Source organism: Gilliamella sp. B14448G11 (assembly GCF_016101765.1).
GTDB lineage: Bacteria > Pseudomonadota > Gammaproteobacteria > Enterobacterales > Orbaceae > Gilliamella > Gilliamella apicola_N.
In genome coordinates this window covers 1-57,671 of record NZ_JACFPX010000008.1, presented here as the reverse complement: position 1 = coordinate 57,671, position 57,671 = coordinate 1, and the positions used below count along the sequence as shown (strand labels likewise).

Below are 57,671 nucleotides of genomic sequence, written 5' to 3'. Positions count from 1 at the left end.
GATTGGTTTGGTAAACATATCACTTTACCAATGCACGAACTTAATATTGTCCCTGTTGAACCTCCCTATGAATATGATGAATTTAAAACAATCCTACAAACAGGAGCAGAATTATTGCGTGTACCAAGTATCCGAATTCTTAAAATTGGCGATTTTGGTTATATTCATGGTGAAAAAATAGATTTACCTATGTCTGTTATTGATATACTTTGTCAAAACGAAATACTCAGTTATGAACATTTACAAAATGAAGAAACACAACAAGTATTGCTTAATTTTGTTAATAAAGGCTATTGGTATTTTATTGATGAACAATAATATTATTTATCTGCCGATAATAAAATCGGCGGATAAAATAACCTTTTTAAGCTTTAGACTTGGCTTTTTATAAGTTTTAAGTATATACTTTGCCCCGCTTTAGATTACCCCCCGTTTAATGGCAAATTAAACATCACAAAATGCTAACTTTTAGCAAAAAATCTATTTTCAATTACTAGAGGTATACATGAAAACTGAATCAAACTCAGTCAAGCAAGTTGAAAGTGAAAAAGCAACATCATACCAAAAGAAAACGCTTTTTGCATCGACTGTCGGTTATGCATTAGATGGCATGGATATGATGATTTTAGGTGTCTGTTTTAGCCTAATTTCGGTTTCTTTTAATTTATCCAAAACCGATCTAGGGACGTTAACTTCTGTAACCTTACTTGGTGCTGTATTGGGAGGCATTTTATTTGGTGTTTTAGCAGATAAATATGGTCGAGTACGCGTGTTTTCATGGACTATATTAATCTTTTCTTTATTCACTGGTTTATGTGCAATATCCCCCAATTATGAAAGTTTTTTAATTTTCCGTTTTTTAAGTGGTTTAGGTCTTGGGGGTGAGTTTGGCATTGGTATGACACTCGTATCAGAAAGTTGGCCAAAGCATAAGCGCTCACGAGCAACATCGATTGTTGCGTTAGGTTTTCAGGTTGGTATTATCCTTTCTACTTTAACGGTCAATTTTGTTGGGCAAGCTTATGGTTGGCGATGGGCTTTTGCTGTCGGGGTATTACCTGCACTATTTGTTGCTTGGACTCGAAAAGGTTTAGAAGAGCCAGAAATTTGGCAAAATTTAAAAGATCAGAATAAAAATGAAATTGCAGTTGGTAAATTGTTTAAAACACCAAAAACCACTGCAACCACTATTGGTTTAACAATTGCATGTGCGGTGCAAAATTTTGGGTTTTATGGTTTGATGGTTTGGATGCCAAGTATGATTGCTTCTGAACTAAAATTACCATTTAAAGATACTCTTTATTGGACTATCTCAACCACAATTGGTATGTCATTAGGTATTTTGATTTTTGGTTGGCTTTGCGATAAATTTGGTCGCCGCCCTTCATACATTATATTCCTTTTAATTTCAGCAATATCTATTTGGTTCTATTTCCAACAAACTGATATGATAATATTAATTATATTTGGTTCAGCAATTGGCTTTTTTGTTAATGGTATGATGGGTGGATACGGCGCCCTACTTGCCGAACATTATCCTACCGATGCCCGTTCAAGCGCTGAAAATATTATTTTTAATGTAGGACGAGGAATTGCTGGCATATCACAAGTTCTAATTGCTTATTTCGCAACGGTGTATTCAATTAGCTACGCATTAGCTCTATTATCCGCTACGTATCTATTATCTGCCGCAGCTTTCGTATTTCTCATACCAGAAACCAAAGGTAAAGCTTTAGAATAAAAGGGTAAAACTAAACAGGGCTATTGCCCTGTTAATATAATAGAATATTGATAACTATTTAAATTAATAAATTTTAGAACTCTAGTTAGCGTTACATGAAGCTGGCGTTAATTTTACGCTAAATAATTTTTCATCATCAATATAATAATTGTGAACAGCGCCATTTGGAAAAGCATCCCGGAACTCTTTAACTTGTTGATTGTCGCTACAATAAACTTTCTTCAAATTTTCAGACGTCATTTTTTCTGTTTCAGAAATTTGTAATTGGTCTTTAGATGCCTTAATAACATATCGATAATTAATAGAATTATCATCTTTAAAAATATCTACTAAACTGGTTACGGAATCAACTTGATAAGGAAGAGATTTTTTCGCATCACTAATAATTATGTCTTGTGTTTTAGTAAGCTTTTCTGCTTCATCTTTTTTTGCTTTCTCACTGTTATCACAACCAAACAATCCTAGACTTATTAAAACTAATGTTGTTATTTTTATAACTTTCATATTTATTCCTCAATTATTCATATTTTCAATATTATCAGATACTTTCTTAAGTATGTTTATGTATATAAAATATTGCCCACTGTTAATCTTATTTAAAATTACAATCTAATAACAACATATTATAAAACTGGTTAACTTTTATAAATAAACCTAAGCAGCCAAAAATTGTTTTACATTAAAAACATCACAATTAAAAAGCATCCTAACTTTTAAAAAAGTGTGGCTTATTGTACAAAATAGCGGCTAAAACTCAATAATTATTAGCTATATGCTTAAAATAAAAATTAAATTTCTTGTCTATCTTTTTTAAATGCAAATTTAAACAAACTCATGCGTATAACACATTGACAAAACACAAAATTATTTACGTAATTAATCATTCCTTTTTAAACAAAATGATGCAATTTTTGTTTCCAATTGAAATAAAAGGGCTCTAATGGCCCTTTTTAACAATAATTGATAAGTTCAAAATTATTTAGCATCACAATCACTAGGTTTTAAATCAAGTGTTAAAGCTTTTTCTCCATTTAGGTAATAATTATGACTTGCGCCATTTGGAAAAACTAATTTTATGGCATTGATAGTCGCATCTTTACTGCAATAAAGGGTATGCAAACCATTTGAAATATTTTTTTGATTGCTTTCAGCTTGAAATGCGTCTTTAGTTATATTTTTTACATCATATTTATAACTAATAATATCGTTTCCTTTTGTTACATCGACTAATGTTGAATTTTGATCAACATCCAAAGGTAATTTTAAACTTAAACCTTTGATTATTGCATCTTGAGCAAGACTATAATTACCATCTTTTAAATTATTGAGGGCATCTTGAGTTGCAGATTTGGTTTGTTCATATAGTTCTGCTACTTTATCGCTAACCTTTGAACTCGTTTGCGCAACTTGTTCTTTGATATTATTAACTGTTGGTTTTGAATTATCACAATTTACTAAAAAAAGCCCCATCATTGCCAAAGTAATTACTTTAAATGTTCTCATTGTTCTGCCCTTATTGGTTATAAGTTCCGTATAGTTACTATTATGGTTTTGTATAATAGTGGTTAATTTAAAAGGTAATTAATTACTTAAACATGCAGTAAAAAGGCTTTTACAAGCCCTTTTACTGTAAAAAATATTAATTAATATGCATACCACCCGTTACACCATATGTTTCAGCTGTGGTATAACTTGACTCTTCAGAAGCTAAATGTACATATACACCGGCAAGTTCAACAGGTTGTCCTGCACGTTGTAATGGTGTTTGTTTACCAAATTCAGGGATAACGTCACTCGGTTGACCGCCACAGATTTGTAATGGCGTCCAAACTGGTCCTGGCGCTACACAGTTAACACGAATACCTTTGCTGCTTAACTGATTAGCTAAGCCACGGGTAAAGGCAATAATTGCTGTTTTAGTTGCCGCATAATCTAATAAATTGCCGCTTGGTTGATAAGCTTGAACAGAGGAAGTAGTAATAATCGTTGACCCTGGTTTTAAAAACCCTAAAGCCGCTTTAGTAACCCAGAAAAGTGAAAATACATTTATTTCGAATGTTTTTTTAATTTGTTCTGTGGTCAGTTCCATTATATCTTCCACAGCCGTTTGCTTACCAGCAACTAGGGTTAAATTATCTAATCCCCCCAACTTTTGATGTGCTTGTTCAACTAATTGTTTACAAAATGCCTCATCACTTAAATCACCAGGAATTAATACCGCTTTACGACCAACAGCTTCTATAACCTTAGCCACATCTTCAGCATCTTTTTGTTCATAAGGAAGATAATTTATTGCCACATCAGCGCCTTCTTTTGCATAAGCAATAGCCGCAGCTCGTCCAATACCTGAATCACCACCTGTTACTAACATTTTGCGACCTTCTAAACGACCATGACCTTGATAGGTTTTTTCACCACAATCAGGAATCGGATCCATTTCACACTGTAGAGCAGGTGCTGCTTGTTTTTGTTTTGGAAATTTATCATGATGGTATTTTGTAAGAGGATTACAAATTTGTTTACTCATTATATTCTCCTAAGTTAACTATGTATTTGTACACAAATTCAATATAACTTAAATAAAATCAATTAGTAATCACAAAATCCTATTGTTAAGCCTATTTTAAATCTTTAAAATAACCAATTAATTCAATAAATTATATTTAATAACTATAAAATTTGAATATTTGTTTCTTAAAGCTAAATCATGTTGCTTAATGTTATCCTCTGTCTATTTAAGTTAATGAATAAAAAGAGGCAGAATATTATTAAAGGTGGCATTCCTTGATTGGCTTGGCGGGGTCACTGAAAGTAGTATTACCAAAGCCATGAGTGTTGCATAATCTTGCACCTCTCTCAGTTTAGCAAATTAATTTTAACTAAGCTAGTTATTACAAATTTTGCATTTGTAATTCGATTTATTGATAAATTTATATAAAGAAGATTAAATGTAATTATAGTAATTAAAACAGCTTTAACAATGATTAGCCAAACCATCATTAATATCTGTTTTTTTTATTTAAACATAATTAGATGTTTGTTTTCCAAAACTATAATTAAACAATGATAAAATATCAATTATCATTCAATGTGTCGTATTAACCTACCAAAATCACATTTTTATATTGAAACGTTTTATACTGAAATGTATAGTTAACCTGAAACTTTTTTACAATCTATTTCTAACACGTTATAAAAGCGAAAAAAGTAGTTGCACTTTTTTTTAAAACGAGTATTTTGTTTAAAATAATTTTTAAAATGACGAAAAAGTTTATTAACACATATTATGAAATTTTCACTTAAAAACGTCCTTATCAACATTATTGTCAGCGTGGTCATTATTCCAACGCGGGGGCGTTTTTGAATAAAAATATGTTTATACATAAAATCAAAAACCCCGCTCCAAACAGCGGGGTTTTTTTATGAACAACGATTGGGCAAAAAAGAACAAGTGAGGAATAAATGTTAGGAACACAGTGGATAGTAAAAACCTTAAAAGAAAAAGGCGTTACCACCGTTTTTGGATATCCGGGTGGACAAATTATGCCTCTCTACGATGCTTTGTATGATGGAGGTATTGAACATGTATTATGTCGTCATGAACAAGGCGCAGCCATGGCAGCAATTGGTTATGCTCGTTCAACTGGCAAAACGGGGGTTTGTATTGCGACATCAGGCCCTGGTGCGACTAATATCATTACTGGACTTGCTGATGCATTAATTGATTCTGTACCTATTGTTGCCATAACGGGGCAAGTTCCAACTAATCTAATTGGGACGGATGCTTTTCAAGAAGTAGATGTTCTGGGATTATCCTTAGCTTGCACCAAACATAGTTATTTAATAAATGATGCTAAACAATTGCCCAATACATTAGAAGAGGCATTTAATTTAGCCAACTCAGGCAGGCCGGGACCAATTTTAATTGATGTTCCGAAAGATATACAGCTTGCCAATTTAGATTATCAACAATATTTAGCACCATCTTTAATAGAAAACAGTCCTGATAAAACACAATTATATACCATTCCTCCAGAAACAATAAAACTCGCTAAACAAATGATCGCTCAAGCCCGAAAACCGATGCTTTATATTGGGGGTGGTGTTGGACTTTCAGGCGCTATATCAGAATTGAAAGATTTTATGACATTGACTCAAATCCCAACTGTTTCAACATTAAAAGGATTGGGAGTTGCTGATATTAATAATCCTTATTATTTAGGTTTAATTGGTATGCATGGCGCTAAAGCAGCCAATTTAGCCGTACAAGAGTGCGATTTACTTATCGCCTTAGGTGTACGGTTTGATGACAGGGTTACAGGTAATCTTAATGAATTTGCCCGTCATGCAAAAGTGATCCATGTCGATATTGATCAAGCCGAAATCAACAAATTACGGCAAACACACTTAGGATTACAAGGTGATATTAAGCAGGTTTTACCATTGCTTAATCAAACTGTATCAATCGAAGCATGGCATAAAAAAGTGGATGAATTGAAAGCACAGCATCCTACACGTTATGATCATCCTGGTGAAGCCATTTATGCACCAGCATTATTAAAAACCATTTCCGAACGTAAGTCAGCCAATACGATAATCACTACAGATGTTGGTCAACATCAAATGTGGACCGCCCAACATATGCGTTTTAATCATCCACAAAATTTCATTACCTCAAGTGGATTGGGCACGATGGGATTTGGTTTACCAGCAGCGATTGGCGCACAAATGGCTCGCCCTAATGATTGTGTAATATGTGTATCGGGTGATGGATCATTTATGATGAACGTCCAAGAACTAACCACTATAAAACGAAAAAAATTACCGATAAAAATAGTATTAATTGATAACCAACGTTTAGGCATGGTTCGTCAATGGCAAGAGCTCTTTTTTAACGAAAGATATAGTGAAACTAATTTATCAGATAATCCTGATTTTTTAATGTTAGCAAAAGCATTTGATATTCCGGGTGAAATAATTTCAAAAAAATCTGAAATTAATTCTGCACTTGATAATATGTTTAATTCATCTGGTGCATATTTATTGCATGTGCGCATTGATGAATTAGAAAATGTATGGCCACTAGTACCACCAGGCGCAGCTAACGAAAACATGCTCGATAAAAGTTGCAAGGAGTAAGTGATGAATCAACAAATACAACATCAATTGACCATAAAGGCTAACGACACGTTAGGTTCATTGGAACGTATTTTACGTGTTGTTCGTCATCGCGGTGGACATATTGAATCTATGCAAATGCAAACCATTGAAAATAATTTACTGATTTTGACACTCAGATTAACTATTGAAAGAGATCTTTCAATGTTACAAAACCAAGTAGCTAAATTAGAAGATGTCATTTCAATAGAATAAAAAAATTTACAGATAATTTATCGGTAAAACAAAAAGTTAAATTAAAATATGTCAATATTTTAGATATTAAACAAACAAGAAAGTATTGTATAATGTTTGATGTTTAATTGATAAAAGCATAAAGCAGGATACATGCTAAACAAAAGTAAAATTTAAGAGGAAAACAGAAAATGAGTACTACAGCAAAATCTGATTATATTTGGTTTAATGGCGAATTGGTTCCATGGGCAGATGCTAAAGTGCACGTAATGTCACATGCACTACATTATGGTACATCGGTGTTTGAAGGTGTACGTTGCTATAATACACACAAAGGACCTGCTATATTTCGTCATAAAGAACATGCTCAAAGATTATTAAACTCAGCCAAAATTTATCGTTTTCCTGTTCCATATTCGCTTGAAGAAATTATGGAAGCAACACGCCAAACTATCAAAAAGAATAATTTAGAAAGCGCTTATATTCGTCCATTAGTATTTATCGGCGATGTTGGTATGGGCGTTATACCTCCAGCAGGTTATAAAACGGATGTCATGATTGCAGCATTCCCATGGGGAGCTTATCTTGGTGAAGATGCTTTAGAACAAGGTATTGATGCAATGGTATCTTCATGGCATCGTTTTGCACCAAATACTATTCCAGCAGCAGCAAAAGCCGGTGGTAACTACTTATCATCATTACTCATCGGATCAGAAGCTCGCGCTAATGGCTTCCAAGAAGGGATTGCATTAGACGTAAATGGTCAGCTTTCTGAAGGTTCAGGTGAAAATCTATTTATTGTTAAAGATGGTATATTATTTACACCGTTATTATCTTCATCAGCATTACCTGGGATCACTCGTGATGCTATCATCACCCTTGCACGCGATTTAGGTATTGAAGTACGTGAACAAACACTATCCCGTGAATCACTCTATTTAGCTGACGAAGTCTTTATGACAGGTACTGCCGCTGAAATTACTCCTGTTCGCAGTGTTGATCGTATCGAAATCGGTATTGGTCGCTGTGGTCCAATTACTAAAAAGCTCCAGCAAACATTCTTTGGTCTATTTAATGGTCAAACTGAAGATAAATATGGCTGGTTAGATCTAGTTAAATAAGGGATATCAGTTAGAGATCCTCCAGTTAACACGGCGGATTTTTTTCAAGAATGTGATTCACTTTATAGCATCATGTAAAGCAAGATATCGTTTTAAATGGTAACTTGAATAATAAAAAGTTGGGAGCAAGAAATGCCTAAATATCGTTCAGCAACATCCGTAGAAGGTCGGAATATGGCTGGAGCCCGTGCATTATGGCGTGCAACGGGCGTTAAAAATGAAGATTTTGGAAAACCTATAATTGCAGTCGTTAACTCATTTACGCAATTTGTACCGGGACATGTACACCTAAAAGATATTGGGCAGCTTGTCGCCAAACAAATTGAGGCATCGGGTGGTATCGCTAAAGAATTCAATACTATTGCAGTAGATGATGGTATCGCCATGGGGCATGGTGGTATGCTTTATTCACTTCCATCACGAGAATTGATTGCTGATTCTGTTGAATATATGGTAAATGCACATTGCGCTGATGCCATGATCTGCATCTCAAATTGCGATAAAATAACCCCAGGTATGTTAATGGCGTCACTTCGCCTCAATATTCCAACAGTATTTGCATCGGGCGGTCCAATGGAAGCAGGTAAAACAAAATTATCTGACCAAATTATCAAACTCGATCTTGTTGATGCTATGATCCAAAGTGCTAACCCAAATGTTAGTGATGCCGACAGTGAAGCCATTGAGCAATCTGCCTGCCCAACGTGTGGATCTTGCTCAGGTATGTTTACTGCGAACTCCATGAACTGTTTAACAGAGGCCTTAGGTTTATCACTACCAGGGAATGGATCACTTGTTGCCACGCACAAACAACGAGAACAATTATTTCTTAAAGCAGCTAAACGTATTGTAGAAATTACTAAACGTTATTATGAACAAGATGATGCGTCTTATCTACCGCGATCTATTGCAACCAAAGCCGCTTATGAAAATGCTATGTCATTAGATATTGCCATGGGTGGATCAACTAATACAGTATTGCATTTACTAGCCACTGCTCAAGAAGGTGAAATTGACTTCACCATGTCAGATATTGATAGACTCTCACGCAAAGTACCACATTTATGTAAAGTAGCTCCAAGTACTGCCAAATATCATATGGAAGATGTCCATCGGGCTGGTGGTGTGGTATCAATTATGTCTGAACTTGATAAGGCTGGATTGCTTAGACGCGATGTTCACAATGTACTTGGACTGACTCTGCAAGAAACGTTTGCACAATATGATATTACCCAAACTAATGATGAAACTGTGAAAAAAATGTATCGCAGCGGGCCAGCAGGGATCCGTACAACTAAAGCTTTTTCACAGGATTGTTATTGGGATACGCTTGATGACGATCGTGAAAATGGTTGTATTCGTGACAAAGCCCACGCTTATAGTCAAGATGGTGGGTTAGCTACGCTTTATGGTAATGTTGCTCAAGATGGTGCAATTGTCAAAACCGCCAGTGTTGCTGCTGAAAACTTAGTTTTTCGAGGACCGGCCAAAGTATTTGAAAGTCAAGAAGATGCTGTCGATGCAATCTTAGGTGGTAAAGTGATTGCTGGTGATGTTGTAGTGATTATTTATGAAGGTCCTAAAGGAGGACCGGGTATGCAAGAAATGCTTTATCCAACCAGCTATTTAAAATCAATGGGTCTTGGCAAAGCTTGTGCACTTATTACAGATGGTCGATTTTCAGGTGGATCATCTGGTTTATCGATCGGACATATCTCACCAGAAGCGGCTAATGGTGGTTTGATAGGATTAGTACGTGATGGTGATATTATTGATATTGATATTCCTAACCGTAAATTAGTTTTAGATGTACCTGATGATGAACTTGAAAGACGACGAGTAGCAGAAATTGCTCGTGGTGATAAAGCTTATACACCACATAATCGCAACCGCTATGTGTCATACGCACTGAAAGCTTACGCGAGTTTAGCAACTAGCGCAGATAAAGGTGCTGTTCGTGATAAAAGCAAACTAGGTGGCTAACTGTGAAACAAGAAGATAAAAAACTTACTGGCGCTGATTATTTAAAAGCAACACTTTGCAGCGCTGTTTACGATGTGGCAGATGTCACACCACTTGAAAAGATGGAAAAAATCTCATCAAGAATAGGAAACCAAATCTTTGTTAAACGTGAAGATCGGCAATTAGTCCATAGTTTTAAAATCCGTGGAGCTCAAGCAATGATTGCCAGTCTTAACGAAGATGAACGTAAATGCGGCGTGATTGCCGCATCGGCTGGAAATCATGCACAAGGCGTTGCTTTTTCGGCAACAAAATTAGGCATAAATTCGCTTATTGTCATGCCGTTAACTACAGCAGATATCAAAGTTGAGGCAGTCAAAGAATTTGGTGGTGAAGTACTTTTATATGGCGCTAATTTCGATGAAGCCAAAGCAAAAGCAATGGAATTAGCCAAAGAACAAAATCGAATTTTTATTCCTCCGTTTGATCACCCATTGGTCATCGCTGGTCAAGGCAGTATTGCCATGGAATTACTTCAACAAAATGCCAAACTCGACCGTATTTTTGTGCCTGTCGGGGGAGGAGGACTTGCTGCAGGCATTGCAGTATTAATTAAACAAATTATGCCGACAATCAAAGTTATTGCGGTCGAACCTTCTGATGCAGCCTGTTTGAAAGCTGCACTTGATGCAGGTAAACCCGTTGATTTAAGTCGAGTTGGGCTATTTGCTGAAGGTGTTGCCGTTAAACGTATTGGAGATGAGACATTTAGACTCTGCCAACAATACATTGATGATATTGTTACCGTTGATAGCGATGAAATTTGTGCTGCAGTAAAAGATTTATTTGATGACGTCCGCGCCATTGCTGAACCATCAGGTGCGGTTGCACTGGCAGGACTAAAAAAATATGTTATTCAACATAATATTCGTGGTGAAAATCTAGCACATATTTTATCTGGTGCAAATTTAAACTTCCACAATCTGCGCTACATTTCAGAACGTTGTGAACTTGGTGAAAAACGCGAAGTGTTATTGTCGGTGACTATTCCTGAAAAGAAAGGTAGTTTTTTAAATTTCTGTAAATTATTAGGCGGACGCTCAGTAACGGAATTTAACTATCGTTATCATGACGATAAATCAGCCTGCATTTTTGTCAGCGTCAGAATCTCGAAAAGTAATGAAAAAGAAGACATACTACAAGAATTAACGGCTGCGGGATATCCTGTTGTAGATTTATCTGAAGACGAAATGGCAAAACTTCATGTTCGCTATATGATTGGTGGTAAACCGTGTAAACCGATTCAAGAACAAGTTTATAGCTTTGAATTTCCTGAATCACAAGGTGCATTACTTAAGTTTCTACAAACATTAGGAACAAATTGGAATATTTCCATGTTCCATTACCGTAGCCATGGCACAGATTACGGAAGAGTACTTTGTGCTTTTGAAATTGATGAAACAGATAGCAATAAATTTGCTCAACATTTAACTGAGCTTGGTTATGGTTTCCATAATGAAACACAAAATTCATCAATTAAACTTTTTCTTACCAACTCGCTTTAAAATAATGATGACCACCCTTTTTACTCTGGGTGGTCTAATGGGGATCAATTTTTAGTTCTGTTATATACGTTTCGCTTAAATGTAAAAGATGTTACTATTTATGCTATCTAACCTATTAATAATATAACAAAAAAATAGACTAAAACGTTATGTTAACCTCAAACTTTTTTACAAAAAAGTGATTAACATAGCAAATAAATTTATAAAGGCATGCATATGATTAGACTAGCAACAATAGGTAGCAACTGGATCACAGAAAAATTCATTGATGCCGCATTACAAACTCAACAGTATCAACTTGCAGCTATTTATTCACGAGATATAGATAAAGCTCGCCAGTTTGCACAAAAATATAATATTGATGTTATTTATGATGATTTAATACAATTAGCTAACGATACTAACATTGACGTAGTCTATATTGCTAGCCCGAACTCACTACACTTTGCACAAGCAAAGTTAATGTTAGAAAACAATAAAGATGTTATTTGCGAGAAACCTTTAACTTCAAACTTAGTGCAAACTCAAAGATTATTAGATATTGCGAAACAGAATCAACAAATCATTTTCGAAGCACTAAAAACCTATTACTTACCTAATTTTGAATTAATTCGAAACTATCTACCTAAATTAGGAAAAATACACAAAGCTTTATTAAATTATTGTCAATATTCATCACGGTACCCTAGTTATTTAGACGGTGAAAATCCTAACACGTTTAATCCTCAATTCTCAAACGGCTCAATCATGGATATTGGTGTTTACCCCCTTAATTTTGCAATAGGCTTATGGGAAAGACCGAGTTCAATATATGCCAGTGGCACACAACTTGATTCCGGAGTTGATGCTCATGGTACGGTTTTATTAAATTATGATGACTTTGATATTATTATTTGGCACTCTAAAGTCACTAATTCATCTATTCATAGCGAAATACAAGGTGAAGATGGCACTTTAATCATTAAGCACTTATCTGTTTGTGAACAAGTATTCTATCAACCAAGACAAGGAGAATTACAAGAAATAACCCTTACACAAAATAGTAACGAAATGTATTATGAAGCGCTAGAGTTTGCTAATCTCTATCAACAAAGACAAATAAATCATAAAGGGCTAAAATATTCTTTGATTTCATCACAATTATTGACTGAAATAAGAAAGCAAATCCATGTAAAATTTCCAGCTGATAATGAATAAAATTTAAAGACAGCTTATAACATTAAATAGGTTTGGTTTACCGTTCATGCTTTGCTTCTATCAGGTTGTTTAAATGTAATTGATATTTACAACTATGCTAACTGAACACACTAAATATAGACGAATATTCTTGGACTGTTTAAATTTTTTTTGGCAAAAATTATCTATTTTAAATTATCATTTAATTAGTTTTCTTAATATTTATGATTAAACAGATCGCTAGGAAATTTACAATGAAATGGTGAATATGACTTATATTGCAGCACCAATTTTTATCAGAAAATATAAACCTTTGTAAGCAAATAATCTAATATATTACTCAATATGTACATCAATTCCTTATTTTTGCTGAATGTTAACAAATCGAAATAATTCAATATTATTGAAAAGATGTTCAGTTATATTTTCAAGTACCTATTTTAATATCAATAAAAATGATTATTTGTGGCATATTTTAAAAAATAATGCCACAAATAAATAATATTAAGCCTATACTCTAATTGAGTAATGGTAAAAAAATATTAGTTTAAATTAATATGCTCAATATAACCTTTAACAATTTCAACACTGTTTGCAAATAACTGTTTTTCCTTTTCAATAAAATTGAGTTCAATAATTTTCTTGATACCATGTTGGTCAAGTATGGCTGGTACACCAATAGCAACATTTTTGTAGCCATATTCACCATCCAAAATACAACTAAGTGCTAACGCTCTGTGACTATTGGTAAATATATGTTGGCAAATTTCGGTGATAGTGCTAGCAATCCCATATTCAGTACAATGTTTTCGTTCCATGATTTCAAAACCCATTTTTCGTGCTTGAGTACCGATTTGAGCAAAATCAATTTTATTTTTTTCTAATTGATTTAAATTGATACCATAAATCGAGGAATGTGACCAAACAGGGAATTGAGAGTCACCATGTTCACCAACAATAAAAGCATCAATACTTTGTGGACCAATATCCATTTTTTCACCCAATAATCGACGTAATCTCACCGTGTCAAGCCACACTCCTGTACCAATCACACGGTGACGAGGTAATCCAGATAATTTCCAAACTTGATAAGTGATGGCATCACAAGGATTTGTCGCGACTAAAAAAATACCTTTAAATCCATTCTTCATCATATTAGGTACAATACTGGCGATAATTTTGGATGTTCCGTCTAACTCTTCTTTTCGGCTTTTTTGGGCTAGTCCTGATGTAACGGTGATAATAACAATGTCGATATCTGCACAATCAGTTGATTCGCGCAAGCTAACTTTAATCATATTTTGTCGATAGGCTGCTGCATCTAATAAATCTTGCGCATGTCCATATGCTAATTCTTTATTAAGATCAACGAGTGCGATTTCTTCACAAATACCTCGATTAACAAATGTATAAGCGGTTGTTGAACCAACATTACCAACGCCGATAATCATCACTTTTCGTAATTTCATGCTGCCCCCAATTAATTTCGGTGTATTCAAACATAAAGTCAATTAACTTTGGTTAATATTTATTCATCGTATACCTACTGTATAACAATTTCCAGCTATTAATGATTTATGATTTTTATAAAACCAATGTATATAAAATGATTAAACGGTAAATTTTTTGCTAGCTGGCTATATAGCGTAAGTTAATTGATTAAAAAAATTTTCATAGAAATCTTAATTATGCTGATTTAAAGAATTAAGTGAATTTAACCTAAAATATCATGATTACCAATTTAATATTAATAAGCGTTTATCACGTTTTTTTATTTGTTAAAATTGGAATTTTAATGGTTTGCAATAGTTTACCGTCATCATTTACGATAAACATTAATACTAGTAATTTTAATATATTCTTTTTAGATAATAATACTTTAAAAAAAGTTGGGATTGTATCTATTTGTGAACAAAAGATATTCTTAAATTCAATATTATTAATTAATTGTTCTAGAATATTCACGTTTTTTATTAATAAATATAGGAATATTAATATTCCTATATTTCAAAACAGCTATTTAATCTTTCAGCTTTCAGTTAGATGACTGATAAAATTATTAGCCTTATTAATCATATTGTTTCTTTTTTATTCCACTGCTTTTATTGGTCATTTAGTATGATTTTTTTATCTCTTCAAGCAATTTAAAATCAGTTTTTAGGTGTTTTACGACTATATCTTAACCGGGCTTTACCATCTGACATAAAATAAGTACCATATCGAACCAATCCACCCTCTTTAAAATAGCAAGTCATTTCGTATGCTAATACCATGTTATCATTATTTTTTTCATCAATATTGATGTTAATAGCCTGTAGCCTTGGTTCATAAGTTAATAACGTTTGCTCAATTGCCCGCATTAAAACGTAAGCTGAGGAAGGTAATGCTTGAAAAACTGTCGACATATCGGGTAATCCATAATCGGGCATATGCTTAATTGCACCTGCCCGACTATTCAAAATACGCTCAATATTATCCATTACACTAATAACGGTTTGTTCATTTTCAGAAACATCTTCAATGGCTATGCCTGATTCAAAATAACCATATAATATGTCGTACAAAGATGCGCTCATTAATCTTAATCCACTAGTTTAATGATGTATTTACTTGCTTCTATTTTACGTGCTTTAGTTATGTGTAAATCAGAGCGTTTTAATACTAATCGCCAATTGTCCGCTTTTAAATCAGGATCATTATAAAGAGCAACTACCGCTACAAAATTTGCTCTATTGTCAAAAGGTACTTCGATTGAAACAGAAGTATCAGGTTTTAACACAATTTCTTTAGTATCAAGTAAAGTTTCTTTCAACTCATCACTATCTTGATCAACCAGATTTTGATAAGACGCAGATTTAAAAGCAGTATCTTTAGTTAATTGATAAATTCTAATAACAACAGGAGATGATTTCCCTTCGTCATCAAGATTTAATTCAGCTCTAGCTGTTATATCTAAGTGTAATGTTTTAATATCCCACGAAAAAATACTGTTTCCAATACTAGTTGCACCTTTCGTTACGCTTTGCGCTATACCACATCCACTTAAACAGATAGTTAATAGACAAATAATAAATAAATTAATTCGTTTCATATTTATTCCTTTTTTATGCTGTATAATCAATTCCACAATAATGACCTAAATTTACAGCTACCTTATCTTGAATATAATCGCCATTTTCTGTCACTTTGGTTAATGATGCAGTTTGTCCTAATCGACAATTTTTTGATATTAGTTGGCTACGCGGCAAAAAATTTCGCTTAATATAAAGTGTAATTTTGGCATCAACTTGATAACCTAAATATGCACGCATCAGTGCAATAAGATCCTTATATAACTGCCCATCAGGGAGTAAATCCATAATCTGATCTTCATGTTGAGGAGTTATGGCTATATGTATTGTTTGATTACATTCTCTTAAGCGAGATCCTAAGACTGCACTACCATTTAAACCTATTTTGTTTGTTTTTCCACCCACTTGAGCTGGACTTTCAATAGCGTGCCAAGTAGGATAGAATTCTGTTATTTCAACTTTAGCGTCACTAACTATTACTCTTGTTAAACCAGCAATACCCTCAGCTGTTCGTGTTTTTTGTGTAACTAGACCTAACAGTGCCAAAAATCGTGAAGCTGGTGAACCGATTTGTTCGCTAGTTCCTTTTATTATAAGACCTGTTAGTCCAAGCAAGCACTGAGATATAGAATCTTTACCACCACTTATAAAACAAGCAGGGTAATGATATTTCAACCAAATTCGGTAAAATTGTGTTATAAATCGATGGTTGAATATATCTAAAAAATCGGTCATCGCATGATAGTTTTCTTCACGGCGGATAATATTGTGCAATAACCCAAAAGGTAATACTGCATCAACACCATACAAACCGAAAAAGCGAGTTCTTACCGTTGTTGGTCGATTTAAATACGGTGATCTTTCAATATACTGTAACTCACTAGCAGGAAACGACATATCAATTGATGGTGCAAAACGTAAAGGATCACCAGTTGGCGTTTCTGCTCTTCCTAGTATAGGTTCCTCTTTAGCATAGAGTTGCTCAAGTAACTGACAAAAACGATAAAAATTTATTTTTGGCAGTACTTTTTCAAGCTCCTGCATTAAAGGGCTACTTTCGATATTTTGCTCTGATTCCATACTATTTTATTTCCAACAGGTAGAAGGTTAATGACTAATTGAGTAAATAAATTAACGTCAGCATATAGAGCAAAAAATTGATGTAATAACTCACCAAAAAGCATCACATCACCTTCGCCAGTAAACTGGAAACTATTTATAGTTACTTCGATCTCTATCCCCCTTTGTAACATTCCTTTTTCAATCCGTTTTATCATTCTATGAGATACATCGACGATGCCTTCTAAGCGTCGACGATTAAGCTCATTTTCAGTCCAATCATATAAAGCAAGCGTTCCCCTTAATACTTCTGCATTAATTAATGACAAATAATTTGGTGCTAAATGCGATAATACTCGCCAATGAAAGCGATCCTCGGTTGGCGGATAACAAGGCAACGTTGGTGAGCATAAATTTCTAACACTTAAAATACTATTTTGTGAACTACTCAGTGATTGTATCCGTGCATTACTTAACGTTTTCCGAGGCAACATACCATTGGTACCAGTAACGCGTAATGATAACGTTTCGGTTTCAAGAGATTGACCTTTATCCCAAATTTTACCGCCTAAAACTAACCAAGTTTCATGTAATCCAGAAGCACCTTTTCGAACATGAGTATGATAATACCTTTCAGGTGCATCATGACGTAACATACCCCCCCTATGCTTAAAGCTAGTAAAAGGAACATAACTATAACGACCATTACGAGTTATAGCTTCAACACTCTCAACTGAGTAAACTTCGATGTGTCCATCTTGACGTAATAATGGCCTAAGCAGATATTCACTTTCTAGTTGATTAACTACAATAGGATCTGCTTCCATATCAAATAAATTTATAACTGGCACACAATGTAATCGAATGTTGTCCTTATTAAAAGGCATATCACTTGGCCAAGTTTGATTTAGGATAATTTCAATATCGATATATTCACAACCTTCAGGAACATTACGAATATTAAGTCCATGGAGATCAACAAACATAAATTTTTCACGAAACGCAAAGTATTCTAATAATAACTGATAGCCTGCAAAAGCATTATCTGGTTTTAACCATAAGCGATCTTCTTCACTAAAGCCAACCGGTGTTATTTTTCCTTGAAAACCGACTATTTCATTAGGTTGATTAGAATAGCGTAACTGTATTGCTGAAACTTGATGAGTTAACGCATGATGCAAAGTTGAAGCAATTGGTGCATCTGCATTTAAATAGAATCTTAATTTAGATAAATCAACTTGTTCAAAATCAATTAGTTCACCAAAACCTAAACGAATGTTAATAATACTTCGTCCATCTTGATGTACTCCTAATTTTACTTGATTGATTTTAACAGGTTGCAAAATTACCGGTTGAGTTGTTCGAAAAGGACACCTTGTTCCTTTTGGTCCAAGCGGTTCTGTTTGAACTTGTAAACCTTTGGGGATAACTTCCAAACGTGACAATGTGGAGTAATTGGGTGTAAGCTCAATAATCGATAATGAAGGTATTAATCGTAAATAATGAGGCCATAACAAACTCACAAGGCTCTCAGTTAATTCTGGTAAATCATCATCAATTTTTTGACGTAGTCTTCCTGTCAAAAAAGCAAAACCCTCAAATAATCTTTCAACATATGGATCACGATCACCTACACGATCTAAATTTAATTGACCTGCTCTATCAGGATGAATTTTGGCAAATTCTTTCCCCGCTTCCCGCAAGTAACGCATTTCTGACTCATAATAGCGTAAAATCAAATCATCCATTTTTTATCTCTTTAGTTTTATATTTTTTCAACGTCACTCTTTTATTAAAAGTTTAAATCACACTTAGTGCCCTAGCTGGATTGAGCTGCATAAGTTCATGCTGCAAATTCTCTATTTGTTCCCCAAAATTTTTATTATTATCTTTCTGTAGATTTTTTTGTTTAATTAATTTGAGTAAAAATCTTTTAATATCAAATAATAGTTCAGGTTCCCATTGCAACAAAGTAATTGATTGCTGTTGATTGTTTAATCCAGTTAGTAATGTTAATGCAATATCTTGTTTTCCTAATTGTTCCGCAACTCTTGCTTGGGTATATTGTAATAAATATTGTTGTTTAGGTGAACGCAATGATGGCAAACTTTGTATCCATTGGAATGCATGTTCTAGGCTTTCTGCATGAGCTAATTCTAAAGCTTGTTTTTCAATCTCACCCCAATCATTTTCACCCGATACAGCAATAGGTTGAATACTATCACCTTCACCTAAATTATGTATACGAGCATCACTGGCGATCCAGCTTAATGTTTCATCATCAGCAAAAGGCATACCATTGTCAAAATAGAGGTTTTCAATTCCATTTAAGCGCTCTAACATTAAACCTATATCTGTTAAATAAATATCAGCCCAAGACTGATAAGGTTCTCCCATGTTTTTTAAGGCTAAAACGGAAGCACGTTGCAGATCTAACCAAAAATGATTTGCATTTTCCATGAAAGCACTTTCAACACGTTCGAAAAGTGTTGACCATTGTTTTTGGAGAATCAAACGATTAATATTTTGTTTAAGTTCCGCTCTTGGTGCTGGTAATCTTGTTTTACCCTTAGAATCAACAGGTGGTAAATCTACAATCATATCCCAGCGGATTACTCGCAAAAAACGCCCTGCAGCAAGATAACCTTCAGGTTTTTCTCGTAAAAATGCTGCCATCTTTCGTGCTTGGTCAAGTAAATCTCGTTGAGAACTAATTTTTATTTCAACGTTACTTTGTTGTACTTCTGAAGCAGGTACAGGATTAGCCGTCGCTTGAGGCGGTTGTTCTTCGTTTGTGGTTTTAACTGGTTGTTTTGCTATATTACCAAAAAAATGAACCAACGCCGATAAATCAGGCGCTGTTGTTGACTGATTAGGCGTTTCAGAATTAAATAATTTTTGACAACTACTATCTATCTGACTTAACGCAGCGATAATACGACTTAAAGATTCATCACTTATAGGTTGTAGTTGTGTCAATTGATCTATAAAACGCGCATTAGTAAGCCATTCTATAGCATTTTTGCGTATATTAGGTCTTGACGGATAAATCAATGGTCCAAATGTATCAAGCAATCCAGCCAATATTTCAAGACCATCAGCAAATCCTTCTACACCATCTTGATATAATCGTGCTAAACAATAATATGTAGCCACACGAATATCTTTACTACTTCGTTTTAGTAAGCTTTCACTCTCAACAATAACAAATGAATAATCTATTCCAGATATTTTTGCAATTTGCTCTTTAATATCTTGAAAAGTATCATGATAAGTCAAATCTTCCCCAGTTGGTTTATCTGGATTAATTGGCTGTAACCAATCAATCCAAGTTTGATTTAACTTTTGTATCAGTTTGCTCTGATCATCTGTACCTGTAAAACGGTTTAATAATTGACTAAACATAACATTAATCCAGTATCCGATATTAATTTAACATTATTCAAATACGTTTTGTGGTAAAGTAAAATTGCGTAATTTCAATAACGTTAGTGGTCCACCACCTAGTTGTGTCCTTAAAACATATCTAAGTTTATTACCATCTTTAGCTTCCCAAACTAATTCATATCGACTGGAATCCAGCGGTTTAATTGATGCTGATTCAAGTAATCTGATCCATGCCCAATCACCATTATGGTACTCATATAGCCTTAAACCTGAATTATTACTACTCCAACTGAGCTGTGAATATGGTGCATATCCATCTCCTGGCCAATTAAAACGTTGCCAAGTAGGTACTTGATTGAAATATTCAAGTTTCTGCTTATTAATTATTAACTCTGTTTTAGCGGTACTTGCTCCTGTACGAGGCATTAGATCGAATGATAAGGATACATCGCCTGTTTCAAGTACTTCTGCAGAAAGTTGATTAAATAAGTTTAGTGCTTCAAGAAATTTAGGTGAAAAATTAAGTCCTTGGGCATTAACATTATTTACAACCCACATACCACCTTTTTTATCTAATACTCCATTTAATTCACTAGTGATAAATTTATCTATAATGCCAGTATCAGCTCGAATAAAACGAGCTAATTCAGGTAAAGAAGCTTCATTTTCACTGTTTTTAAATGGATAGCGGCCAGCAAAGGATTTTTTCCACTGACTGACAACATAGTTTTGCCAAATATCATTAAAACTTTCTGCTGCTGGTGTTAATACTACTTGCCATGATTGTTCTAATGGTTTTTTGAATAAACTATAACTAAATCCTGACCACTCTTTTCCTAAATTCGCAGCAATTAAATTACCATAATCTCGGGTTTCAGTTAAATCAACCGAAGTACCTTTAAATACACTTTTAGCTAATTCTTGCATCATAGTTTGTGGTTCGGCACTATTAGTTATATTTTGCAATTTCAATCGCACTTGAGTAATACGCGACAAATAAGTCTCTAAAGATAGTCCATTGGTATTATCATTTCTTAACAAACTAACAATAGGTGCGAATGTTTCTGTTAAAGGACCCGTTGTTTCATTGTTCCTTTTAGTCATTCCTGTTGGTGATTTATTGCTATTAATAAGCTCTTTAGCTGAACGTAAAATATTACTGGATAAACCATCTTCATTATAAGCTACCTCTGATTGGTACTTAATTGTATTTACTAATGCGACTAAAGGAGATTGTCTAGTATCAGCAAGTATTGTTAGCTGTTCAATAACATCTGTTACATTGTCAGATTGACGCCATTCTATACCATTTAAAAAGTTCAACCATGCAGCACCATATTCACTAAAATATAGTTCAGTAAGTTGTTTTCTTAATGATTCCGACGAAATCGATTTAGGTAATGAATTACCTCCATCATTTAAAACCCAATCAATTTGTTCTTGGCGGAGTTTAGAGACTTCATTTATTTCCTGCTTAATGGTGTTTTCCCAAGCTTTTCGTGTATAAATACCAGATAGATCATCCTTACTAAAAAATAGTAAATGATTATCAAACCCATCAAGCAATTGATTCAAACTTTGATCTGCATAATTCTGGCTAGCTCGTTGGATCATCTCTTTATAAATTGAGTTAACTGCATTTTGTGCACCAATTTTATTAATTAATATTTGGCGGGCATTTTTTACTAATGATGCATCTTCTTTTTGTGCCCACTCAGGATGAATATTTAATGATTGTCCCCAAAAACGAACCAGATCAGGCATTAATCTTTGCCAATTACCATCGCTAACGTCTTTTGGTGCACTCCATCTTTTAGTTGCAAATTGACTTAGATAATCCCCATCACTTTTATTAGGACGACTCATCATCAAGTATACTTTCAATACATCATATGCCGATTGTACTAATTCGTCTCGGTGAGGATCATCTGGCGGTAATTGCGTTAATAACTCTAAATAATCCGTCATTATATCTTTAAATGGCACAACAATATTACGTAAGTTTGTTGTGTAATAGCTAGACCACAATTTTTTTAATAATTTATCATCATGATTTAAACCAAAACGATAAGATAACGGTGCTCCATTTTGTTGACGAAACAATAATTGTTCTAATCTTTGTTGTAACTGATATTGAATTTGTAATCTTGAAGTATAATCTTTAGTAGCAGAATCATCTGCATTTTTGGCAAGTTTAATACTATCTTCAATTAATGATTCATTTCGGAAATAAGATGTGAGCATAGCACATCCTGTCATGACCATAGATATAAATAAAACATAACAAGAAATTTCTCCCCAGTTTAATCCAAGTCTTCGCCCTACGTTTGATTTCGCATCATCAATGATTGACTGCCAAGTTGGTGTCATAAAAAAATGATTTAAATCGTAAAATTCTTGTTCTTCCGTTGGCTTCGAAGACTGATGAGGCATAAAAAATAGTCCTCGAAGATTTGGAGCATAACGGAGTGAGATCAATGAGCTCAAATATCGCTTAATTTTATCAATATCGTTTTTGACCAGATTTTGGCTTAACTGAAGCAAATAGGAGTAATGAGAGTTTTCTTTTACCTGTTGTATACCTCGTTGACAACATCCTGTTGCCAATTGTTTTAGCGATAATTCCGCAGAGTCAATGATGTTATTTTTAGCGGAAGAAAAGGTTATCCCAACGCTTTGTTCAATTCTTCCTTCTTGTGACCATTCACTTGTTTGTCCTGATACTAAATAAAGCGGAGCAGACCATCTTAAAATTTTATCGCGGGATCTTAGTTGTAATATAGTTTTTTCAACTAAAATTTGTTGTTGTCGAGTATTATCAAGATAATTTTTTGATACAGCCCAAATGATTGCATCTAACGGTTTATGATAAAACGGTAAATAACGTGAGAAATGTTTCTTTAATGTTTTCATCCAAGGAATATTTACTTCACTTGAAACATCTCCGCCATAAACCATTAATGTTTGACCACTTAACTGCCATTTTGCTTGTTGTAAATTAGGGAATAATGTTTCTACATCAGTTGATGTCCCAATAACCAAACATTTTCGAACTTTATAACGCCAAAACAGACCGTAACGGGATTTGCACTGATTGTTTATTTCTGAAAATTCAGGAAATGTAATAACTTTTTTTACGGGTTTCTTTTCAATAGGATTCAAAGATTCACGCTTAGCTTTATCTTTAGCCCATATTTTACGATTATTAGTAATAATAACAGGCGTTAACAATAAGCCTAGCAATAAAAGCATTGCTTGTAACCATATTGAAAATTTCTGTCCTGTTGTTACATAACCTAAACCCGCTCCCCAGAAAAAAAGTCCAGCAGCTAGAATTAGTGCTCCTAATAATATAATGAAAATTAATCCAATCAGTTTCCATTTATTTTTCATTTACGACTCCCGACGTACTACCCGTCAAAATTGAAAGTAACCACTTATTATGACTATATGCAGTCATAAGATTATTTTGGTTAGTGAGCATAACCATTTCATATCCCATAGCCAACGATAGCCAAAAACTTAACACAGTATGATTACCAATAAGACTGTCTAATTTAACTAGATTGGTTAGAGAAATTTCTTGATCTGCTAATAGTGTTGTAATTTCTGTCTGTTGTTTATGATCAACATTAGCAAACCAAAGTTGCTTTACTTGTTTTATTGCATGTTGCATATCTATCATTTGGTTAATAGCATTATCAAGTTCAGTCGCTATCATGGGTCTCAAGATTTCAACTTTCTTACTATTTATTCCCAAATCTTGATAATGTTGTTTGCTTGTTCCTAAAAAAGCACATAAAAACGCCGAGTCTGATGAAATGGTATTATTGATAATCACAAGTTGAAGACTTGCTTGTGAGTCATCTATCATTTCTTGTAGTATTTCAGCATTAACGTTATCTGATATATGCTGTGTTAAATTATATTTCCATGGCAGTTGTGCTGTTTGATAAGCATTATTAATATCTTCTTCTAAAAGAACATTTGATTCAAATGATGTGTAAATATTGATATTAATTATTTCTTTTTCTGGTAACTCATGTAGCAATTTACGTAGAGATAAAAAAACTTCCTCAAGATATATTTTAATATTAAACTCATCATCAAATTCTAACGATTTATTGACTTCAGTTGGTAAGTTTTCAATATTACTCAAGATGTCTTGTACAGTTAAGTGATTAGGTAAAATATAATAACTATCAAGAATCACTAAAGATTTCATAGCCCAATTTTGCCAATTTTCTTCAATGTTTTTCTGTTCTAACTGCCAAATTTCATATTCTTCTTGAGCTAAACCATATAAATATAATCGTATACTGACAGCAATCCCAGTAATTATTGTTGGAATAATTGTCGCAAACAACCAAAATATCCACTGTGAACCATAGTTTTCATTCGGCCAGATTAAAATAAGCAAAATAGTTGTGATAAAACTCAGAACTATAAAAAATAGATACCATCTACTGCGATGTAATTTTAACGGTGGTTTTAATGGATTAACTACCCTAGGTTTAGGCCAAGACATAATATTAGTCAATCTCCGATGTACTTAGTGTTGAAATCACTTTACAACCGCATTCACATGTACATTGATCCACGACAACTGGTTTACCATCAGAAAAACAAGTCGTTGAAGCTTCAATAATTTTATTTACGCCATGCCCTTTCTTAGGACAGCTAACCAGATCACCTAATAGAGCTGCAGGTTTTCCTTCTACAATCATTGTTGAAGAAACAGAAATAACCGCCCCACCATGAGTTGTAGGATCACCCAATCGAACCACGTTTTTTCCCATTATTTTATCCCTTACTTAAATTCTCAAATAAGAATGCTCGTTATACGATGTTTTTAAATTCACAATTTTTTCAGTATTAAAATTAATCGTATTGCATACGATTTTAGGTATTGATAGTAATTTAAGATCTGCCATCAATACTTGTACTGTAATTACTATGATTAATAAGAAATATTATTTTTGTCTATTTTAATTTTGCTTAAAACTGACCAATAAGTTTTAGACAAATTGGCCAGTTTATATCATTTAAAAAACATCATGTTATTAATCAATTTTATCTGATTTTTTTTGTTGTTTTTCCTTAGTTTTAATAGGTTTTGTTTTATTTTTTACAGATTTACTCTTTGTACTTTCTGAATTTTGTTTTATTGATCCATCAATTAATTCAAGAACAATGCCTTCCGTTTCGCTAAAATCTAATAATAATGTTGAAGCTTTCCCATTACTATTGTTCTTTCTTTGTAATAATAAATTTGAGATTGCAGGCAAAATTTGTTGATTCAAAATACTATCAATATTACGAGCCCCTGTATCAGGTAACAAACAAGCAGAAGCAAGTTGATCGTATAATTGATCACTAACTTTAAAGCCAATTTTGTAATGTTTTTGTATTCGTGAAGCAACTTTATCCAATTTCATTTTGACTATCTGGTTCAATGCTTTATCCGATAACGGTGTATAAATAACCGTTTGGAAACGAGCCAATAGTGCTGGTTGGAAATGTTCTCGAATAATTGGTCGTAATAACTCATGTTGAGTAGCCGTATCAGCATCTGGCATCTGTTCAAATAGAGCCATTAATTCATCATTACCTAAATTAGATGTCATGAGTATTAAGGTATTACGAAAATCGATTTCACGACCCTCTCCGTCTCGCATAAATCCACGATCAAAAACTTGATAGAATAAATTAAGTACATCACGATGGGCTTTTTCAATCTCATCTAATAACACTACACTGTAAGGTCGTTTTCTAACTGCTTCGGTTAACACACCACCTTGGCCATATCCAACATAGCCTGGAGGAGAACCTTTGAGTTGAGATACTGTATGAGGTTCTTGATATTCAGACATATTAATAGTTACAAGTGATTGCTCACCACCAAATAATGTGTCTGCAAGTGCTAATGCCGTTTCGGTTTTACCCACGCCAGACGGACCAACTAATAAAAATACCCCCATAGGTGCATCTTCTGAAGTCAGTCCTGTTTTAGTGGCTCGAATACGTTTTGCTAATTCAAATAAAGCGTTATCCTGACCAACAATTCGTTTTCGTAAATCATCTTCAAGAGCCATGAGATGACTTTGTTCATCTTTTAATAAGCTTTCTAAAGGAACTCCTGTCCAATCAGCAATAACAGAAGAAACGACTCTACTATCAACATCAAGCGATAATAACGGTCTGTTTCCTTGCAGTTTATTTAACTTTTCTTGTGTTTCGGTTAATTGTTTTGATACTTTTGGTTCTGGCGTAGTCGTTAATTGTTTTCTCAGTTCAATAAGTTCTTCAATGATTTTCTTTTCTTCTTCAAACTGAGTTTGCTCGATGATTAATTGTTTTTGTAAATCATCTAATATCTTATTAATTTCAGTTATGCGTTCGGATGAATTGTTTTCACTTAATAATAAATCGTCTTCAATCGCTACTTTTTCGATTGTTAATGATGCGATTTTTGCTTCAAGTTCAATGATCGATTCAGGTATAGTATCAAGGCTCATTCTCACTCTAGCGGAAGCAGTATCTAAAAGATCAACAGCCTTATCAGGGAGTTGACGACCACTAATATAACGGCGAGATAATGTTACAGCTGTTTTTACTGCTTCATCTAAAATGTGAACACCATGATGAATCGCATATCGTGATTTTAATCCACGCAACATAAGACAGGCTTTTTCATCATCAGGTTCATCCGCTTTAACCATTTGAAAACGACGCTCAAGTGCAGCATCTTTTTCAAAATACTGCTTGTATTCTGACCATGTTGTTGCCGCAATGGTTCTTAATTCCCCTCGAGCTAATGCTGGTTTTAATAAATTTGCCGCATCTGCACCGCCTGCTGAATTTCCAGCACCAATAATGGTATGAGCTTCGTCAATAAACAGGAGAATTGGAGTTTGTGATTGCTGTACAGCATCGATAACATTTTTAAGTCTCTGTTCAAATTCACCTTTTACACCGGCGCCCGCTTGCAATAATCCTAAATCAAGGGCTAATATGCTCACATCTTTAAGATTATTTGGTATATTGCCTTCTGCTATTCGTAAGGCTAATCCTTCAACTAAAGCAGTTTTACCTACACCTGGCTCCCCCACTAAAATTGGATTATTTTTTCGGCGACGGGATAAAATATCGACCATCTGCCTAATTTCTTTATCACGACCTAATACAGGATCGATTTTACCTGCTTTGGCTTTTTCTGTAACATCTTCAGTAAAGCGACTTAATACAGCTTGATGATGTTTTTGCTGAAGAGCTTTATTATCTTCTTTTTCACTTTCAGCTTGCGTTATTTGAGAATGATCACCTAAATTTTGCAGGTCGTTTTGTAAACCATCATTTGAATCATTAAAAGGACTTTCATCAGATAGTTCATCTAATTTTGGACGGAGTTTCTTTAAAGAAACAGGCGTTAAGCTAAGAAGTTGCCATGCATCTTGAGCCTTTAAGCATTGTGGCATTTCTTGTAAAACCTGTAGTATATGAAGAGATCGAATTATTTCTTCATGATCTTCTAATGAAGCTTTTAACCATGCTGCTTGCAATACAGCAATAAGTGATGATGATAAACTAGGTTTATTATTAATGGTATGCGGTAATGCATCAAGGAAACTTAGTAGTCCTTGCCAAATTTTATCCATATCAAGTTGATAATGCCTTGCTATGATTGTAATATCACCAGATCCTTGCTCTAATAGTTTTAACAACCAATGTTCAAGTGTGATTTCAGTATGAGCGCGGGTTTGACATAACTCTGCGGCTGATTCAAGTGATTTTGCACAGTAAGGGTTCAGTCGTCTTAATAAAACAGATGGATCGGCAATCATTACTATTCCTTTTTATTATATATTGATCTCTAATCTTTATTTCCAAAGATGCTGACCCTTAAGTCAGGAAAGGGTCAGCAAATATTAAATTACGCTCGACTTTCTACCCAGCTATCTGAGTGAATGATGTTGCCATCTTTATAAGTCCAAGTAATTTTTTCATAACGAAGTTCAACACGCTCTAAATGATTGTATTGTTCTTTTGTTGGGTCTTTGATATTGTGCATTTCTGGTTTAACAGATACAACTTTTACACCATCCATTAACGTATTAAAATACTCAATTTCTTGACCAGCATCGTTAATTTTGTACCATTTGATCTCAACTGATTTTAAGTTTTGACCTGTGGTAACTGCTTTGTAAAGATAAGGTGATGAAGCATCGACTTCTTTAACAAACTCAAGTGCTTTATGAACACGTGTGCCAGTTAATTTACCAGTATTACCATCTGTTGGGATGTACACTTTGTGATCAAACTCAACAACTTCTACACTACCTTCACGGCCAAACACGGTTACAGATCCCTTAATTTCCGCGCCGCCGTCATCTTTTAAGAACATATATGCTGGAACAGCCATTGTTTTACTCCTTTTTTGTTTTAGTTAAATCCCTTAGTTTTCTTGTGTCAAAAAACAATTTGACATTTGAGGAACTAAGCTTATTTCCACACGTCGATTTTTGGCACGATTCTCTGCAGTATCGTTATCAACCAACGGTTTTTTTGAGCCATACCCTTGTATGGCAAAACAGGTTTCAGGCATATCACTTGTTTTCATGAACCAATTTCTAACTGAAATAGCACGATCTAAAGACAATTGTATATTTTTGTCCTCACTACCTGTGGAATCAGTATGTCCGCCAATTAAGATGAGCCACCCTGTTTCCTGATTACTTTTTATTTGTTTTTGCATTTCAACTAAAGCATTGATCAGTATTTTGGTCGAATCTGGTTTCAAATTTGATTGACCTGTTTCAAATAATGATAAGCTATCTAAACGTATTACCACTGGTATTACCACTTGAGGTGGTTCTATCACTTCTGGTGGTTTCGCAACATATTTACTAATGGCAATATTTAACGGTTCTATGAGTTGTTGCCCATGGTATAACCCTACACCTAAGCGTACAGGTTCACCTTGTGAAAAATACTTATTCAACATTATTCTATCGTTTTTCAAAATTTCTAATGCGTTAAGTTTCTCATCATAATTATCCATAGCAATGGAATTATAAAAATCAATATCGCTTTCAACTTGCTTAGCAAGTTTTATATTATTTTTAAATGATGCTCCTAAACATCCCATAGTAAATAAGGACGTTATAACAAGTAATCCACAGATCATTGAGCTAATAGGTGAAAACGGATATGCAATAGGCATAAACTTTACTAAATCATCTGGAGGACTAACGTTTTCTTGTATTTTTCGAGTATTAGGGAGTCTCATAGTTGTAAGACTTTCCCATTTATTTTGTATTATATTATTAGTAGTAGCCTCTTGATTAACAGGATAAATAGCTGCAGCAGCTGGCATACATTTTGCTATAGGTTGTTTAGGATCCACTAATGTTGATAAAACAACCTGTTCAATCCAATCTTTAGTTTCATTTAAAAAAGCTTGAAGACTTAAACGACGTTCTCTTTCTTTAGGTGAAATTTTAATATCATTCACCCAATTATTTAATGGAGATAAATAACGATCAAGCAAGTTTAATTTTTGATTTTTAAGTTGAAACCATTGAACAGGAATAGATTCAAATTCATCATAAATTAAATCATTAAATCCAATATGTACCGATATGTAAACAGGTAACGAATATTTAGCAATTTTGCTTGTATCAACCCAAGATTGACGAAAAGCTTGCAATTTTGCAATAAAAATCCCTTGTTTATCTTCGATTTCTGGTGTCAAAGCTAAAAAAATACCTACCCTGCCAATCATATCAGGCCATTTAGCTATTAACGAATCATAGACTATTGGCAAGTGTGAATATTCATCAACATAGATCCAAACGGCTTCAGAAGAAACTAAAATATTCGATTGGGCTAAAGATAAATCATCAGGGAAAAAATCTTTTGCACCACTGCCTGTCACTAATAAAATAGGTAGACGATAACGCTGTTTTGCAGGTAGCAAATCAAGTTTCTCAGTTAAAAAAGCAATATTAGTCGTCGATGAAGCAAGTACTTTTCGATAGTGCTTCATACGCCATAATATGCCTGTGGTTATCACTACCACTAAAACTGATCCTATAATTTGCCATCCCATTGTTATTGGCAAAAAGACAAATAACAATAATAGGCTTAAGATAGCTGCATAAATAATCTGAATACGCTTAGGATAATCGCTCATAAGACCTCTTTTTAACCAATAAGCGAGTCAATTAAATTATCAAGTTGATTATTCAAGATAAAGTATAGTGCAATCACGCAAATAAAAGACAATGCTGTTAAAGATAAAAGTAGAGTCTTTCGTCCCCAAAAACGATGATCCTGAGCTTGTTCAATAATAGGATGATTTTGTTCTGGTTCTGATTCACGCAATGCTTCTCGAAGTGCTAATATAAGATGCTCCCTTTCCATTTGAGCTTTTCCTAAATAACATCCTTGAAAACCTAGCCCTAATACTCTATCAAAACAACTTAGAACAATTTCTTCTTTTTTATCATCTTTTAAACGACCGCGAATTTTTTCAAATAAGTCATAACCTGCATTATTGGTATTAAAATAGATGACTTGGAGCGGTTCACCAAGCCACTCATCATAGCCTTGATCGCTAGGATTATCTTTTTGATAAAGCAAAACTGTTTCATCTAATAAGGCACATAATGCATAACTAATATCATCTATAACATCTTGTTTATATTGTGCATTGTATAAAGCATCACGAACATTCTTGATCTGTTCTTTACAATGTTCATATAGTTTATGTCCTGAAGGAATTTTTGCTTTTGCCTTTAGTTCTACAACTACTAATATTGAGTCACGCAATAATTCATCGATAATAATTTTTTTTGGTTCTGTATTCATTACCTTAACCCTATGATCGCAGTACTGCGAAAAGTTCTAATGAAATATCTGGCATTGCCCTTGGAACATAAAATTCACAGCATCTGGCAAGCAACATATTTTTTGCTGCACTATGAGACAAATCCAGAGCAAAATATTGATTCTCTAAACGTAATGGTATTGCTGCTGGTACATGATTTAATGCTTTGATCGGTATACCTGAAAGTGCTGAATGTATAATTTGTCTAACATCATCTGGCGCCCCTGCTTTACACAGTATTGGAAATTGTGAAAGTAATTGATGGCCAGGCATACTAGAACGAACTGAAAGATAAAAATCTGCATCCTCAACAAGCCGTGAATCATTCAAACGACCTGTCCATAAAGTATCTTGATCATGAACCAAATCAATTTTAATAACGCGTGAAGGTAAGCTTTCTTCTAATAAATTACGCACTAACTCAAAAAGCGGAGGGAAAACCTCATTAAGTTTATCATGCTGATAAGCAGGAATATCATTAACACTATTTACTAATGAAAAAGTCAACAAAGAACCTGTAAACGCAGTTAAAGTTTGATAAAGACGTTCAGGATGAATTGTTGGATTATCACGTAAAAATTTAAGCTGAGGTTCAAATGAACTCAATGCATTAAGGAGCCAAAATAGAGAAACATCCGCAGTTGCAAATTCAGCAATCTGTTGATTACGCTCATGGCGCATACCAAGTAAATGCTGGCGTTTTGCTTGTATCTGGATACATAAAAGATCTAGCTCTTTCAGTAATGATCCGCTTTGTGTCAAAAGATTCAATATTGGCGGAATGTATTGAAGATCTAAAATAAATCGACCATTAAGATCACGTTTTAGACGAGCAACTGGACAGGTTATATAATCACTATTATCTTCAAAATCAAATAAAAAGGTCAACGCATATCGTTCAACAGCAATTGTTTCAGAGTTTTGACCAAAAAGATCAGGTACTTCAACCCACTCTTTTCGATAACGAAGTGGTCTTTCTAGACGTTGATTATCTTGTAGACAATTTCCACCATTAGCATTTAATAATGGAATTCCGATTAAAACAGTGACTTCATTGAGTTCAACTGGAATATCATTGTTCAACATTCTTGCTTCTGGTAAATTATCAGCAATATCAGTATCAACAACTACACCATCATTAAACCGAATGCTGATCGATTCTGCTTTAAGGCGATCTATTGAAAGCGATTGTGTATCAATATTTATTTTTTCAACTCCCCACGGATTAGCTACTAACATAGCCATTAAGTTTTGTGATGAGTATTGCCGCCATAATTCTTGTTGTTGGAATTGCTGAGGCGTCAAAAAGACGCCCTCATTCCATAAAGGACGAAAAATTTTCATTTACCCTGATACTCCAGTTTTTTCCTATAAAATCGATATTAATTTTTAGCTTTTGGCATTTGTGAAACCATTGATAAATTAATATCCATCCCTTCTATCTGGAAGTGAGGAACTAAGAATGTCTTAACACGGAAAAAGCCAGGATTATCTTCAATGTCTTCAACAATTACTTTTGCTTCACGTAATGGGTGTGATGCTTGAACTTCATCACTTGGATCGGTCATTTCTGTAACAAGATTACTAATCCATCTGTTGAGTTCAAGTTCAAGTACTCGGCGATCTTTAGTTGCACCAATATTTTCACGTTGAATAACTTTAAGATAATGAGCTATACGTGATAATAAGAAAATATACGGTAAACGAGAATTAATTCGACTATTTGCAGTTGCTTCTTTAGTATCGTAAAGCGTTGGTTTCTGTGTTGAATTAGCAGAAAAGAAACATGCATAATCTCTATTTTTATAGAAAGATAATGGTATAAAACCTAAATTAGCAAATTCAAACTCACGAGTTTCTGGAATAAGAACTTCAGTTGGAATTTTAACTTGATTACCAGTTCCTAAATCATAAAGATGAATTGGTAGATCTTCAACTAAGCCACCAGCTTGTGGACCGCGAATTTGAACACACCAGCCATTACGGACAAAGCTTTGTGCCATATTTGCAGCAAAAGCATAAGATGCATTAGCCCAAAGGTAACGATCATGATCAAGACCTTTAACATCTTCAACATAGTTAAAACTACGAACAGGAACAGTATCAGGTCCATATGGTAAACGTGCTAATACACGAGGTAAAGTTAACCCAACATAACGTGAGTCATCCGTTTCACGGAAACTATTCCATTTTGTATATTCTGCACGATCAAAGTAGTTTCCAATATCTTTGATTGCCGCAACTTCTTCCATTGTCTCTTTACCGAAAAATTTTGGTCCAGCAGAGCCAACAAATGGCATATGCGCTGAGGCAGCAACCTTAGAAATATTACGTAATAAAGCGATATCTTGTGAACTACGATCAAATTCATAATTTGAAATGGTCACACCAATTGGTTCACCACCTGGTGTATCATATTCCTGAATATAAGTGTGTCTGTAAAAACCTGATTGGGAAATTTCCGGTGCATCTTCAAAATCTTGACGAAGATCTTCTTTAGATATATCTAGCAATTCAATTTTTACATTTTGACGGAAATCGGTACGATCAACTAAAAATTTTAGACCACGCCACGTTGATTCAATTTCTTGAAAGGTTTTATCATGCATCACAACATCAAGTTGGCGACTTATTTTTTGGTCTATTTGGCTGATATGATAATCAAGTAAATGCTTATCTAACTTTTCGATTTTTTGAGAGGAACCTTGTATTAACTGAAGCAGTATATTAACAGCCATTGTAACACGTTCATCTTGAGAAGTTTCAAACAAAACCTCATTGTCTTCATATTTATCAATATCACTTACTTTTTTAATTGTATTTAAATTTATTTTATCAAATAAAGATTGGTAAACACTTCCTGTTTCTTGTGTAACTGTCTCTACAGTAGCTTTATTCTCTTGCTTTTGTTCCATTGTTGTTCTCTCGTAATACTTATCTTTAAGACACTAAATTGTCATTAATTTTTTGAACTAATTCTTATAAAAAACTATTTCGTACTTTCAGATACAATTGCTTCTAATTCAGCTCGTAGCTCATCAGACAATTGTTCATCCTTAACGATTTTTTCAAGTTCATAACGAAATGTTGCGTTATCGAGCAGATTAGATTTTAAATCTCTTAGTAAATTGCGCATTGCAAGCAAAGAGCGTAACTGAGGGATTTTCTTAGCGACTTGTTCTGGAGAGAAATCATTCATTGATTCAAAAGAGAGATCGACATTGACATCACTACCATCATCAGCAAGCGTATTAGGAACGGTAATTGTTGCTTCAGGTTTAAAGTCTTTTAATACTGCATCAAAATTATTCTTGTTGATAGAAACTTTTTCTTTTTCTGAAAGAGTACGTTTATCTTTACCACGACCATAATCACCAACAGATAAAATTTTTAACGGTAATTCAACTTTCTTTTTAGCCCCACCGGTATGAAGATCTAGTTGAATATTAACACGCGCAGCAGGTACTTCATTTTGATAACTATTAGACATTTTAATTCCTTAATTTCCCTATTTTTTATAAATCTTAGAGGCGAGATCAATTATTGATTCGTTTCTGCTTGGAATTTACACTAATTAAAATCAATTTACAAGCTTCATTAATAATTTTATTTAATTTTTTTTTAAAAAAAAAGTTCTTATATCCATTAAATAAAATTAGAAATTAAGGAACTTACTGTAAATATTAAGTTTTTTTTTAATAAATTCTAAGAAAATTTATTTATAAATAAATAATTTTCACATGAAAAAAATTCAATCAAACATTCAATCAATAATGGCACATCTTAAAAAATGACCATTTTATATAATAACCTAATAATTTGTATACATTTTTTGATAAATATAAATTTTGCGACAATAAGTATAAAAATTAGAAAAGCTTATTAGTAATATTGCTTTCAATTTTCAAATTTATTTATTTGGACTAATGAGAACATTTTTCAATTTAACTACTACTTTTAACAAAAGTAATTTTATTTTTTCTGAATGGTTAATATTTATCCAATAATTTGTTAAGGTTGGCGATACTGTACTTTTAACTATCTTATATATTATAAATAATAAATGCAGTCATTATTATTTTATTAATAAATGAGGTTACATGTATTGTCATATAATTAAGTAGTTATTAAATATAAATGTTTTTATATTGGTTAATAGTTAATATTTTCACGTATGCTTTTCTATAATATCTATCATTCATATAGTTGGAACAATCTACTTTTAATTCAAATTTTATATACAATAAGTTATCTTTAAAAATTAAATCGTTCAATTTTACAAATTTTAGAAAAAAAGTTTGACTTTTATCTATTAGGTGATAATAATTCTCATTAGCATTTAAATTAATGAAATTTTAATAACAAATTAAACGTCCAAAGAATTATCAGTAAAACGGATTTTACTTTTTTAAATCATCAAAACTCTCACTGATTTTCTATAATTTGCTTCAATTTGATTATATATTAAACAAAAGGAGTCGCTAATGAAGTTTAATTATTTTAAACGGCGCAAAACCCTACTATCAGTAATACTATCATCTTTGCTCGTTCTTACAGGTATGTCCGAGTCATCAGCAGCAGAAAAAAAATTTAAAGTTGTTACCACATTTACCGTTATCCAAGATATTGCCCAAAACGTTGCGGGAGATGCTGCAACTGTTGAATCAATTACTAAAGTAGGCGCCGAAATACACGAATATGATCCGACTCCTCAAGATATTACTAAAGCGCTTTCAGCCGATCTAGTTTTATGGAATGGACTTAATTTGGAACTTTGGTTTAAACGTTTTTTTGAAGATATTAAGGATGTTCCATCAGTTATAGTGACAGAAGGCATCGAACCGATGCCAATCCAAGAAGGTAGTTATAAAGGGAATCCAAATCCTCATGCATGGATGTCACCGACACTTGCTTTAACTTATATTGAGAACATTCGTGCAGCCTTTGTTAAGTATGATCCTAAAAACGCCACTATCTATAATAAAAATGCGCAGGATTATGTTGCTAAAATCAAAGCTCTTGATGCCCCACTGCGTGAGCGTTTGGCTAAAATTCCAGAAGCACAACGTTGGTTAGTGACAAGTGAGGGGGCATTCAGCTATCTAGCTCGTGATTATAATTTAAAAGAAGCCTACTTATGGCCAATCAATGCTGAACAACAAGGTACACCAAAGCAAGTTAAAAATCTTATTGATTTAGTTAGAGCGAATAAAATTCCTGTTGTTTTTAGTGAAAGTACAATTTCTGATAAACCTGCAAAGCAAGTTAGTAAAGAAACGGGCGCTAAATACGGTGGTGTGCTCTATGTCGATTCGCTTTCAACAAAAGACGGTCCTGTTCCAACCTATATCGATCTTTTAAAAGTCACGGTTGAAACCATAGCTAAAGGATTTGAGAAATAATGACACAAATATGCTTAAATGTTAATGATATCACGGTAACATACAATAATGGTCATACTGCAATTCATGACGCTAGTTTTCGCCTTAATGGCGGTACGATTTGTGCACTTGTTGGAGTGAATGGTAGTGGAAAATCCACGTTGTTTAAAAGTATTATGGGCATTATTCGCCCAACCCGTGGGCAAGTAACATTTAATGATATTTCAGTTGCTCAAGCATTAAAGCAAAACATCATAGCTTATGTTCCACAAACGGAAGAGGTTGATTGGGATTTTCCTGTTTTAGTATCAGATGTCGTTATGATGGGACGTTATGGTCATATGTCGTTTTTTCGTATCCCAAGTAAAGAAGATAAAAAACAAGTTGATATTGCACTTGAACGCGTAAATATGCTGGATTTTAAGCATCGCCAAATAGGTGAGTTATCAGGAGGGCAAAAAAAACGTGTTTTTTTAGCAAGAGCTTTAGCGCAGCAAGGTAAAGTATTGTTACTAGATGAACCCTTTACAGGAGTTGATGTAAAAACTGAAAATGCCATTATTGATTTATTAAAAGCTCTGCGAAAAGAAAACCATCTTATTTTAGTTTCTACCCATAATTTAGGTAGTGTGCCAGAATTTTGTGACCAAGTCGTATTAATTAATCAAACAGTATTAGCTTTTGGACCAACCGAAACTACCTTTACCCCTCAAAATTTGATAACGACTTTTGGTGGTGCATTGCGCTATCTGAGTTTGTCTGGCGAAAAATTACATCAAGATGAAGATCCCCGTAAAGTATCGATCTTAACTGACGATGAACGTGCGGCTATTTTTTATGGTGAAGGTAAAGATGATTCCCCACACCAAGATTTGTTGGTCGATGCCCAGTCAAATCAAGCAAAAGGATGACAATAATGGAATTCTTACTTGAGCCATTTACCTATGATTTTATGCTGAAAGCTATTTGGGTGAGTAGCATTGTTGGCGCTGCTTGTGCTTTTTTATCAGCCTTTCTAATGTTGAAAGGTTGGTCATTAATGGGGGATGCATTGTCACATTCGGTTGTCCCAGGCGTAGCGGGGGCTTATGCGCTTGGTTTACCTTATTCGGTCGGAGCTTTTTTTACGGGATTACTTGCAGCGTTATCTATAACTATCATTCGTGCCATTACACGCTTAAAAGAAGATGCCATTATCGGTTTTATTTTCTCGACTTTTTTTGCAATTGGATTATTAATTATTTCGCTAAATCCCACCTCTGTTAATGCGCAAACTATTATTTTTGGGAATATTTTAGGCATTGATGATAGTGATATGTGGCAGGTACAAATCATTATTTTGATTTCTTTGGTTTTGTTACTCCTTTTTTGGAAAGATCTGTTAGTTGTATTTTTTGATGAAATCCATGCACGATCAATTGGTCTAAAGCCTTTGCATTTAAAAATTCTTTTTTTCACTATTTTGAGTGCTTGTACTGTCGCAGCTCTACAAACAGTTGGTGCTATTTTGGTTATTGCTATGGTTGTCACTCCCGGAGCAACCGCTTATTTGCTAACAAATCGATTTTCAAGGCTGTTAATTATTTCCGTGGTAATTGGCGCATCGTCCAGTGCGATTGGTGCTTGGTTTAGTTACTTTTTGAATGGTGAAACTGGTGGCGTTATTGTTACACTGCAAACATTGATTTTTATTGTGGTCTTTTTGTTTGCACCAAAACAAGGTTTAATCTCAAACCGTTTACGAATAAGACAAAGCCGATTAAATAACGGGGCAAATATATGACAGATTTATTAGAATATCTTTATTATCCTTTTACTCTGCCTCTTATGCAACGTGCCATTATTGCGGCACTAGCCACGGGTATTGTTTGTGCTCTCCTATCATGCTTTTTAGTGTTAAAAGGCTGGTCATTAATGGGAGATGCCATATCACATGCAGTATTACCGGGCATTGTACTTGCGTATTTAGCAGGGATTCCGATTATCATAGGTGCATTTGCCTCAGGATTATTGTGCTCGGTTGCCACGGGTTATATTAAAGAAAATAGCCGAATAAAAGAAGATACAGTAATGGGAATTGTGTTTTCGGGAATGTTTGCGTTTGGTTTAGTACTGTTTTCAAAAGTAGATACATCACAACATTTAAATCATATCCTATTTGGTAGCGTGCTAGGCACGAGTTATGCTGAGTTAGAACAGATTATGTTAATTGCAGGGATAGTATCAGCAATAGTAATCGTCAAGCGTCGTGATTTACTGTTATATTGTTTCGATCCGATTCAAGCCAAAGTGGTAGGTTTACCGGTAAAATTATTACATTATGGATTACTTTGTGTTTTAGCTTTAACTATCGTCAGTTCTTTAAAAACAGCTGGCGTGATTTTGGTTATTGCAATGCTGATAGCACCGGGCATTATTGCATTTTCGTTAACTAAACGTTTTGAAAGGATGCTATTGATAGCAGTAATTGTTTCGATATTTTCAACTGTTATTGGAACACTAATTAGCTTCTATTTAGATGCATCGACCAGTGCATGTATTGTAATTTTGCAAGCCATTATCTTTTTAGGCGTGCAGATTTACCAATTTATAGTAAGGCAAAGTGTTAGGAATTAATGAGAAATGTTAGGTATAAGCGTGAGTATAAATTTACCCACGCTTATTGCGGTGATTGGCTATAATTATTCATCATCCATATATTTGCTGGAATCGGCATAATTATCAAATCGAGAAAAGTGGCCTTGGAACTTTAACCGAACTTTACCAATTGGACCGTTTCTCTGTTTACCTAATATAATTTCAGCAATCCCTTTATGTTCAGATGCCTCATTATAAACTTCATCACGATAAATAAACATAATGACGTCAGCATCTTGTTCAATAGAGCCCGATTCACGTAAATCTGAATTCACTGGACGTTTATCCGCTCGTTGTTCTAAACTACGGTTTAGCTGTGATAGAGCTACTACCGGAATTTGTAACTCTTTTGCTAACGCTTTTAATGAACGTGAAATTTCGGCAATTTCGAGAGTTCGGTTTTCAGAAATATTTGGCACACGCATCAACTGTAAGTAATCAACCATGATCATACTTAAACCTTTATGTTCACGATAAATACGTCTAGCCCGTGATCGCAGTTCCATTGGCGTTAAACCTGCAGAATCATCAATATAAATATTTTTCTTTTCAAGTAATAATCCCATCGTACTGGAAATTCTTGCCCAATCATCGTCTTGCAATTGTCCTGTTCGAATGCGTGTTTGATCAACACGCGATAACGAGGCAAGCATACGCATCATAATTTGCTCTGATGGCATCTCTAAACTAAATATTAGTACGGGTTTTTCTTGCGTCATTGCTGCGTTTTCACATAAATTCATTGCAAATGTGGTTTTACCCATTGATGGTCTTGCAGCAATAATAATTAAATCTGAACGTTGTAAACCAGCCGTTTTTTTATCTAAATCAATATAACCCGTTGAAACGCCCGTCACCCCGTCATGTGGACGTTGGAACAGTTCTTCAATTTTAGCAACCGTTGCTTCAAGCACTTCAGTGATACTTTTTGGACCTTCGCCCTGTTTGGTTCGACTTTCAGCAATTTGAAAGATTTTACTTTCTGCTAAATCTAATATTTCGTTACTATCTCGACCTTCTGTGGCATAACAGTTATCAGCGATTTCATTTGAAGCGCTAATTAATTCACGCAAAATTGCCTGCTGTCGAATAATCTCACTATAAGCAACCACATTAATCGCACTTGGCGTGTTTTTAGAAAGCTCAGCTAAGTATGCAAATCCACCCACATCAGTTAATAGATCTTTGCTCTCTAAGCTTTCTGATAAAGTGATTAAATCAATCGGTGTACCTTTGCTAATCAGCGAATGCATTTCTGAAAAAATCAGTTGATGATGGCGCGAATAAAAATCACGATCCATAATCATTTCAGCAACGGTATCCCAACGTTGATTATCAAGCATCAAACTACCAAGTACAGCTTGTTCTGCCTCAATTGAATGCGGAGGCATCTTGATATTATGTAGATTTGATTTTTTCGACTCTTGATTTCTAGAATCTCTGTTTAAGCTTGTTTCATCTGTATTCATTACGTTCATCTTTTTTTAAACTAATTTATCGTTAAGTTTATTCACTTACGCTAAAAATAATGGCCCTAATGCAAGATTAGGTATTTGATACTCATCCGGATAATCCACTTGAACTAAATATAATCCTTCAGGTTTAGCGGTTGCTGCCGCTTGAGTCCTGTCTTTTACTTGTAGAAGTTCATTAATCCATAATGGCGGTTTATTGCCTACGCCAACTTCAAGTAAACTACCTACTATATTGCGAACCATATGGTGAACAAATGCATTAGCTTTAATATCAACGATGATATATTCGCCCTGCCTTGTTACTTCAATATGATGAATATTACGCCAAGGTGTTCGTGATTGACATTGTGCCGCTCTAAATGATGAAAAATCATTTTCACCTAATAGATACTGTGCGGCTTGATGCATCAATGCCTCATTCAAAGGCAAATAATAGTGTGAAACACCTTTGGCCAAAATTGCTGGACGATAACGGTTATTATAAATGACATAACGGTAACGTCGAGCTGTTGCACTAAACCGGGCATGAAAGCTATCATCGACCACTTGCGACCAACGCACGGCAATATTTATCGGTAAATGTGCATTGACCCCCATTGTCCAAGCAGTTTCAGATCGTATAGCTTGGGTTTCAAAATGCACAACTTGTCCTGTTGCGTGCACGCCCGCATCGGTTCGACCTGCACAAAATAGGTTTATTGGCTCATTAGCGACAGTCGATAATGCTGATTCTAATCTTGCTTGGATAGAATCAACTGATTGCTGACGTTGCCAACCAAAATAGCCACTACCATCATATTCAATACCTAAAGCGATTTTAGAGGTAGTCATTAATTAGGATCTCAAGCGTTTCTATCAACATTAATGCACCTAAATAGCGAACATTGTCAGCTACTGACCAAAATTGAATTTGTTCATAATGCCCATAACTATGCCGTAAATTAGACAATTTTATTGTCAATTGAGATTCTGATTCGGCACTGACTTCCGTAACGGGTGTTGGTAAGTTACCTTCTTGTACCTCAACACCATATTCACCAAATCGCGCCATATCTAATTCAATCGGTAAGCTACTCGATACATTTATTGCTTGTGCAAGCCCATAAAATACCGGCACCACAACTGATTCAATCGAAACCGGTAAATCATAATTATTAAGAACTTTGCGGATTTGATTAATCTGTGATTTTTCACCTAAAGCCACATCATCACGTTCATGTGATATTGGTAATAAATTAAAAGCCAATTGTTTATCAAACAGTTCATTATCAACTGGCATACCATTAAGTAGACGTGCACTTTGTCCTGCTAGTTCATCAACACCTGGCTTACCGTAGAGTGATGCAGGAATAAAACTGGTTGCATGTAAATTGGTTAATAATTCAGTATCTGTTAACGATGCCACACAACGCAATAACTGACATACCGTCGCACTTGCCACTGCAACAATATTATCATTACGATATTCAGTTAACACATTGTTGTTAACTTTAGGTACAATTAATGGAATATGATCTTGAGTAGCAAAATAACCACTGGCATCAATAACAACGCAACCAGAATCGGTCGCTACTTGTGCATATTTTTCACTCGTTTTTGCACCAGCAACAAAAAAGGCAAAATGGCACTGACTCCAGTCCATTTGTGCACTATCAATAACCGTTAAGTTTTTACCCGCAAAGCGCACAATTTCGCCAGCACTATTATCACTTCCAACTAAATAAAGATTTTCAATCTGAAAATTATGTTTTTGAGCACTATCAGTTTGTGCTTCGTCTATTTGAACACAATGTTCTTGTAACAATTCAACTAGCGCAGAACCTACTTGTCCTGTCGCACCAACAATCGCAATATTCCATGCAGACATATTTAATAACCCAAATAAAAAAGTTTAGTAGTAATTATATCACTATATCTTAAATATAGCGGAAAAAGATACTTCGCAATGATATTGGCATTTGTTCTTTTTACCATTATTCATATAAAAGGAGTTGATTAGACTAGGTTTTAAAAAAAACTTAACGTCAGTTTTTAATAATTTTTTTATAACTCTAATAAATTTTTTGGAACATTGATCGACAAAAACAATCTTTCTCAGTTACTAATTAAATATACATCGTAAAATTAAAACGATTATAAAACGAATTTAGAAACATCTACCATGGCAAAAAAAACATTATCAACCATTGCTAAACAAGCCAATTTATCCATTGCTTCCGTGTCGAGAGTTTTAAAAAAACCACATTTAACCTCACCCATGACACAATCTAAAGTTTATCAAGCCATTGAGGAGCTCAACATTGATATTCATAATAATTTTAAACCACATAATGATCATAATAGCAGTAATAAAATATTAGTGTTGGACAATCAATTTATCACAAGAACATTAATCAACTACGGTTTAGAGCAAACGTTAACTCAAACTGGTTTTGCAATTTTTTACTTTCGCTTTCCCTATCAAACAAAAAAAGACATCCATTATTTAATCAAATACATTAGTCAAAATTCCTTTGCTGGTATTTTAGTTATTAATGATGCGCCTTATTTGCAGGAACTTGAGCATTTTAAGAAAGCTTTACCGCCTATTGTGTTAGTTAATCACTTTTCTTTAAACTTTATATGTGTTCATTTTGATCATTTAGTGATTGGACATCAAATAACCCAATATTTGCTCAATAATTCTCACTCAAAAATTGCAGTGCTATTTAATGATAACAATAAAATCAGTTCAACACTTTTTTTACAAGGCTACAAACAAGCTTTATTAAGAGCAAATATTACCATTAACAAAGACTATCTTATCGAAGATTGCTTTACCTATGAACATGGCAGAGCGGCGATTAAACAATTAATAAATAGTAACCATCCCCCTACCGCTATTATCTGTTGTGATAATGTTAATCTAAATTATTTAGATGAAAGATTTCAAAACCATCCATCTTTTTCAACAAATTATAGTGTTATCTTAGGCGCATTACATCAAGCAAAAGAGAGTGAAATTCAGCTACCTCAACCGATTACAATAACTTATCTTAGCCACTCAACAGATAGGCAATACAATGAATTAGATAAGCTAAGTCGTGTTAATAAACCCATGTATAAAATGGGTCAAGAAGCCGCAACCTTGCTTTGCCAATATATAAGAAATGAATTAGCTACAACTAAACGCTACCATATTATTGAAACAGAGACATTTTTTTATTAAAAATAGTAAATTATTCTGTGTTAACTTAACTCAATTTAGCCAATTCATTCACTTAAACATGATTAAATATTATGAAGTTGATATTAATCGTTTTGGCGATAATTTATTAAACAGTTGTATTCCCGCTCCAATAAATTGTTCATCTTGATAGATTCTTACCAATGTTTCAACTGCTTTACTAGTATCAAGTTCAATCGTTCGACCCAATAAAATATCATCACCTTGAGCATGTGTCAGTATTACTTTAGGCCAATCTTGTAATGGACTATCTACGGGCATTAAGAGGTGATCTCTATCGTTCATCTCTTCTAATGTTTCTAACGTGACCATATTTTCAATAGGATAGTTGGATACTTGCAAACGTCTTAAATAAATAACGTGTGCACCACAACCAAGTCGTTCACCCAGATCATCAACAATTGTGCGGATATAAGTTCCTTTAGAACAATGTATCTCTAACGTCAATTCGTTTTTTTCAACATCAAATTGAATAAATTCATTTTTATAAACAGTGATAGGTCTAGCTTCGCGATCAATTATAATACCTTGACGAGCATACTCATAAAGTGGCTTACCTTGATATTTTAACGCTGAAAACATTGTTGGTACTTGTAAAATATCACCACGAAAATGTGTTAAAGCTTCATTGATTTGCGATTCAGTTATATCAACTGGTTTGGTGCTAACTATTTGACCATCAGCATCAGAAGTATCAGTTCGTTCACCAAGTTTAGCAATGACACGATAGCACTTATCAGAATCTAACAAATATTGAGAAAATTTGGTCGCTTCACCAAAGCAAATTGGTAACATACCCGTTGCTAATGGATCAAGCGCTCCGGTATGCCCTGCTTTTTTCGCATTAAACAATCGCTTTACTTTTTGCAACGCATCGTTTGACGTCAAGCCTTGTGGTTTATCTAGCAATAAAACGCCGTGAAGATCACGGCGAGTTTTTTTTATATTCATCATCTTTTTATACTGAAACGTATAGTTAACCTGAAACTTTTTTACAAAAAATTAGAAGTTATTTGTAAAATTAATCTTTATGACGCTCATTATCTTGCTTAATAACATTCGTTACTAAATTAGACATATGCATACCTTTTACCAGAGACTCATCGTAAAAGAATTTAATCTCAGGAATAATACGTAAGCTCATGGCTTTACCAATTAAAGTACGAATGTAGCCTTTCGCATCATTAAGCACTTTTAAACCTTGCTCGATAACTTGCGGGTCTTCATCATTTAAAAAAGTTACAAAAACTTTAGCGTATGAAAGATCACGTGAAATATCTACGCCAGAAACCGTTACCATACCTAAACGAGGATCTTTAATTTCTCGTTGCAAGATGATTGCAATTTCTTTTTGTAATTCATGTCCGACTCGAGATGAACGATTAAATGCTTTTGCCATATCTATTTTCCTTTAAATATAAATAAGCAAGGCTTAAACCTTGCTTATAAAAGACAGCGTAATGACTAAATCGTACGTTTGATTTCGATAGTTTCAAACACTTCAATAGTATCGCCAACGCGAACATCATTATAGTTACGTACACCAATACCACATTCCATACCATTACGAACTTCGTTGACGTCATCTTTAAAGCGACGTAATGATTCAAGTTCGCCTTCATAGATAACCACGTTATCACGTAATACACGGATTGGATTATGACGTTTCACCACACCTTCCGTTACCATACAGCCAGCAATCGCACCAAATTTTGGTGATTTAAAGACATCACGTACTTCGGCAAGACCAATGATCTCTTGTTTGTACTCAGGTGCAAGCATACCGCTCATTGCTTGTTTAACTTCATCAATAAGATCATAAATCACTGAATAGTAGCGTAGATCTAAGTTTTCGGTTTCAACAACTTTACGCGCAGATGCATCAGCACGTACGTTAAAGCCTAAAATAATTGCATTAGATGCTGCCGCAAGAGAAGCGTCAGTTTCAGTGATACCACCTACACCTGAACCAATAATTTTAACTTTAACTTCATCGGTTGATAGTTTAAGTAATGAATCGGAAATTGCTTCAACCGAACCTTGAACATCTGCTTTTAACACGATATTGAGTTCAGATACATCACCTTCGGTCATGTTGGTGAACATGTTTTCAAGTTTCGCTTTTTGTTGGCGAGCTAATTTCACATCTCGGAACTTACCTTGTCGATAAAGCGCAACTTCACGAGCTTTCTTCTCATCACGTACAACAGTTGCTTCATCACCCGCTGATGGCACACCAGATAGACCAAGAATCTCAACTGGGATAGATGGACCAGCTTCAGTCACTTCTTTACCTAATTCATTGCGCATTGCACGAATTCGACCATACTCAAATCCACAAAGTACAATATCGCCTTTACGTAATGTACCTGATTGAACCAGTACGGTAGCAACAGAACCACGACCTTTATCAAGGAATGATTCAATAACAACACCACTTGCCATTCCAGTTTCGTAAGCAGTTAATTCAAGTACTTCAGCTTGTAATAAGATCGCTTCAAGTAGTTGGTCGATACCCGTACCTGCTTTAGCTGAAACATGAACAAACTGAGTATCACCGCCCCAATCTTCTGACATAACGCCATATTGAGCCAATTCGCCTTTTACACGCTCAGGATCGGCTTCAGGTTTATCAATTTTATTTACAGCAACAACAATTGGCACATTCGCTGCTTTAGCATGCTGAATAGCTTCAATTGTTTGTGGCATTACACCGTCATCAGCAGCAACAACAAGTACCACGATATCGGTCGCTTTCGCACCACGAGCACGCATTGAAGTAAATGCCGCATGGCCTGGGGTATCTAAGAAAGTGATCTCACCATTTGCAGTTTTAACATGATAAGCACCGATATGCTGAGTAATACCACCCGCTTCACCTGATGCTACTTTCGCTTTACGAATATAATCAAGTAACGATGTTTTACCATGGTCAACGTGTCCCATAATGGTTACAACAGGTGCACGTGCAACTTTTTCTGCGCCAGTATCACGATCGCTCATAAGTGATTCTTCAAGCTCGTTTTCACGACGAAGTACCACTTTATGTCCCATTTCTTCAGCAACAAGCTGTGCTGTTTCTTGATCGATTACTTGGTTAATGGTTGCCATTGCGCCCATTTTCATCATGGTTTTAATGACTTCTGAGCCTTTAACAGCCATTTTATTGGCTAATTCAGCAACGGTAATTGTTTCACCAATCACAACATCACGGTTAACCGCTTGTACTGGTTTATTAAAGCTTTGTTGCAATGCGCTTTTACCTTTCTTTTTATGACCACTTCGGGTAACAGCTCGCGCTTCTTCACGTTCAGCTTTACCTTCAGAAAGTTTGCTACCTTTTTTCTGCTTAGTTTGTTTACCGTTGCGACCACGTCCTCGAGAGCTTTCTACTTCACGATCGGTATCGTCTTCAGCGGCTCTTGCATATTTAGAAGTGGTAACATGATAATCATCATCATCTGAATTATCAGTCTCATCCGTATCATTGTATTGTTCTGCTAATTTACGTGCTTCTTCAGCCATACGTTTAGCGTCTTCTTCAAGTTTACGACGATTTTCTTCTTCTGCTTTTCGTTTAATTTCGTTAGCTTCGGCTTCTAAACGAGCCTTCTCTTCTTGTGCTTTTTTCACTTTAGGATCCACAGGGTGCGCTTGTTCTGTTTTTGCTACTTGCTTAGCTTTTTCTTCTTCAGCCTGAGCTTGTGCTTGAGCCTGAGCCTGAATTTCGGCTTGTTTTTTAGCTTCTTCTTCACGTTTTTTGGCTTCTTCTGCAGCTGCTAATCGCTCTTTTTCTTCCGCTTCTTGGCGGGCTTTCAATTCAGCTTCTTGCTTAATTTTTTCGGCTTCAAGACGAGCTTTCTCTTGTTCTGCTACAAGTTCAGCCGGATCGCGCTTGACAAAAGTTCGTTTTTTACGAACTTCTACTTTAATTTCTTTGCTTTTACCACCAGCACTTGACACATTTAAAGTTGAATGTGTTTTACGTTGCAGCGTTAATTTGGTCGGACCTTGCTGAGGATTTAAATGCGCAAGCAAAGCTTCTTTTTCCTTTTGTGTAACAGTATCAGATGCTGTTTTTTTCATACCTGCATCGGCAAACTGTTGCAAAAGTGTTTGCACTGGAGTATTTATTTCCTGAGCCAGTGTTTCGATTGATACTTTGGTCATGTATAACTTTCCCTCAATTATTCATTTGCAAACCAACAAATATTACGTGCAGCCATAATAAAATCGCCAGCTTGTTTGCTTGTTAAACCTTCAATGTCGGCTAGATCGTCAGTACCTTGTTCAGCTAAATCTTCCAAAGTAGTTACGTCATGTTGTGCTAATTGATAGGCCAATTCTTGTGTCATACCTGCCAAATCTAATAAATCTTGAGCAGGTCTTTTGTCACCACTCGTCGCTAATGCCATTGTGGTTAATGCATCCTTTGCTCGACTTCTTAATGCTTCAACAAGTTCTTCATTAAGTTCTTCAATTTCAAGTAATTCATCAACAGGTACATAAGCAAGTTCTTCCAATGAAGTAAAGCCTTCTTCAACTAATAGTTGTGCAAGATCTTCTTCAATATCTAAATGCTTCATGAAATTACTAATTGAAGCAAAAGATTCTGCATGATGTTTTTCTTGTAAATCTTCGGTACTCATAACATTTAATGTCCAGCCCGTAAGCTGTGATGCTAAACGAATATTTTGCCCATTTCGACCAATTGCCTGTGGCAACGTATCGGCATTAACGGCGACATCCATAGTATGTTTATCTTCATCAACAACGATTGACACCACATCTGCAGGCGCCATAGCGTTAATTACGTATTGTGCTGGGTTATCATCCCATAAAACAATATCGATTCGCTCACCACCAAATTCATTTGATACCGCTTGAACACGTGCACCACGCATACCAACACAAGCACCGACTGGATCAATACGACGGTCATTGCTGCTAACTGCAATTTTGGCACGCGATCCTGGATCACGAGCAACACCTTTAATATCAATCATCTCTTCACCAATTTCTGGCACTTCGATACGGAATAATTCTTCCATCATCTCAGGATTAGAACGACTGATACAAAGTTGTGCTGGTTTGTTATCTTGTTCAACAAGATATAAAATACCACGAACACGGTCACCAATACGAAAGTTTTCACGTGGTAACATGTCATGACGTAACATCATTGCATCGGCATTATTACCTAAATCAAGAATTACACTATCACGGTTAGTTTTCTTGACAATACCCGTTACGATTTCACCAATGCGATTTCTGAACATGTCAATTACCATGGCTCGCTCAGCTTCACGTACTTTTTGTACAATAACTTGTTTCGCTGTTTGGGTAGTAATACGGTCAAATGCTACTGATTCAATCTGTTCTTGAACATAATCACCGAGTTGTACTGATGGATCTTCGTATTGTGCTGCTTCTAATGTTATTTCTTTCGTTGGTTGAGAGACATCACTCACAACATGCCAACGACGGAATGTGTCATAATCGCCTGTTTTATGGTCGATTTTTACAATAACGTCAATATCCACATTCTGTTTCTTTTTAGTGGCTGTTGCTAATGCTGTTTCTAGCGCTTCAAAAATTTTGTCACGCGTTAGTGCTTTTTCATTTGATACTGCTTCAACAACAGCTAAAATTTCTTTATTCATCCTTTACACCCGTACTCTATTTAAGGTTAAAATTAGGTACTATGTTTGCTTTCTGTATATTACTAAAAGCAAACACTTCATTATTATCTTCCACCGTTAATGTAATCATGTCATTATCAATGGATTTTATCCTACCTTTCCACTTGCGACGATTTGCAACAGGAATGCGTAAACTAATAGTGACTTCTTCACCAATAAAGCGTTGATAATGTTCAAGCGTAAACAGAGGTCTATCCATACCTGGCGATGAAACTTCAAGGTTATAGGCGTCTTTGATAGGGTCTTCAACATCAAGTACTGCGCTAATTTGTCGGCTAACATCAGCACAATCATCAACAGTTATACCATTTTCATTATCAATATAGACTCGAAGTACAGGATAACGACCACGAATGTATTCAACGCCAACTAACTCAAAACCAAGTGCATTTACTGGTTCTTGAATGATATCAGTTAATTGCTGTTCTATATTAGCCAAACAAACCTCCACTGCAGAAAATAAAAAAGGGCATAAAGCCCAACATTCTTTTTAAACTTACGCTTAAAATCACAACACGAAAAAAAACCTCGACATGCGAGGCTACATTTAAAAAACCAATTATAATGAAGCCACTTGAGTTGAACTTTCATGCAATAAAAAGGGTTGATTGATTTATGAATGAAAATTTAAGTGGTTGCGGGGGCTGGATTTGAACCAACGACCTTCGGGTTATGAGCCCGACGAGCTACCAAGCTGCTCCACCCCGCGATAGATGACTGAGAATTATACTTCTTTTTGGATAAAATGCAACTTAAAATCACGCTCGTTTTATCAATTATGCTTAAAGTTGTTAAAAATAACACACTATAACTTTGCTTGTGCATTCAGGTAAATTAAGCATAATTGATTACCTAATATTGGTATAAAAATCCATAATTCAAGTTCATTATACCAATGATAGTTCTTTTAAATAAGATTACTTGCTTGTCGCCTGTTTCATCATTTTAACAAAGCTCGCTAATTCACTCAGCATTTTATCTGTGTTATCCAGATTATGCTCAATAATTTTAACTGTAGCCGAACCAGCAATAGCCCCAGCAGCACCCGATTTAATGGCTTCACTGACTTGGAACGGTTCAGAAATACCAAATCCTTGAATCGCTGGCGGAGCACCATATTCATGCAATTTATCAAGTAAATGGGTTAAAGGCTTATTAGCACGATTTTCAGTACCGGTTACGCCTGCACGCGATACCAAATAAGTATAGCCTTTACCTTGTTTAGCAATATTCTTTATCACTTCATCATCTGCATTAGGCGGACAAATAAATATTGGGTCAATTCCATGTTTTTCAGCAGTATCGGTAAATTCTGGCGCATATTCCACAGGTAAATCAGCAATTAATACTGAATCGACGCCCGCTTTGGCACATTTAGCATAGAAGTTATCAATACCATTTTTGAACACCAAATTAGCATAAATTAGCAAACCTATTGGGATATCAGCATTTTGCTTTCTTATTTTACTTAAAATTTCAAATGATTTTTCAACGCTAATGCCACCTTTAAAAGCACGGATATTGGCATTTTGAATGGTTGGACCATCAGCCATTGGATCTGAAAATGGGATACCTAATTCTAAGGCGTCAGCACCTGCATCAATCAAGGTTTGGATAATTTTTAGCGAAAGGTCAGGTGTTGGATCGCCAACCGGTACAAAAGGAACAAATGCACCACGTTTTTCCGCTGCTAAAGTTGCAAACAGTTTTTGATAACGGCTCATTGTATTTCTCCTTTTGCTTTTAAAACATTATAAACAGTAAATATATCTTTATCACCACGACCAGATAAGTTAACAATTAATAGTTGTTCTTTGTCTGGGTTTTCTTTAATCATTTTCATCGCATAGGCTAATGCATGTGATGATTCAAGTGCGGGGATAATTCCTTCATGACGGGATAACTCTTTAAACGCATCAAGTGCTTCATCGTCAGTAATCGAAACGTATTGCGCTCGGCCAATGCTATCTAAATAAGCATGTTGTGGACCCACTGCTGGAAAATCAAGTCCTGCCGAAATTGAATAAGACTCTTCAATTTGCCCTTCGTCAGTCTGCATCATTGGAGTTTTCATTCCAAAATAGATGCCTAGTTTACCATGTTTTAATGAAGCCCCATGCTCGCCACTTTCAATACCATGTCCGCCGGGTTCAACACCAATTAATTTAACGGATTTATCATCAATAAAGTTAGCAAACATACCAATTGCGTTAGATCCTCCACCAACACAAGCAATGACAGCATCAGGCAGACGGCCTTCACGCTCTAAAATTTGCTGTTTAGCTTCACGGCTGATCATTTGTTGAAATTCACGCACAATAGTTGGGAAAGGATGGGGTCCCGCTGCTGTACCAAGCATATAGTGAGCGTGTTCATAACTACCAGACCAATCGCGTAGCGCTTCATTACAGGCATCTTTCAACGTTGCAGAACCTGTTTCAACCGGGATCACTGTTGCGCCCATAAGCCGCATTCTAAAGACATTAGGTGCTTGACGTTGAACATCTTTAGCGCCCATATAAATTCGGCATTTTAAGCCTAATAGAGCACAAGCTAAAGCGGAAGCAACACCATGCTGCCCTGCTCCAGTTTCGGCAATAATTTCAGTTTTACCCATGCGTTTAGCCAGTAAAGCTTGACCTAATACTTGATTGGTCTTGTGTGCCCCACCATGCACTAAATCTTCTCGTTTTAAATAAAGTTTCGTTTTAGTTCCTGCCGTTAGATTTTTACATAATGTCAGCGCGGTTGGTCGACCCGCATAATTAACTAATAGATCATTAAACTCTTTTTGGAAATCTGGATCATGTATCGCTGATAAAAAAGCTTGCTCAAGTTGTTCTAGTACAGGCATTAATATTTGGGGGACATATTGCCCACCAAATTCACCAAAATAAGGATTTAATTTAGACATAACCATTCCTTTTTATAATTAAAAATTAAATTTGTTCAAATACTGCGTTGATTTTCTGTTTATCTTTGATACCAGGTGCCTGTTCAACCCCTGAATTGAGATCAACCCCGAGTACACTGGTTGCAATAGCTAACTTAATATTTTCTGGATTGATGCCTCCAGCTAAAATCACATTACTTAACTCATGATTATCAAGTAATGACCAATCAAAACTTTTACCCGTTCCCCCCGCACCATTGTCAAATATATAACGTGAAACTAATGGATTATGATGCTCTGGGACTGTGCCATCAATACTTAATGCTTTCCAAATTTGGCAGGTTAAAGGTAACTTTTCGCGTAAAGCTTGTATGTAGTTAGCATCTTCTTTACCATGCAATTGCACTGCATAAAGAGATAACTGCTCAGCAATTTGACATACTTCATCAATGTCTTGGTTTTTAAAAACGCCCACCCAATTAAGAGGTGCTGCCGACATTACGCTACGGGCAATATTTGGTTGAATATAACGCGGTGAACTGCTGACAAAAATCAACCCGCCATATACTGCTCCAGCTTGGTAAACATTGACCGCATCTTCGGCACGAGTTAACCCACAAACTTTATTTTCGCCCAACACGACTTTGCGAATGGCTAAATCTAAATTAGGCTCTGACATCAACGCGCTGCCAATTAAAAAGCCTTTAGCATACTGGCGCAGATCCTTTACTTGACTATGGGTATAAATTCCTGACTCGCTAATCACAATACGATCATCAGGGATCGTTTTCGATAAATCTTTAACTCGGTTTAAATCAACGGTTAGATCGCGCAAATTACGATTATTAATACCTATGACTTTCGCCCCTAATTTAATTGCCCTTTCTACTTCACTTTCAGTACTCGCTTCGGTTAAAACGCCCATATTAAGTCGATGAGCAACCTCACTTAACTGTTGATACTCGTCATCTGTCACGACTGATAGCATTAATAAAATGGCATCAGCTTGGTAATAACGAGCCAAATAGATCTGGTATTCATCAATAATAAAATCTTTACAAAGTACCGGTTGTGTCACCTCATTACGTACAATTGTCAAAAATTCAAAGCGACCTTGAAAATATTTTTCATCGGTCAAAACCGAAATAGCCGATGCATAATTTTTATAAATTTTAGCAATATTGGCGGGATCAAAATCCTCACGAATTAATCCTTTAGATGGCGAAGCCTTTTTACACTCTAAAATAAACGCCGTTTTAGCTTGATTTAAAGCTTGATAAAAATCACGATCACTGGGTTTCACCTCCGATTTAAAAATTGCAAGTGGCGTAGCTGCTTGCTGCTGAGATAACCAAATCTGCTTATCATGAATGATCTTTTTTAATACTGTTGCCATTTCAACATTTTTGGCTAATGCTGCAATTACCATATTCTTCTCCATCTATTATCTTGCTGCTAACTTTTGCAATAACTCGTAAGATTTACCGCTATGCATCATATCGATCGCGCGTTTAGCATTCTGTTTAAGGTCAGCTTGACCAAACAAACTCATCAACATCGCCACATTGACAGCAATTGCTGCTTCGTGAGCAGGTTTACCATGACCTTGTAAAATCGCAATTAACATATCACGATTCATCTCTGGTGTACCGCCCTCAATATCTTTTAGTGTATAGGTTGGTAAACCAAAATCTTCTGGCGTTAAAGTAAAATAACGAATTTCGCCGTTTTTAACTTCCCCTACTTGAGTAGCACCATGAATCGCTACCTCGTCCATACCCGCCCCATGTACCACATAAGCATGAGTATAGTTAAGCATTTTTAATGTTTCTGCAATAGGTTGGATTAAATCAGGATGATAAACCCCTAATAAAATACGTTTAGGGCGAGACGGATTAATTAATGGTCCTAATACATTAAAAATAGTACGTGTTTTTAACTGTTGTCGTACTGGTGCTGCATGACGGAACCCAGAATGATATTGCTGGGCAAACAAGAAGCAAACACCTAGTTCATCTAGAGCTTTACGTGATGCTTCGGCTGGCATATTTAATTTAATGCCTAAAGCAGATAACACATCAGAAGATCCCGATTTGCTCGATACACCGCGATTACCATGTTTTGCCACTTTATAACCCAATGCAGCGGCTACAAAGGCACTGGCAGTTGAAATATTAATACTGTTCGTACCATCTCCACCCGTACCGACTATATCGGTAAAATCATAATCTGGTATATCAAAACTATCGGCATTTTCAAGCAAAGCCTGCGCTGCACCTGCAATTTCATCTGGTTTTTCGCCACGCACTTTCATACTGATGATAGCCGTTGCTAATACCGTTGGTTCAATTTTACCTTGAATGATGAGGTTGAAAAGTATTTTGCTTTCTTCCTGCGCAATTGTTTGGCCTAAATACAATTTATTTAATATTGGTTGAATATTGTATTCTTGCTTATCAACAATTGCTTTTTGCTGATTAGGCTCGGCTCTTTTTTGTGGTGAATTAAGTGCCCAAGCTATGGTTTGCTCTAATAGTTTTACACCTTGAATGGTTAAAATCGATTCCGGATGAAACTGAAAACCACAAACTCGATCTTCATCATTGCGTACAGCCATTACAATATTGTTGCAAAGAGCATTGATCGTGAGCGTTTTGGGAATATTCTCACCTTTTAAAGAGTGATAACGAGCGACTGGCAATGGATTAGGCAATCCTGCAAACATCGCTTGCTCATCATGCTCAATAAGCGATGCCTTACCATGTAAAATATCACCCGCTGGCACAATACTGCCACCATAGGATTCAACAATAGCTTGATGCCCAAGGCAAATACCAATGATCGGTAATTTACCTTTTAACCGTTTTAACAGTTCAGGCATAGAGCCCGCTTCGCTCGGTGCGCCAGGACCTGGAGATAACATCAAAATAGGATTTTGCATTTGTGATAATTTTTCGATAATCACATCGGCAGGAATCGTATTACGATAAACAGTCACACAATGTTTGCTATTACGTAATTGATCAACCAAGTTATAAGTAAATGAATCAATATTATCAATAAATAAGATATTAGCCATTAGAATACACCTTCTACATTATGTGCTGCCATAATTGCCCTAACTACTGCGCGAGCTTTATTACGTGACTCGTCTGATTCGGACTGAGGATCCGAATCCAACACCACTCCCCCACCCGCTTGCACCGTGGCTATGCCATCTTCAACATAAGCACTGCGAATCACAATACAGGTATCAAGATCACCATTTGCGGTAAAATAACCTACTGCTCCGCCATAACTACCACGTTTCACTTTTTCGGATTCAGCAATTAATTGCATTGCACGCACTTTTGGTGCGCCAGTTAATGTGCCCATATTCATCGTGGCTTTATAAGCATGTAATGCATCTAAATCCTGCCGTAACTGTCCCACAACTCGCGAAACCAAATGCATCACAAACGAATAACGATCGACTTTCAACAACTCTTTGGTATAACGTGTACCCGGCTCACAAATACGGGCTAAATCATTGCGGGCTAAATCAACCAGCATTAGGTGCTCGGCCAACTCTTTTTTATCGGTTCGCATCTCAAGTTCTAAACGACTGTCTAAATCATGGTCAATATCGCCATTCGCGGTCAGACCACGTGGGCGTGTGCCAGCAATAGGGTAGATTTCAACTTGATTGGTAGCCTTAGTATATTTAAGTGCACTTTCAGGAGAAGCACCAAATAACACAAAATCTTTATCTTGCATATAAAACATATAAGGACTTGGATTATTGGTTTTTAGTACTTGATAAGCTGATAACGGTTTGGGGCAAGGCAATGTAAAACGTCTTGATGGTACTGCCTGAAAAATCTCGCCTTGCTGAATGGCATCTTGCATTTTTTTTACGATGGTATTGAAATCATCATCGCTCTTATTGCAACTTACATCGATTTTGGCAAGCGATTGGCTATCAATTGGCTTCATCGGTTTGCTTAACGTTGTTTGCAGCTCATCTAACCTATGTGTTAATCGTTCAATTTCTTTAGTGTTAGACGTAAATGCGGTTGCTTTTAAAATGGATAGATGATCTTTATGATTTATTTCTAATAGTGTTTCAGCTAAATAAAAACAGAAGTCTTGGCAACGCTGTTCAGAAGATAAAATTGGTAGATTTTCAAATCCCGCGACCAGATCATAACAAAATAATCCGCCAATAAAAACCGCATCTGGACTGGAATTTTCTGGCACATTAACGACTGTTAACAAGGTTCTTAATGCATCAAATACCGACAAAGATTTCAAACGTGAATCCTCATCTTGCAGATGATCAATGTCAGGAAAAACTAACGTTAATGTTTGCGCATTAGCGAATGTTTTAACTACTTTATCGTCAACGGCTTGTTGCAACAAAGGTAATAGTTTTTCACCATTGGTTGTTAACGCTTCAATAGTGACTTTGGTATTCAGCGCTGAAATGCGCAAAGCACTATCAACAATCATCACACTTTTAATGCCTTGCTTATTATCAATTTCAGCCGATTCAAGCAGCAATGTCGCAGGTCGACTATCACACAATTGATAAAACACCTGAGTCGGATCTTGATAATAACCGATGGTTTTGGTTATTTGAGTTAATGTTGGCTTATTCATTGTTGACTCTCTATGTTTAAATTTTTATTCAGACTAATTCTTTTAATATCCTGAAACTAAAAAACCCGCACTAAGCGGGTTTTGCGAAAAAGACCATCCATCATCACATTACCCGCAAAATGAACCACACCACCAACCAAAGTAAGTGAATGGACGAGTAATAAGATGTAAAGATTGTATTTTCATAATGTTATTGGTATAAAATAAATTTTGTACTATTAAACTAGTTCAATGATGCAATGTCAAGTGAATATTTTATGTTCGATGAATAAAAATTAATTTTTATAAAATAAAAAAGCGCGTTGATTAATATGAAGTGACCCCATAAAGTTGGACACTTTTATTAAGCGGCTTGTAAGGCCTGATTTCGATATTCAACCGGAGTCAGGCC

At 35.1% G+C, this 57,671-nt stretch carries 45 protein-coding genes and 1 tRNA gene (1 of these 46 running past the window's edge); 13 read left to right on the top strand and 33 right to left on the bottom strand.

Annotated elements, in window-relative coordinates; all coding sequences use genetic code 11:
- Together H3S88_RS07260 and H3S88_RS07255 are read left to right on the top strand one after the other, a co-directional pair.
- Positions 1–318: the 3' end of a cupin domain-containing protein gene (locus H3S88_RS07260; protein ID WP_086351321.1), read on the top strand. The gene continues 798 nt to the left of window position 1, outside the view; 318 of the gene's 1,116 nt are visible here — the last part of the coding sequence; the start codon falls outside the window, past its left edge; it ends in the stop codon at positions 316–318.
- 187 nt (positions 319–505) lie between these two features.
- Positions 506–1,741 (top strand): MFS transporter, encoded by a 1,236-nt coding sequence (locus H3S88_RS07255; protein WP_198228544.1) that lies wholly within the window; start codon positions 506–508, stop codon positions 1,739–1,741.
- 81 nt (positions 1,742–1,822) lie between these two features.
- Here H3S88_RS07255 and H3S88_RS07250 read toward each other — a convergent pair whose 3' ends face one another.
- From H3S88_RS07250 to H3S88_RS07240, 3 genes are all read right to left on the bottom strand, one after another.
- Positions 1,823–2,245 carry a hypothetical protein gene (locus tag H3S88_RS07250; RefSeq protein WP_144092378.1) on the bottom strand — a complete coding sequence of 141 codons (423 nt, stop codon included), beginning with the start codon at positions 2,243–2,245 and terminating at the stop codon, positions 1,823–1,825.
- A gap of 471 nt (positions 2,246–2,716) precedes the next feature.
- Positions 2,717–3,244, bottom strand: a complete 528-nt coding sequence (locus H3S88_RS07245; RefSeq protein ID WP_198228545.1) for a hypothetical protein — start codon at positions 3,242–3,244, stop codon at positions 2,717–2,719.
- A 136-nt stretch (positions 3,245–3,380) separates the two neighbouring features.
- Positions 3,381–4,268 carry an SDR family oxidoreductase gene (locus H3S88_RS07240; RefSeq protein ID WP_198228547.1) on the bottom strand — a complete coding sequence of 296 codons (888 nt, stop codon included), beginning with the start codon at positions 4,266–4,268 and terminating at the stop codon, positions 3,381–3,383.
- 935 nt (positions 4,269–5,203) lie between these two features.
- On the opposite strand from H3S88_RS07240, the gene ilvG reads away from it, so the two are divergent.
- The 6 genes from ilvG (at position 5,204) to H3S88_RS07210 (ending at position 12,938) form a co-directional block, all read left to right on the top strand.
- Entirely contained in the window at positions 5,204–6,880 is a 1,677-nt protein-coding gene (gene ilvG / locus H3S88_RS07235; RefSeq protein WP_198228549.1) for an acetolactate synthase 2 catalytic subunit, read from the top strand.
- Between the two features lie 3 nt (positions 6,881–6,883).
- Entirely contained in the window at positions 6,884–7,114 is a 231-nt protein-coding gene (gene ilvM, locus H3S88_RS07230) for an acetolactate synthase 2 small subunit (RefSeq protein ID WP_086309008.1), read from the top strand.
- A gap of 170 nt (positions 7,115–7,284) precedes the next feature.
- On the top strand, positions 7,285–8,214 hold the full coding sequence (locus H3S88_RS07225; RefSeq protein ID WP_065602053.1) for a branched-chain amino acid transaminase: 930 nt from the start codon (positions 7,285–7,287) through the stop codon (positions 8,212–8,214).
- Positions 8,215–8,346: 132 nt separating this feature from the next.
- Positions 8,347–10,197, top strand: coding sequence for a dihydroxy-acid dehydratase (gene ilvD, locus H3S88_RS07220; RefSeq protein WP_198228551.1), 1,851 nt, complete (start codon positions 8,347–8,349; stop codon positions 10,195–10,197).
- Positions 10,198–10,199: 2 nt separating this feature from the next.
- Positions 10,200–11,741, top strand: coding sequence for a threonine ammonia-lyase, biosynthetic (gene ilvA, locus H3S88_RS07215; protein WP_198228553.1), 1,542 nt, complete (start codon positions 10,200–10,202; stop codon positions 11,739–11,741).
- Between the two features lie 216 nt (positions 11,742–11,957).
- Entirely contained in the window at positions 11,958–12,938 is a 981-nt protein-coding gene (locus H3S88_RS07210) for a Gfo/Idh/MocA family protein (RefSeq protein ID WP_039128579.1), read from the top strand.
- A gap of 521 nt (positions 12,939–13,459) precedes the next feature.
- Here the strand turns inward: H3S88_RS07210 and H3S88_RS07205 are convergent.
- The 16 genes from H3S88_RS07205 to tssB all read right to left on the bottom strand — a co-directional run bounded on the left by H3S88_RS07205 (position 13,460) and on the right by tssB (position 34,815).
- Positions 13,460–14,386 carry an L-lactate dehydrogenase gene (locus H3S88_RS07205; RefSeq protein ID WP_198228555.1) on the bottom strand — a complete coding sequence of 309 codons (927 nt, stop codon included), beginning with the start codon at positions 14,384–14,386 and terminating at the stop codon, positions 13,460–13,462.
- A 681-nt stretch (positions 14,387–15,067) separates the two neighbouring features.
- A complete protein-coding gene (gene tssE / locus H3S88_RS07200; RefSeq protein ID WP_198228557.1) occupies positions 15,068–15,493 on the bottom strand; it encodes a type VI secretion system baseplate subunit TssE in 426 nt (141 codons plus the stop codon).
- 5 nt (positions 15,494–15,498) lie between these two features.
- Complete coding sequence (gene tssJ, locus H3S88_RS07195; RefSeq protein WP_198228559.1) at positions 15,499–16,008, bottom strand: type VI secretion system lipoprotein TssJ; 510 nt, start codon at positions 16,006–16,008, stop codon at positions 15,499–15,501.
- Positions 16,009–16,021: 13 nt separating this feature from the next.
- On the bottom strand, positions 16,022–17,068 hold the full coding sequence (tssG, locus tag H3S88_RS07190; RefSeq protein WP_198228561.1) for a type VI secretion system baseplate subunit TssG: 1,047 nt from the start codon (positions 17,066–17,068) through the stop codon (positions 16,022–16,024).
- Complete coding sequence (gene tssF, locus H3S88_RS07185; RefSeq protein WP_198228563.1) at positions 17,032–18,795, bottom strand: type VI secretion system baseplate subunit TssF; 1,764 nt, start codon at positions 18,793–18,795, stop codon at positions 17,032–17,034. The genes tssG and tssF overlap by 37 nt, the downstream gene beginning before the upstream one ends.
- A 52-nt stretch (positions 18,796–18,847) precedes the next feature.
- Positions 18,848–20,452, bottom strand: a complete 1,605-nt coding sequence (gene tssA, locus H3S88_RS07180) for a type VI secretion system protein TssA (RefSeq protein WP_198228565.1) — start codon at positions 20,450–20,452, stop codon at positions 18,848–18,850.
- Between the two features lie 33 nt (positions 20,453–20,485).
- Positions 20,486–23,827, bottom strand: a complete 3,342-nt coding sequence (locus H3S88_RS07175) for an ImcF-related family protein (protein ID WP_198228566.1) — start codon at positions 23,825–23,827, stop codon at positions 20,486–20,488.
- The gene (locus H3S88_RS07170) at positions 23,817–24,962 is read right to left on the bottom strand and encodes a hypothetical protein (protein WP_198228567.1); all 1,146 of its coding nucleotides are present in this window, start codon (positions 24,960–24,962) and stop codon (positions 23,817–23,819) included. Before H3S88_RS07170 ends, H3S88_RS07175 begins: the two co-directional genes overlap by 11 nt.
- Positions 24,963–24,966: 4 nt before the next feature.
- Positions 24,967–25,233 carry a PAAR domain-containing protein gene (locus H3S88_RS07165; RefSeq protein ID WP_198228568.1) on the bottom strand — a complete coding sequence of 89 codons (267 nt, stop codon included), beginning with the start codon at positions 25,231–25,233 and terminating at the stop codon, positions 24,967–24,969.
- A gap of 264 nt (positions 25,234–25,497) precedes the next feature.
- Complete coding sequence (gene tssH, locus H3S88_RS07160) at positions 25,498–28,278, bottom strand: type VI secretion system ATPase TssH (protein WP_198228569.1); 2,781 nt, start codon at positions 28,276–28,278, stop codon at positions 25,498–25,500.
- A gap of 89 nt (positions 28,279–28,367) precedes the next feature.
- Positions 28,368–28,856: an Hcp family type VI secretion system effector gene (locus tag H3S88_RS07155; protein WP_065738788.1), complete on the bottom strand. Its 489-nt coding sequence runs from the start codon at positions 28,854–28,856 to the stop codon at positions 28,368–28,370.
- Between the two features lie 33 nt (positions 28,857–28,889).
- A complete protein-coding gene (locus H3S88_RS07150; protein ID WP_198228570.1) occupies positions 28,890–30,629 on the bottom strand; it encodes an OmpA family protein in 1,740 nt (579 codons plus the stop codon).
- A gap of 11 nt (positions 30,630–30,640) precedes the next feature.
- Complete coding sequence (gene tssL / locus H3S88_RS07145; protein ID WP_198228572.1) at positions 30,641–31,306, bottom strand: type VI secretion system protein TssL, short form; 666 nt, start codon at positions 31,304–31,306, stop codon at positions 30,641–30,643.
- Positions 31,307–31,316: 10 nt separating this feature from the next.
- Positions 31,317–32,669, bottom strand: coding sequence for a type VI secretion system baseplate subunit TssK (tssK, locus tag H3S88_RS07140; RefSeq protein ID WP_198228573.1), 1,353 nt, complete (start codon positions 32,667–32,669; stop codon positions 31,317–31,319).
- 38 nt (positions 32,670–32,707) lie between these two features.
- Positions 32,708–34,240 (bottom strand): type VI secretion system contractile sheath large subunit, encoded by a 1,533-nt coding sequence (gene tssC / locus H3S88_RS07135; protein WP_198228575.1) that lies wholly within the window; start codon positions 34,238–34,240, stop codon positions 32,708–32,710.
- A 74-nt stretch (positions 34,241–34,314) separates the two neighbouring features.
- Positions 34,315–34,815: a type VI secretion system contractile sheath small subunit gene (gene tssB, locus H3S88_RS07130; RefSeq protein ID WP_198228577.1), complete on the bottom strand. Its 501-nt coding sequence runs from the start codon at positions 34,813–34,815 to the stop codon at positions 34,315–34,317.
- Positions 34,816–35,884: 1,069 nt separating this feature from the next.
- On the opposite strand from tssB, the gene H3S88_RS07125 reads away from it, so the two are divergent.
- From H3S88_RS07125 to H3S88_RS07110, 4 genes are read left to right on the top strand one after another with little or no spacing between them, the layout of a single operon-like run.
- Positions 35,885–36,727, top strand: a complete 843-nt coding sequence (locus H3S88_RS07125) for a metal ABC transporter substrate-binding protein (RefSeq protein ID WP_232352536.1) — start codon at positions 35,885–35,887, stop codon at positions 36,725–36,727.
- Positions 36,727–37,617 carry a manganese/iron ABC transporter ATP-binding protein gene (locus H3S88_RS07120; protein WP_198228579.1) on the top strand — a complete coding sequence of 297 codons (891 nt, stop codon included), beginning with the start codon at positions 36,727–36,729 and terminating at the stop codon, positions 37,615–37,617. The genes H3S88_RS07125 and H3S88_RS07120 overlap by 1 nt, the downstream gene beginning before the upstream one ends.
- 2 nt (positions 37,618–37,619) lie before the next feature.
- A complete protein-coding gene (locus H3S88_RS07115) occupies positions 37,620–38,489 on the top strand; it encodes a metal ABC transporter permease (protein ID WP_370528591.1) in 870 nt (289 codons plus the stop codon).
- The gene (locus H3S88_RS07110; RefSeq protein WP_198228583.1) at positions 38,486–39,322 is read left to right on the top strand and encodes a metal ABC transporter permease; all 837 of its coding nucleotides are present in this window, start codon (positions 38,486–38,488) and stop codon (positions 39,320–39,322) included. The genes H3S88_RS07115 and H3S88_RS07110 overlap by 4 nt, the downstream gene beginning before the upstream one ends.
- A gap of 65 nt (positions 39,323–39,387) precedes the next feature.
- On the opposite strand, the gene dnaB is transcribed toward H3S88_RS07110, so the two are convergent.
- Genes dnaB through H3S88_RS07095 form a run of 3 tightly spaced genes read right to left on the bottom strand, consistent with a single transcriptional unit; the run spans position 39,388 to position 42,685 of the window.
- A complete protein-coding gene (gene dnaB, locus H3S88_RS07105; protein ID WP_065738779.1) occupies positions 39,388–40,812 on the bottom strand; it encodes a replicative DNA helicase in 1,425 nt (474 codons plus the stop codon).
- Positions 40,813–40,857: 45 nt separating this feature from the next.
- On the bottom strand, positions 40,858–41,649 hold the full coding sequence (gene truA / locus H3S88_RS07100) for a tRNA pseudouridine(38-40) synthase TruA (protein ID WP_198228585.1): 792 nt from the start codon (positions 41,647–41,649) through the stop codon (positions 40,858–40,860).
- Positions 41,636–42,685, bottom strand: coding sequence for an aspartate-semialdehyde dehydrogenase (locus H3S88_RS07095; protein WP_198228587.1), 1,050 nt, complete (start codon positions 42,683–42,685; stop codon positions 41,636–41,638). Before H3S88_RS07095 ends, truA begins: the two co-directional genes overlap by 14 nt.
- Before the next feature lie 294 nt (positions 42,686–42,979).
- On the opposite strand from H3S88_RS07095, the gene H3S88_RS07090 reads away from it, so the two are divergent.
- On the top strand, positions 42,980–44,026 hold the full coding sequence (locus H3S88_RS07090; protein WP_198228589.1) for a LacI family DNA-binding transcriptional regulator: 1,047 nt from the start codon (positions 42,980–42,982) through the stop codon (positions 44,024–44,026).
- A 69-nt stretch (positions 44,027–44,095) separates the two neighbouring features.
- On the opposite strand, the gene truB is transcribed toward H3S88_RS07090, so the two are convergent.
- The 11 genes from truB to H3S88_RS07035 all read right to left on the bottom strand — a co-directional run bounded on the left by truB (position 44,096) and on the right by H3S88_RS07035 (position 57,280).
- The gene (gene truB, locus H3S88_RS07085) at positions 44,096–44,998 is read right to left on the bottom strand and encodes a tRNA pseudouridine(55) synthase TruB (RefSeq protein ID WP_198228590.1); all 903 of its coding nucleotides are present in this window, start codon (positions 44,996–44,998) and stop codon (positions 44,096–44,098) included.
- Positions 44,999–45,065: 67 nt separating this feature from the next.
- The gene (gene rbfA, locus H3S88_RS07080) at positions 45,066–45,443 is read right to left on the bottom strand and encodes a 30S ribosome-binding factor RbfA (protein WP_039127604.1); all 378 of its coding nucleotides are present in this window, start codon (positions 45,441–45,443) and stop codon (positions 45,066–45,068) included.
- 65 nt (positions 45,444–45,508) lie between these two features.
- A complete protein-coding gene (gene infB / locus H3S88_RS07075) occupies positions 45,509–48,214 on the bottom strand; it encodes a translation initiation factor IF-2 (RefSeq protein ID WP_198228591.1) in 2,706 nt (901 codons plus the stop codon).
- A gap of 17 nt (positions 48,215–48,231) precedes the next feature.
- Positions 48,232–49,707 (bottom strand): transcription termination factor NusA, encoded by a 1,476-nt coding sequence (nusA, locus tag H3S88_RS07070; protein ID WP_039127608.1) that lies wholly within the window; start codon positions 49,705–49,707, stop codon positions 48,232–48,234.
- A 16-nt stretch (positions 49,708–49,723) separates the two neighbouring features.
- On the bottom strand, positions 49,724–50,185 hold the full coding sequence (rimP, locus tag H3S88_RS07065; protein ID WP_039127611.1) for a ribosome maturation factor RimP: 462 nt from the start codon (positions 50,183–50,185) through the stop codon (positions 49,724–49,726).
- A 193-nt stretch (positions 50,186–50,378) separates the two neighbouring features.
- Positions 50,379–50,455 (bottom strand) — tRNA-Met (locus H3S88_RS07060).
- Between the two features lie 208 nt (positions 50,456–50,663).
- On the bottom strand, positions 50,664–51,470 hold the full coding sequence (gene trpA, locus H3S88_RS07055; protein WP_198228592.1) for a tryptophan synthase subunit alpha: 807 nt from the start codon (positions 51,468–51,470) through the stop codon (positions 50,664–50,666).
- Positions 51,467–52,660 (bottom strand): tryptophan synthase subunit beta, encoded by a 1,194-nt coding sequence (gene trpB / locus H3S88_RS07050; RefSeq protein ID WP_232352533.1) that lies wholly within the window; start codon positions 52,658–52,660, stop codon positions 51,467–51,469. Before trpB ends, trpA begins: the two co-directional genes overlap by 4 nt.
- Before the next feature lie 25 nt (positions 52,661–52,685).
- The gene (trpCF, locus tag H3S88_RS07045) at positions 52,686–54,068 is read right to left on the bottom strand and encodes a bifunctional indole-3-glycerol-phosphate synthase TrpC/phosphoribosylanthranilate isomerase TrpF (RefSeq protein ID WP_232352534.1); all 1,383 of its coding nucleotides are present in this window, start codon (positions 54,066–54,068) and stop codon (positions 52,686–52,688) included.
- 15 nt (positions 54,069–54,083) lie between these two features.
- Entirely contained in the window at positions 54,084–55,718 is a 1,635-nt protein-coding gene (trpD, locus tag H3S88_RS07040; RefSeq protein WP_198228594.1) for a bifunctional anthranilate synthase glutamate amidotransferase component TrpG/anthranilate phosphoribosyltransferase TrpD, read from the bottom strand.
- Positions 55,718–57,280 carry an anthranilate synthase component 1 gene (locus H3S88_RS07035; protein WP_198228595.1) on the bottom strand — a complete coding sequence of 521 codons (1,563 nt, stop codon included), beginning with the start codon at positions 57,278–57,280 and terminating at the stop codon, positions 55,718–55,720. The genes trpD and H3S88_RS07035 overlap by 1 nt, the downstream gene beginning before the upstream one ends.
- Between the last annotated feature and the right edge of the window lie 391 nt (positions 57,281–57,671).

Coding starts and splice junctions, on each gene's coding strand:
- H3S88_RS07255 (WP_198228544.1), top strand. CDS start 506: ATGAAAACTGAATCAAACTCAGTCAAGCAAGTTGAAAGTGAAAAAGCA.
- H3S88_RS07250 (WP_144092378.1), bottom strand. CDS start 2,245: ATGAAAGTTATAAAAATAACAACATTAGTTTTAATAAGTCTAGGATTG.
- H3S88_RS07245 (WP_198228545.1), bottom strand. CDS start 3,244: ATGAGAACATTTAAAGTAATTACTTTGGCAATGATGGGGCTTTTTTTA.
- H3S88_RS07240 (WP_198228547.1), bottom strand. CDS start 4,268: ATGAGTAAACAAATTTGTAATCCTCTTACAAAATACCATCATGATAAA.
- ilvG (WP_198228549.1), top strand. CDS start 5,204: ATGTTAGGAACACAGTGGATAGTAAAAACCTTAAAAGAAAAAGGCGTT.
- ilvM (WP_086309008.1), top strand. CDS start 6,884: ATGAATCAACAAATACAACATCAATTGACCATAAAGGCTAACGACACG.
- H3S88_RS07225 (WP_065602053.1), top strand. CDS start 7,285: ATGAGTACTACAGCAAAATCTGATTATATTTGGTTTAATGGCGAATTG.
- ilvD (WP_198228551.1), top strand. CDS start 8,347: ATGCCTAAATATCGTTCAGCAACATCCGTAGAAGGTCGGAATATGGCT.
- H3S88_RS07210 (WP_039128579.1), top strand. CDS start 11,958: ATGATTAGACTAGCAACAATAGGTAGCAACTGGATCACAGAAAAATTC.
- H3S88_RS07205 (WP_198228555.1), bottom strand. CDS start 14,386: ATGAAATTACGAAAAGTGATGATTATCGGCGTTGGTAATGTTGGTTCA.
- tssE (WP_198228557.1), bottom strand. CDS start 15,493: ATGAGCGCATCTTTGTACGACATATTATATGGTTATTTTGAATCAGGC.
- tssJ (WP_198228559.1), bottom strand. CDS start 16,008: ATGAAACGAATTAATTTATTTATTATTTGTCTATTAACTATCTGTTTA.
- tssG (WP_198228561.1), bottom strand. CDS start 17,068: ATGGAATCAGAGCAAAATATCGAAAGTAGCCCTTTAATGCAGGAGCTT.
- tssF (WP_198228563.1), bottom strand. CDS start 18,795: ATGGATGATTTGATTTTACGCTATTATGAGTCAGAAATGCGTTACTTG.
- tssA (WP_198228565.1), bottom strand. CDS start 20,452: ATGTTTAGTCAATTATTAAACCGTTTTACAGGTACAGATGATCAGAGC.
- H3S88_RS07175 (WP_198228566.1), bottom strand. CDS start 23,827: ATGAAAAATAAATGGAAACTGATTGGATTAATTTTCATTATATTATTA.
- H3S88_RS07170 (WP_198228567.1), bottom strand. CDS start 24,962: ATGTCTTGGCCTAAACCTAGGGTAGTTAATCCATTAAAACCACCGTTA.
- H3S88_RS07165 (WP_198228568.1), bottom strand. CDS start 25,233: ATGGGAAAAAACGTGGTTCGATTGGGTGATCCTACAACTCATGGTGGG.
- tssH (WP_198228569.1), bottom strand. CDS start 28,278: ATGATTGCCGATCCATCTGTTTTATTAAGACGACTGAACCCTTACTGT.
- H3S88_RS07155 (WP_065738788.1), bottom strand. CDS start 28,856: ATGGCTGTTCCAGCATATATGTTCTTAAAAGATGACGGCGGCGCGGAA.
- H3S88_RS07150 (WP_198228570.1), bottom strand. CDS start 30,629: ATGAGCGATTATCCTAAGCGTATTCAGATTATTTATGCAGCTATCTTA.
- tssL (WP_198228572.1), bottom strand. CDS start 31,306: ATGAATACAGAACCAAAAAAAATTATTATCGATGAATTATTGCGTGAC.
- tssK (WP_198228573.1), bottom strand. CDS start 32,669: ATGAAAATTTTTCGTCCTTTATGGAATGAGGGCGTCTTTTTGACGCCT.
- tssC (WP_198228575.1), bottom strand. CDS start 34,240: ATGGAACAAAAGCAAGAGAATAAAGCTACTGTAGAGACAGTTACACAA.
- tssB (WP_198228577.1), bottom strand. CDS start 34,815: ATGTCTAATAGTTATCAAAATGAAGTACCTGCTGCGCGTGTTAATATT.
- H3S88_RS07125 (WP_232352536.1), top strand. CDS start 35,885: ATGTCCGAGTCATCAGCAGCAGAAAAAAAATTTAAAGTTGTTACCACA.
- H3S88_RS07120 (WP_198228579.1), top strand. CDS start 36,727: ATGACACAAATATGCTTAAATGTTAATGATATCACGGTAACATACAAT.
- H3S88_RS07110 (WP_198228583.1), top strand. CDS start 38,486: ATGACAGATTTATTAGAATATCTTTATTATCCTTTTACTCTGCCTCTT.
- dnaB (WP_065738779.1), bottom strand. CDS start 40,812: ATGAATACAGATGAAACAAGCTTAAACAGAGATTCTAGAAATCAAGAG.
- truA (WP_198228585.1), bottom strand. CDS start 41,649: ATGACTACCTCTAAAATCGCTTTAGGTATTGAATATGATGGTAGTGGC.
- H3S88_RS07095 (WP_198228587.1), bottom strand. CDS start 42,685: ATGTCTGCATGGAATATTGCGATTGTTGGTGCGACAGGACAAGTAGGT.
- H3S88_RS07090 (WP_198228589.1), top strand. CDS start 42,980: ATGGCAAAAAAAACATTATCAACCATTGCTAAACAAGCCAATTTATCC.
- truB (WP_198228590.1), bottom strand. CDS start 44,998: ATGATGAATATAAAAAAAACTCGCCGTGATCTTCACGGCGTTTTATTG.
- rbfA (WP_039127604.1), bottom strand. CDS start 45,443: ATGGCAAAAGCATTTAATCGTTCATCTCGAGTCGGACATGAATTACAA.
- infB (WP_198228591.1), bottom strand. CDS start 48,214: ATGACCAAAGTATCAATCGAAACACTGGCTCAGGAAATAAATACTCCA.
- nusA (WP_039127608.1), bottom strand. CDS start 49,707: ATGAATAAAGAAATTTTAGCTGTTGTTGAAGCAGTATCAAATGAAAAA.
- trpA (WP_198228592.1), bottom strand. CDS start 51,470: ATGAGCCGTTATCAAAAACTGTTTGCAACTTTAGCAGCGGAAAAACGT.
- trpB (WP_232352533.1), bottom strand. CDS start 52,660: ATGTCTAAATTAAATCCTTATTTTGGTGAATTTGGTGGGCAATATGTC.
- trpCF (WP_232352534.1), bottom strand. CDS start 54,068: ATGGTAATTGCAGCATTAGCCAAAAATGTTGAAATGGCAACAGTATTA.
- trpD (WP_198228594.1), bottom strand. CDS start 55,718: ATGGCTAATATCTTATTTATTGATAATATTGATTCATTTACTTATAAC.
- H3S88_RS07035 (WP_198228595.1), bottom strand. CDS start 57,280: ATGAATAAGCCAACATTAACTCAAATAACCAAAACCATCGGTTATTAT.